Raw genomic sequence first — 57,671 nt, forward strand, 5'->3', positions numbered from 1 at the left:
TTTCCACAAATAAAAAATTCCATTCGCAAATTGCGAATGGAATTTTTTTTTGTGGAATTTTAGATTTACGTTCCGACAACTTGAAACTTTAAACACAGAAAACCTGAAACTAAATCTTATTCTTTAGCAGCCAAATATCTTTCCGCATCAAGTGCAGCCATACAACCTGTACCCGCAGCCGTAATAGCCTGACGATATACATGATCCGCAGCATCACCTGCTACAAAAACACCTTCTACATTGGTTTTAGACGTTCCCGGAGTGTTTACAATATAACCTGTTTCGTCAAGAGTGATATAATCTTTAAAAATATCTGTATTTGGCTTATGACCAATAGCTACAAAGAACCCCGTTGCAGGAATTTCAATAACTTCTGCAGTAGTTTTATTTAATGCTTTGATAGCGTGAACTACATTTCCGTCACCTAAAACTTCAACAGTATCGTGATTCATTAAAATCTCAATATTTTCAGTTTTACGAACGCGTTCTTCCATAATCTTAGAAGCTCTGAACTTTTCGCTTCTTACCAACATGGTCACTTTTTTACAAAGTTTTGATAAGTAATGTGCTTCTTCACAAGCAGAATCCCCTGCCCCGACAATTACTACTTCCTGATTACGATAGAAAAACCCGTCGCAAACTGCACAGGCAGAAACTCCCCCACCCATATTTAAATAGTGCTGTTCAGATGGTAATCCTAAATATTTAGCTGAAGCTCCTGTAGAAATAATAACCGTTTCACAGTGCAATTCTATTTTGTCATTGATCCAAACTTTATGAATATCTCCAGAAAAATCAACTTTTGTAGCCCATCCGTCACGAATATCTGCTCCAAAACGTTTTGATTGTTCCTGTAGCTGAATCATCATTTCAGGTCCAGTAACACCATCTACATAACCCGGAAAGTTTTCCACTTCATTGGTCGTAGTCAACTGACCTCCTGGCTGCATTCCCTGATATAAAACCGGATTCATATTTGCTCTGGCAGCATAAATAGCAGCAGTATAACCCGCCGGACCAGAACCTATAATTAGGCATTTAATTTTTTCGATTGTATCTGACATAGTATTTATAGTTTTTAGAGATGCAAATGTAAACTTTATTATAAAAACTCACCCTCAAAATAAATCCTAAATAACTATCTTAAAATAAGTTTTATTTATTTTCATTTTTTTCTTTTGATAATAGAATTTATTACTATATTTGCATCCGCTTTCGGGCACTACAACAAATACATCTTCGGGGTGTAGCGTAGCCCGGTTATCGCGCCTGCTTTGGGAGCAGGAGGCCGCAGGTTCGAATCCTGCCACCCCGACAAAAAAGTCTTTTCGTTTTGGAAAGACTTTTTTTTTGCCCTGAAACAAAAAAAAATAATCCTCATTTCGTCCGATTGTAAATCAAAGATCAAAACCATATCACATGTACACTAAAGTCTTTTCTTTTTTTACAAGGAGATCTTCCAAACAAAACAAATCTCCCCAAAATCTATATTAAACAACAAAAATCTTCGTTGATAATTTCTTAGCAAAAATAAAATTAATCCTTAAGAACACGCATCAAACAAAGGCTTAGGAACGTTTCATAAATGTTAACAAAATAGATTTTCAGAAACCATAAATAATTGTATTTTTACGGTTCAAAATTCAGAAAATAAATGGGCAAAATCATTGCTATTGCTAATCAAAAAGGAGGCGTTGGAAAGACTACTACATCAGTAAATCTTGCGGCCTCATTAGGTGTTTTAGAGAAAAAAGTATTATTGATCGATGCTGATCCTCAGGCCAATGCTACATCTGGCCTTGGAATTGACGTAGAGACAGTTGAAACCGGAACCTACCAAATTCTTGAGCACACCGTAACACCAAAAGAAGCCATCTTAAAATGTTCAGCTCCAAATGTTGATGTGATACCGGCTCACATTGACCTTGTTGCCATCGAAATTGAATTGGTAGACAAAGAAAATCGTGAGTACATGCTTAAAAAAGCATTAGAAGAAGCAAAAAAAGAATATGATTTTATCATTATCGACTGTGCTCCTTCTCTAGGCTTACTTACCCTGAATGCTTTGACAGCTGCAGATTCTGTAGTTATTCCGATTCAGTGTGAATATTTTGCACTGGAAGGTTTAGGAAAACTATTGAACACTATTAAAAGTATTCAAAAAATTCATAACCCCGATCTTGACATTGAAGGTCTATTACTAACAATGTACGATTCAAGATTACGTTTATCAAATCAGGTGGTTGAAGAAGTTCAGAAACACTTCAACGACATGGTTTTTGAAACCGTTATCCAGAGAAATGTAAAATTAAGTGAGGCTCCAAGTTTTGGTGAAAGCATCATCAATTATGACGCAACCAGCAAAGGAGCAGTAAATTACATCAATTTAGCTCAGGAAATTATAAAGAAAAACAGCAAATAGTTTTTATGACAAAAGCAATTAAAAAACAAGCCTTAGGAAGAGGATTATCAGCATTATTAAAAGATCCTGAAAATGATATTACATCAGTAGAAGATAAAAATGCTGACAAGGTAGTTGGAAATATTATTGAGCTTGAAATTAGTGCTATCGAAATAAATCCATTTCAGCCCAGAAGTAATTTCAACGAAGAATCTTTGCGCGAATTAGCCACTTCTATCAAAGAACTTGGCGTAATTCAGCCTATCACTGTCCGAAAATTAGACTTCAATAAATACCAGTTGATTTCGGGGGAACGCCGTTTACGTGCCTCAACATCAATTGGATTAACTCATATCCCGGCCTACATCCGTATTGCTAATGACAATGAATCATTAGTAATGGCGTTAGTAGAAAATATTCAGCGTCATGATTTAGACCCTATCGAAATTGCTCTTTCTTATCAACGTTTGATTGATGAAATTCAGTTAACTCAGGAACAAATGAGCGAACGAGTAGGAAAAAAACGTTCTACTATTGCTAATTATTTGCGTCTTTTAAAATTAGACCCGATTATTCAGACAGGTATTCGTGATGGTTTTATAAGCATGGGACATGGAAGGGCTATTATTAATATCGAAGACTTAGATGTACAGACTGACATTTATCAAAAAATTGTAAGTCAGAATTTATCTGTTCGTGAAACTGAAGCCTTAGTTAAAAATTATCACGAAGGCAATCAGCCTAAAGCAGAAGGAAAACCCAAAGTAGATTCTGCATTTGTAGTTAGAGAAACGCAAAAAAACACTTTCAATGACTATTTTGGCTCAAAAGTTGACATAAAAGTCGCTGGCAACGGAAAGGGAAAAATCACAATCCCTTTTAATTCAGAAGCTGACTTTAACAGAATTATAAAATTAATAAACGGATAGTGAATAAGATTGTCCCCATAAGTTTTTTGTTCTTTCTCCTAGGAACCGTCTCTCTTTTTGCTCAGGCAGAAAAGGAAACGGTTTTGGTCGCTAAAGACACTACCAAGCTGGAAGAAATAGACCCGCTGAGACCTGCAAAAGCAGCTTTTTACTCAGCAATTTTACCCGGTTTAGGACAAGCATACAATAAAAAATACTGGAAGATTCCTTTGGTTTACGGCGCAATTGGTACCAGTTTGTATTTTTATATTGACAATAACAAAAAATACAATGAAGTCCGCGACGAATACAAAAGGAGACTGGAAGGTTATACCCCAAGCGAAAAGTTTGCAAGACTTGATGACTCTCGATTGGTTGAAGCCCAAAAATTTTACCAGCGTAATCGTGATTTATCATCTCTATTTGTTGTTGGATTCTATGTTTTAAACATCATTGATGCCAATGTTGACGCTGCTTTGATGCAATTTAACGTCAACGAAAGATTATCACTCCGTCCGGAAATTTACCCCACGGATGTAACTTTTAAACCAAATGTCGGACTAACTTTTAACTACAACTTTTAAACAGCTTTTTATATCTGTTTAAATTAAAAAAATACACAAAAAAAATGAAAATTGCACTTTTAGGATACGGAAAAATGGGTCAGGTAATCGAAAGAATTGCCCTGGAAAGAGGCCATGAAATTGTCTTAAAAAAAGACGAATTCAACACTTACGACGGACTTTCAACAGCGGATGTTGCCATTGATTTTAGTGTCCCTACAGCAGCTGTAGACAATATTTCAAATTGTTTTCACGCAAATGTTCCGGTAGTTTCAGGAACAACAGGATGGCTGGACCGTTATGATGAAATGATAGCGCTTTGCAACGAAAAACAAGGCGGTTTTATCTCCAGCTCAAATTTTAGCTTAGGAGTTAATGTTTTCTTCGGACTGAATGAATATTTAGCCAAAATTATGGCTCAGTTTGATTCTTATAAGGTATCAATGGAAGAAATTCACCATACCCAAAAATTAGATGCTCCAAGCGGAACAGCAATTTCTTTGGCAAAAGGAGTTATAGAAAACAGCGCTTACACCAATTGGACTTTGGAAAGCCCTAAAGAGGAAGACTCGAGCGATAGCAAACAGGCGAAACAAATCTATATTGAAGCCAAAAGAATTGGTGACGTACCGGGAACCCACACAGTAACTTATGATTCAATCGTTGACAGCATCGAATTAAAACATACTGCACACAATCGTGAAGGTTTTGCTTTAGGAGCTGTTATTGCTGCCGAATGGTTAGCCGGCAAAAAAGGAATCTACACAATGAAAGACGTTTTAAACCTGGAATCTAAATAAAATCCAAAAAATAATATTCTGAAATTTCAGAACTAAAATATAAAACTTATGACACTTTATCTTTGGTTTGTTTTTTTCTTAGTCATACAAATAATCCATTTTTTAGGAACATGGAAATTATATCAGGCTGCCGGAAGAAAATCATGGGAAGCCGCAATTCCTGTTTATAATTCGATAGTTTTGATGAAAATCATAAGCCGTCCCACATGGTGGACCTTATTACTTTTCATCCCGATTATAAACCTGATTATGTTTCCTGTCGTTTGGGTAGAAACGCTGAGAACTTTTGGCAAAAAATCAACTTTAGATACTTTCTTAGGGATTTTTACATTCGGATTTTATATTTATTATGTAAATTATACTCAAAAATTAGAACATAATCCAGATAGAAAATTAACCAGCGAAAACAAAACTGCAGATACTGTAAACTCTTTACTTTTCGCAATAATTGTAGCGACATTAGTTCATACTTACGTCATACAACCTTTTACAATTCCGACTTCTTCTTTAGAAAAATCATTATTAATCGGTGACTTTTTATTTGTAAGCAAAGTAAACTACGGACCAAGAGTTCCGATGACAACAGTGGCACTGCCAATGGTTCACGACTCTATTCCATTAACAAAAAAGAAATCATATTTAAGCTGGCCACAATTACCTTATTTCAGGCTTCCTGCTTTGGAAAAAATAAAACGCAACGATATTGTTGTTTTTAACTGGCCAGTAGATACGGTTCACTATTTCTTTGAACCTAAAGGAAGACCGGGCGTCATAAAACCAATAGATAAGAAATCAAATTATGTAAAACGCTGCGTAGGTATTCCTGGAGACAATTTATCTATCAAGGACGGCTTAGTATACATCAACGGCAAAGAATTAATTTTGCCTGAAAGAGCAAAACCACAATACGAACATACTATTTATGCTGCTAAAGGGGTATCCAATGAGTTATTAAAAGCTACAGGCTCTACCGAATTTGCAAGAACATACATAATTAAACCAAATAGCGATGCACAATTAGAGGCTGTGAGACCTTACATTATGTCTGCAAACCATAATCCTGATAATTCATACACAGTACAAACAGGGTTTAATGGAATTCCTGCCGATGTTATTACTCAATCAGGATTATATGCACAAGAACAATACTTAGCTCAGGCAAGTGCCAATCTAACATTAAAAGCGGCAGCTGAATTAAGAAAAAACACAACTATAGATTCAATCGTTAGATATATTGACAAAGGACAAGGAGACGTCTTAATCTTTCCTCACAATGGAAAATGGACAATGGATGAATATGGTCCAATATCAATTCCAAAAGCGGGAGAAACAGTACAACTAAACAGCAACAACATAGCTTTGTACAAAAGAATAATAAAGGTATATGAAGGAAACAAATTAGAAATCAACGGTAATCAAATTAAAATCAACGACCAGATAACTAACACTTATACTTTTAAACAAGATTACTATTGGATGATGGGAGACAATCGCCATCATTCAGAAGATAGTCGTTACTGGGGATTTGTTCCAGGAGATCATATTGTTGGAAAACCGGTTTTTATTTGGATGAGCTGGGACACTAACGGAAAAGGAATCAACAAAATTCGTTGGGACAGGGTTTTCACAACTGTAGATGGTGAAGGCCAGCCACAGTCTTATTTTAAATATTTCCTAATTGTTCTAGCCCTTTATTTTGTTGGAGAATTCTTCTGGAAAAGGAGAAAAGAAAATAAAGCATAATATTAAACAAATAGTCAAACGTTTAAAAGTCTAAAGTCATAAAGTCAAGCTTAAAAACTTGTTTTATGACTTTTGACTTTTGACTTTAAAAACTTTAGACCAATCATGAATTCCTTATTACTTCCTACTTATTTCCCTTCAATTAGTCATTTTGCGGTAATAGCACAATCTGAAACTATTACTTTTGAAATGGAAGATAATTTTCAGAAACAGACTAACAGAAACAGAACATACATCTATAGTCCAAACGGAATTCAGTTATTAAATATCCCTGTAAAACATTCTAAAACTGCGCATCAAAAAACAAAAGACATTTTGATCGAAAATGAATTTGACTGGCAGAAACAGCATTTTAAATCATTAGAAGCTGCATACAGAAGCTCTCCTTTCTTTGAGTATTTCGAGGAAGATATCATTCCGATTTTCGAGAAAAAACATAACTTTTTAATGGATTTAAATTTCGAAGTTCTGGACACCGTAACAAAATGCCTCAGAATGAAATTAGAATTCGGAAAAACTGCTGAATATTTTCATGATGTTTCAGATTTTGCAGATTTCAGGCATTTAGCAAACGGAAAAAAAGACACCAATTCATTCGAAAAATACCCTCAGGTTTTTGATGACAAACATGGTTTTATTAACAACTTAAGTGTTTTGGACTTGCTTTTTAACGAAGGTAAATTCGCAATGGATTATTTAAAAACACAGAAAATAATATAAATTGTGAATTTTGAATTGTGAATTTTGAATCTCACTTAACTTTTGACTTTCGACTTTTGACTTTCGACTAAAAAATCATTCCATTGAAAGTCTTGTCATTATTGGATAATGGTCTGAATTCTCAAAATCAGAAAAGCTTTCAAACTGCTTTACCTTCATTTTACTGTCCGTAAAAATATAATCTATTCTGGCTGGGTAATATTTGAATTTATAAGTCGCTCCAAAACCTTCTCCGGCTTCTTCAAAAGCATCTTTCAGTTTACCTTTAATACTTCTGTAAACATAAGAAAAAGGACTATTATTCATGTCTCCACAAATAATAATCGGGGTTTTGCATTGTTTGATGTTTTCTTTAAAAATCTCCGCCTGTTCTTGCTGTTGTCTAAATCCTTTACTTATTCTGGCAAAGATACGCTGTGATTTTTTTTGATTAACATTATCAATATCGTCAGAAATCTCATTTACATCAGGCGAGATTTTAATTGATTGCAGATGCATATTGTAAACCCTGATTACATCCTTACCGCGTTTTATATCCGCATACACAACGTTATTATCCGAATTAGGAAAAATAATATTCCCCTCATTAATAATTGGAAATTTTGAAAAAATAGCCTGACCGGTTTTTATTTTCTTTCCATCAATAAAAATATAGCGATGAGGATATACTTTTAGATCAAGATGAGCAGAATTTGAATACTCCTGAATACATAAGACATCAGGGTCTTTTTCATCAATAAAAGCTTTTATATTAGATGGAATATCATCACGATCCAGCCATTTAAAAACATTAAAAAGACGGACATTATAACTCATTACAGAAAAATCCTTTTCGTCTTTGACGTATTCTTTAGCTGATATTTTATAAAATTTACTAATAAAGGTAATTCCGGTCAATAAAACTAAGCCCGATAAAATAAGACGTTTTTTGAACTGAATTGCCCAATAGAGAAAAAACAGTCCGTTTGCCACAAAAAAAGCAGGCATAAACAAGGTAAGCACCGATAAAAGCGGAAAACTTTTAGGTGCTAAAAAAGGTAAAATATAGATGCTAAATGTAAATACAGTAAGCACCATATTCAAAAAGAACATTATTTTGTTAAACCACGAAAGGTTCTTCATATTATTTTGCTAAGGATTATTTTCCAGCTTTAAATAAAAACTCTTTTTCTTCTTTTGTGAGACAATCATAACCTGACTGGCTAATTTTGTCTAAAATTTCATCAATTTGTTGTTGCGTTTTATCTTTTGTAACAATTCGTGATGTCGTTTTCTCTGTAGGTTTTTTATAATTTTTATGAACTTTTTTAAAAGGAGTTGTTTGCGATTTTTTAAACAGATTGGCAAAAAAATCTAATATTTTAGACACAATAATACTTAAATCTGTACCATTTTGAAGTAATTTAATATAAGCAAATCCAAAGAAGGCACCAGCCAAATGTGAGATATGCCCTCCGGTATTGTCTAAACGTAATTGCATCAAATCTAAAATCAGGATCACACCTGTAATATGCCATAATTTCACATTTCCAATTAATAACAAACGAACATTCATTAATGGCTGATATGTTGTTGCAGCAACCAAAATTGCCATAATTGCACCAGAAGCCCCAACAATAGGAGCTGAAATATTCAAAAAATAAAAGCTAAAACTAAAAATTATTCCTGTAAAAACAGCCCCTAAAATATACAAACCCAAATATTGTTTTTGAGTAAAAAAAGTCAAAAACAACTGGCTGGCAAAGTTCAGCACCATCATATTAAACAATAAATGCAAAAATGAAGAATGGAAAAATGCATAAGTTAGAAACGTCCATGGCTTAAAAATAAAAACCTGTGGATCGGAGGACAATTCTAACCAATTAGGATAATCAAAACCACCTCCTGAATATTGATAAAAAAACACTAATGAAATCAAGAAACAAGCTATATTCCAATAAATTAAACGCAGCGAAATACCGCCTATTTTATATTGCAATTTCAAATCATCCAGAATATTCATAAAAGCTTCTTTTTGGTTTTTATTATTAATTATTTAAAGTTAAAAATTAATTCCAACGATTATTATTAAACTGATTTTTTTTCCAATATAACATCATCAAAAAACCGGCAACAGCTCCTCCAACATGAGCAAAGTGCGCTATTCCTGTTCCTCCGCTTCCAAAGAGCGAACTCCCTTTGAAACCTAAAAACAAATCAATTGCTAAAATCCCCGGAACAAAATATTTTGCTTTGATTGGAACCGGAATAAACATTAAAGCTAGCTCAGCATTAGGAAACATAAAAGCAAAAGCGGTAAGCAAACCATAAATAGCACCAGAAGCCCCTAAGACAGGTGACTGAACTATTGAACTTGCTTGTACCAAAGTATTAAATTGGTCTTGTGTACAGTTTACTTTATTCAAAATGGCAGCAATTTCACCTTGAACCATTTTCCCATTTGAATCAAATAAAGATGGATAATCTGCATTCAAAATCACATGGAGATCAGATTTAGACAAATTTAATTCAGAAACCGAACTTAAAAGTGATTGCAGCTGAAAATAATTCACCCCTGTGTGAAGCAATGCTGCCCCTAAACCACAGGAAATATAAAAAAACAAGAATTTTTTACCACCCCAAAAATGTTCTAATGCAGATCCAAAACTATATAATGCAAACATATTAAAAAGAATATGTGCAAAATTTGGCAATTTCGCATGCATAAACATGTGCGTTATAATCTGCCAAATTCTAAATCTATCGCTTTCCGGATAAAAAAGCATAAAATACTCATAAGATATTGGCACCAACTGAGCACCAATAAAAAAGATAACATTAATAATAAGTAGTTGTTTAACAACCGGAGTTATATTCATCATAAGGCAAACTTTTTATCTATATCTTCCACACGCATGGTAATGAAAGTAGGTTTCTGAAAAGGTGAAATATTAGGATCTTTACAGGCAAACAAACCGTTTACTAAATTATCCTGTTCTTTTTCGGTCAAATATGATCCGGTTTTAACCGCTAAACTTTTGGCCATAGATTTTGCGATAGTATCATTCTGACTATAATTACTGGCAGGAATACCATCCTGTAAATCACTCAGCAACTGTTCTATTACCAAAGGAACTTCGCTTTCGGTAATATTTACCGGAATACCGGAAATGACAATATGGTCTGACTTTGCCGCATCAAATACAAATCCGGTTGTCTCCAGTGAAGGTTTTAATTCTTCGATCAGTTCCATTTCAGCAGACGAATAAAATAAATCCAGCGGAAAAAGAAGTTGCTGACTTGACGCCTGATTAACGGTCATATTCAGTAAAAACTGCTCATACAGAATACGCTGATGAGCGCGTTGCTGATCCACAATGATCATACCGGATTTAATTGGCGAAACAATATATTTTTTGTGAATCTGATATGTTTTCTGACTCGCCTGTTCTACTTCGTCATCATTAAACAAAGAAGAAGTTACTTCTTCATTTTCAAATGTAAAAGGAGAGCTTTCTATACTTTCGGGGTTTTCGGTATCCAGACCAACGTATAGACTTTCCCAGCTTGCAACAGGCTCTACCCGTTTTGAATAACCCGAATAGGATGATCCTGATGAAGCTCCTGAATTATAGTTTGAAGATCCCGAACTGGCTTTCGCATAATGCTGATTCGTTTTGTCATCGGTAAACGGATTAAAAGTTGAATCAACCTGAATTGTTGGAGTTTCTGCCTGTACATCTTTATAATGATACGGTGTATCTAAATTAGAATCTCTGTCAAAATCCAAAACCGGCGCTACATTAAACTGTCCTAAACTATGTTTTATTGATGCTCTTAAAATTGCATATAAAGCCTGTTCATCGTCAAACTTGATTTCAGTTTTAGTCGGATGAATGTTGATATCAATTGTGTTCGGAGGAACCTGCAGATACAAAAAATAACTAGGCTGAGAACCGTCTTTCAACAAACCGTCATAAGCCGACATAACCGCATGATGCAGATAACCATTTTTTATAAAACGATCGTTAACAAAGAAAAACTGTTCTCCTCTGTTTTTTTTAGCGAATTCAGGTTTGCATACAAATCCCTGAATATTAATAATTTCTGTATCTTCATTAACAGGAACCAGTTTCTCATTGGTTTTTCCCGACATTATACCCACAATACGCTGGCGATAACCTGCTGCCGGTAAATTATACATTTCACTTCCATTATGATAAAAAGTAAAATGAATATTGGGATGTGCAAGTGCTACACGCTGAAATTCATCCATGACATGACGAAATTCAACTGTATCTGATTTTAAGAAATTACGACGTGCCGGAATGTTAAAAAACAAATTTTTTACCGCAAAAGAAGTCCCTTTTGGCAAAACTGCTACTTCCTGCGAAACAAATTTACTGCCTTCAATTATGATATGGGTTCCAAGTTCGTCCTGATCCTGTTTGGTTTTCATCTCTATGTGGGCAATTGCAGCAATAGAAGCCAATGCTTCTCCACGAAAACCCTTAGTTGCAAGTGAAAACAAATCTTCGGCCTGACGAATTTTTGAAGTCGCATGACGTTCAAAGCACAAACGCGCATCGGTTACACTCATACCTTTACCATTGTCAATAACTTGAACCAATGATTTCCCTGCATCTTTTATAATCAGTTTAATGTCCGTTGCATTTGCATCAACAGCATTTTCCAGCAATTCTTTTACAACTGAAGCAGGCCTTTGGACCACCTCTCCAGCAGCAATTTGATTGGCAACATGATCAGGAAGTAATTGAATTATACTCGACATTAAAATTTAAGATTGTAGATTAAGGATTTAAGAATTTTGATTTAAAATCTAAACTAAGGTGTACAAATTTAATAATTTTCTCTTGGCTTTTAGAATATGTCATGTCATAAAAAAAACAAAAAACCTATACTATCTGACACAGTATAGGTTTTAATATTTTTAAAACAAACGTGTTTATTCGTTTTCTATTTTTCTTGGTGAATCTTCAATCTGAAGAGCACCGGAAGTCAACAAAGGCTGATTGAAAGCATGTGCTATAGAGGCCTGTTGACGAATATAAGCCATTTTAATCGCAGCAATCGCTGCTTCAGTCCCTTTATTTCCGTGAACGCCTCCGCTTCTGTCGATTGACTGCTGCATGTTATTATCTGTTAAAACACAAAAAATAACAGGAATATCAGTTTGAACATTCAAATCTTTAATCCCCTGAGTAACTCCTTCGCACACAAAATCAAAATGTTTGGTTTGCCCCTGAATCACACATCCAATTACAATTACAGCATCTACATTTTGTGTCTGAAGCATTTTTTTTGCGCCGTAAATTAACTCAAAACTTCCCGGAACATTCCAACGGATAATTTGCTGTGCAGGAACTTCACAATCAATCAATGCCTCAAATGCACCATTATAAAGTCCTTCTGTTATAGTATCGTTCCATTCAGAAACAACAATCCCAAATCGAAAGTCTTTCGCATTTGGGATTGTGTTTTTATCGTATTCTGATAAATTTTTATTTTCGGTAGCCATTTTTAATATTTATGATTTAACCCGCAATTTTGGGCTTGGTTTAGATTGCAAAAATACAAATCTAAAAACTAAATCTGAACTCTAAAAATTAAATTATTGAGCTAATCCAATCAAAGCATCAACTGAAGCAGATTCTGGAGTTCCGTCAAAATTTTCCTTGATATCTGTCAAATATTTTAACGCATCTTCTTTTTGACCTAAAGCTAAAGCTGTTTTACCTGCTTTTAACAAGAAACGTGGAGTTGTAAAATCATTCTTGTTAGATTCAGCAGCTTTAACATAATAATTTAAAGCTTCTTTTTGGTTATTTTTCTGAGAATATGCATCTCCTATAGCACCAGTTGCCAAGGCACTCAAAATCATATCTTCAGATTTAAACTCTCCTAAATATTTAATTGCATCGTCAAATTTACCTGTGTTTAAATATGCCATACCAGCATAGTAATTTGCTAAATTTCCTGCATCTGTTCCAGAATATTCTTCTGCAATTTTAATGAATCCGAATTTACCTTCAGAGCCATTCAAAGCCAGTTTGTATAATGAATCACTTGCTACACCGTCAACAGCTTTTTGGAAATTTTGCTGTGCAACAAACATTTCATTTGCAGCTTCATCCTGCTTAGGGGTTTCAATAAATTTCTGGTAAGCTAAATATCCTATAGTAGCAACTGCAATACCAGCAACTAAACCAATAATGATTTTTTGATTTTTAGCAACCCAGTCCTCAGTTTTTGAAGCAGTTTCGTCTAATTTAGAAAAAACACCAGCAGTTGTGCTGTCTTTTTCATCAATTACCACCTGTTGTTCTTCAGTTACTTCTTTTACTTCCTTCTCTTTCGGTGCTTTATATCCTCTTTTATTGTAAGTAGCCATTTAAAATTAATTTAGTGAACGGCAAAAATAAAATTTTTATTGAAACTGAGATAAAAAAAAGCAAAATTATCACTATTTTAAAAAAAATATTTTATTAATCAATTTGCCCTTTTGCGGAAGCGGTAAAATAAATCGGCCCAAGAATCTTCTGAAACCGATTATATCAATAATTTTCGGTAATTTGCAGCCTCAAATTTTTGCTGTCAAAAACGGCAATTTTTTCACGTGGAGTCCCTAAAAATGCATTTAAACAAAATTTCTTTATTCAATTACAAAAACTTTTCTGAAGCAAGTTTTGAGTTTGACCTCAAAATCAACTGCTTTGTGGGAAAAAATGGCATTGGAAAAACCAATGTACTGGATGCCATTTATCATTTGGCTTACGGAAAAAGCTATTTTAATCCGCTTGCTGTTCAGAATATCAAACATGGCGAAGAGTTTTTTGTAATTGATGCCGAATTAAACAAAAATGAAAGAACAGAACAGATTGTCTGCAGCTTAAAAAAGGGACAAAAAAAGGTTTTAAAGCGAAATGGAAAACCTTATGATAAATTCTCAGATCACATCGGGTTTATTCCGTTAGTGATTATTTCGCCTGCAGACCGCGATTTGATTATTGAAGGAAGCGAAACCCGCCGAAAATTTATGGATAGCGTGATTTCGCAGCTTGACTCTACTTATCTCCATCAATTAATAAACTATCAAAAAGTAATTACCCAGCGAAATGCCCTTTTAAAATATTTTGCCCTTAACCATACTTTTGACAACGATACCCTATCTATATATAATGAACAGCTAAATGAATATGGAAAATCGATTTTTGAAAAAAGAAAAGATTTTCTTGAGCAGTTTATACCTATATTTAATATACATCATCAGGCAATAACAGGATCTGAGGAAAGTGTGCGATTGGTTTACGAAAGTCATCTGTTCGAAAAAGACCTTTTAACACTTTTACAGGAGAACATCAATAAAGACCGGATATTGCATTATACGACTGTGGGAATTCACAAAGATGATTTGTCCTTTGAAATTGATTCGCATCCGATAAAAAAATTCGGATCGCAGGGACAACAGAAATCTTTTCTAATCGCTCTAAAACTGGCACAATTTGAATTTTTAAAAAAACAAAGCGGTGTTAAACCACTCCTTTTATTTGATGACATATTTGACAAACTGGACGAAACCCGTGTTGCTAAAATTGTCGAAATGGTCAATACTGAAACTTTTGGTCAGCTTTTTATTTCTGACACACACCCGGAGAGAACCGAAGCTATTGTAAAATCAACACATCAGAGTTATAAAATATTTAATTTGTAATTTTATAAAGAATTCAACAGTTAAAAAACAACTGCAATAAAAAACGATTATGCTAACAAAAGAATCATTGCAATTTTTAGACGATTTAAAAAAGAACAATAACAGGGACTGGTTTCAGGATAATAAAAAACGTTACGAAATCTTCAAAAAAGATTATCATCAATTGGTAAGTGATTTTCTGGATGCAATGAAACCACTTGATCCGTCATTAGAATTATTAGAAGTTAAAAACTGTACTTTCAGAATCAATCGTGATATTCGGTTTTCTAAAGATAAATCTCCTTACAAAGCACATTTAGGTGTTTGGATGTCGGCTGGCGCAAAAGGCGCTAATCGCTCCGGATATTATGTACACATCGAAAAGGGCGCCAGTTTTATTGCGGGCGGATTTTATTCCCCTGAAGCAGAAGACTTAAAGAAAGTTCGTAAAGAAATTGCCTTTTTCTATGACGATTTACAGGAAATCTTAAATGACAAAAACTTCAAAAAAGAGTTTGGAAGTTTAGACATAAACGAAAACAATTCACTGAAAAGCATGCCTCGCGGTTATGAAAAAGACCATCCCGCTATTGAGTTTTTAAAACTAAAAAGTTTTACAGCAAGTCAAGTATACAATGTTACTGAAGTAACAGAAAAAGACTTCGTAAAGAAAATGAGTCAGAAGCTCATTGCTCTGAAACCTCTAAACGAATTCATAAATCGTGCTTTAGAAACTGAGGAATTTTAATTTTATTTGCCACAGATTTCACAGATTATATTTTCTAAAAATCCATTTGAATCTTTTATCTGTGGCAAAAAACAATAATTGAATGAAAAGAAAAATACTTTTTCTTGGAGAATCGTACCGCGCCGACGCCATAACCTGGATGAAAGGCCTGAAAGAATTTGGCGATTTTGAAATTATTACCTGGGAACTTCAAACACCAAACAGTTCCAGATTCAAACGTATTTTAGAATATTTTTTTGCTCCAGTTTCTATTCGAAAAATAATCAGAAAAGAAAAACCCGATATGGTTATTGCCGAAAGAACTACCAGTTACGGTTTTCTTGCCGCATTATCCGGATCTAAAACGATTGCCATTGCACAGCAAGGCCGAACCGATTTATGGCCTGAAAGTTCAGTTTTATATCCTTACAAAAAATTCATTCAGAAATATGCTTTCAAAAAAGCACATTTAATTCATGCCTGGGGACCTGTTATGGCCATTCACATGAAAGCAACTGGTGTTGACATGAACAAGGTTTTGGTTCTCCCAAAAGGAATTGACCTGTCGCTTTTTACACCTTCAACTAATAATTCCAACAAAATTGAAGCTATTGTAACGCGTTCGCTTCAACCGGAATACCGACACGATTCTATTCTAAAAGCTTTCGGAATTTTAAATCAAAAAAGAATTGATTTTACATTGACTATTGTTGGTGATGGAACAAGACTGCAGTTTTTGAAAGATTTAGCTACAGCACTTCAAATTGAAAACAAAGTGATTTTTACAGGAAGAATTCCAAATACAGAACTTCCAAAATTATTACAGCAATCGAATATTTATATCAGTATGCCAATTACCGAAGGCGTTTCTGCTTCTTTATTTGAGGCAATGGCTTGTAATTGCTTCCCTGTTGTTTCTGATATTCCCGGAAATCAAAGCTGGATTACGCATCGAAAAAATGGTCAATTAATTGAAATTGATAATATCGAAATGCTAGCCGAAGAATTAATCTGGTCTTTTGAAAATCCGGAATTACGAAATCAGGCGATTATTCGAAATAGAAAGTTTGTGGAAGAAAATGCAAATTATGATATTAACATGGAGGTTATTTCGGAGAAATATCATGAATTACTAGAAATCAACACTTTAACAACAACAGATACGTACGAGACATCTGCTAATTTCATCAACAACTTAGACTTTGAATATATCGAAACTTATACATTTCAACGTGGAAAACAGTTTGAAGAAACTAATTTATTGAAACTAAACGAGTACAATAAGTTAAGCCAAAGAAGAATCAAAAAAAATGATTTGGATGATTCCCAAGAATTAAGAATTAAAGAATTAGAAAAACTACGACACACACAATATATATTAGATGATGAGAAAAAACTTCACTCATCGGCTCACAAAACGAATACTTTTAGATTTGATGATCAAAAAGTAACAGAAATAAAAAAAATCCTAAGGACTGAAGTTATCAACAAATTTGACTGGATGTGCGGTCCAGTATATAGAGATGCTATTATTTTTTATAACAAAAAAGGAAAAATCGTATCAAGTTTAAACATATGCTTTAGCTGCCATCATATGCAAACAACAAAAAATCACTATATTGATGCTGATGAATCTACATATAACCTTTTAAAAAAATTCTTTCTTAAAATTGGACACAATATAGAATAGCAAATGTGCATTATTACGAAAACACATTTTAAACAAAAGTAAAATCCAAACAAATTATAATTCATACTTTTGAAATCAGATTAAAAAGCCTTTTTATTTATGGAAATCCAATCCAATTTTTCTTTAAAAAACTATAACACTTTTGGTATTGAAGCCAGTGCTAAACAATTTGTTGCAGTTCACTCTATTGCACAATTAAAAACGATTTTATCAGCAAACAAAAACGAGAAAAAATTCATTTTAGGAGGCGGAAGCAATATGCTATTAACCAAAGATATTGATGCTTTGGTCATTCATATTGATTTAAAAGGCAAAAAAACAATCAAAGAAGACGATGATTTTGTCTGGGTAGAAAGTCAGGCAGGCGAAGTTTGGCACGATTTCGTACTTTATACAATCGATAATAATTTTGGAGGATTAGAAAATATGTCACTGATTCCAGGAAATGTAGGTACGACCCCGGTTCAGAATATTGGTGCTTACGGAGCCGAAATCAAAGACACTTTTGTTTCCTGTGATGCCATGAATATTGCAACTCAGGAAATGAAAACTTTCACCAATGCTGAATGTAATTTTGGCTACCGCGAAAGCATTTTTAAACATGAAGTTAAAGACCAATATATTATCACTTCGGTCGTTTTTAAACTAACCAAACGCAATCATAAAATCAATACCTCTTACGGGGATATTTTGGCAGAATTAGCCAAAAACAATATTACAGAACCAACATTAAAAGATGTCAGCAATGCTGTAATCGCTATCAGAAAAAGTAAATTACCGGATCCGAAAGAATTAGGAAACAGTGGTAGTTTCTTCAAAAACCCGATTGTTTTAAAATCTGATTTTGAAAAGATTCATCAAAAATTCCCTGAAATGAAATATTATGAAGTTTCAGAAACCGAAGTAAAAGTTCCTGCTGGCTGGCTGATTGAGCAGGCTGGTTTTAAAGGAAAACGCTTTGGTGATGCCGGTGTTCATAAAAATCAGGCTTTAGTCCTTGTGAATTACGGAAATGCAACCGGACAGGAAATTTTAGCGGTTTCTAAAGAAGTTCAAAAAACCGTTTTTGAAACTTTTGGCATTCATATTGAGGCAGAAGTAAATGTTATTTAAAAAACAGATTCATTTTTATATTAATGAAAAAACTAAATATTAGGATTATTTTACTACAGTTCTTCGGAATGATCTTTTTCATTAATGGTATCCTGCAACTCAGACTTTACAGTGTATCTGAAAAAATCATTTGTTTAAAAAATCATTTTCCAAATCAAAAATTAGAATGTTGCACCCAGCTATTTCCAAAAAAGGAAGATGTCTTAAGTTTTTGGCCGGGTGTATATATCTGGATATTTTTTGCTTTACTAATTGGAGTATTCTTAATTGCTTACTTTAACTGGAAAAACAAACTTTCGCCACTAAATACCATTATAATTACAATATTGTTTTATATCCTTTTAAGGCTCAAGTTTTTCAGAAGAGAAATAGTATCACATTTATTTCGTCCCATCAGAACATTGCTTTTTAATGATTTGGGAGCACAATATTTATTTGAAGGAATTGTATTTACAACTATTGGTTTAGTCATTTTATCTTTAAGTATTAAAACAAATTTGTTTAGTTCCAAAAAGTCTTTGGTTTAAACCTAATTTTATCAAAATGTACACACCTGACTTATATAAAAACGAAAATCCCGAAGAAATCAGAGCTTTTTTGAAAGAAAACAGCTTTGGAATACTTATTAATCAGACTAATGAAAAACTTTGGGCAACCCATATCCCAATTGAACTTGAGATTAATGCGGAGGGAAAAGAAGTTCTGCAGGGACACATTTCAAAACTGAATCCGCAGGCAGAAGGTTTTCAGGAAAACGATCAGGTTTTGGCCGTTTTCACAGGTCCTCACAGTTATATATCTTCTTCCTGGTATGATCATGAAAATGTACCTACGTGGAATTATATAGCCGTACATGTTTACGGAAGAATCAGGATTGTAGATTATGAAACTTCTGTAGAACAATTAAAAAAGCTGGTTGATAAATATGAAGCGAACTCTACGAACCCTGTCCGCGTAGAAGATTTATCTTCAAAAACAATGCGTGAAGCCCGAGGAATCTTTGGTTTTGAAATTGAAATTAATGAAATTCAGGCAACTAAAAAACTATCCCAAAACCGTGATGATTCTAATTATAAAAACATAATTTCAGAACTGGAGAAAACCGAAAACCCTCAGGCTATTGCTGTTGCAAAAGAAATGTCAAAATGCCGAAAGTAAATCGGAATCAGTCATTGAAAATTAGGAATTCATAACTACATTTGCACTCGCAAGATTCGAAAATTAAAAGACATTAACATATGCTTATATTTTTACTTTACTTCTTTATTGCCATTGTATTCATACAGATTTTTTATTACTTAGGAATTTTTGGAAAATTTGCTTTTGCCAAACCGCAAAACATTACACCAAAAAAACTTCCGGTTTCAGTAATTGTCTGCGCAAAAAATGAAGAAGAAAATGTAAAAAAATACATTCCGTTACTGGCAGAACAAAATTATCCTGATTTTGAAATCGTACTAATTGATGATGCTTCGAGCGATGAAACTCTGGAAGTCTTTGAAGAGTTTGAAAAAAAATATCCTAATATTCGTTTAGTAAAAGTTCAAAACAACGAAGCGTTTTGGGGAAACAAAAAATATGCCCTGACTTTAGGAATCAAGGCTTCAAAAAAAGACTACCTTTTGTTTACAGATGCTGATTGTTATCCAACCTCAACAGAATGGATTACGGCTATGAGTTCACAGTTTACCATGAACAAGACTATCGTTTTGGGTTATGGTGGTTACGAAAAAATAAATCGTTCCCTACTGAACAAAGTCATTCGTTTTGAGACTGTTTTAACTGCAACACAATATTTTTCCTGGGCTAAGACAGGTCTTCCTTACATGGGAGTTGGAAGAAATCTGGCTTATAAAAAAGAAGAGTTTTTTAATGTAAATGGCTTTATCGAACACATACAGGTGCGCTCAGGAGACGATGATTTATTTGTAAATCAGGCAGCCAACAAAATTAATACTACCATTGCATATACTCCTGAAAGTTTTACTTATTCAAAACCAAAAGAAACTTATAAAGAATGGTTTTCGCAAAAAAGAAGACATGTTTCTACCGCAAATTATTACAAACCATTTGATAAAATCCAGCTGGGGCTTTTTTATACTTCGCAATTGCTTTTCTTCTTACTAGCCATTGTTTTATTATCTTTTCAATTTCAATGGATTGTAGTTTTGGCTTTATTAGCAACCCGCTACACAATTACCTGGACTGTAACCGGGTTCTCTGCAGGAAAATTAAAAGAAAATGATCTTAAAATTTGGTTTCCTATTGTAGAAATGATACTTATATTCACGCAAATTAATATCTTTATAACTAATATCTTTTCAAAACCTGTACATTGGAAATAAATTCTAAAATAGAAAAAGCTAAAAAAGGTGATCAGATTGCCTTCACTTTTTTATTAGATTTCTATTGGAATGAAGTGTACGGTTTTATGCTAAAACGTACTGAAAACGAAACTACAGCCGAAGATATTACTATTGAAACTTTCTCAAAAGCTTTTGATAAAATCGCAACTTACAATCCTGAATTTCAATTCAACACCTGGTTAATTGCCATTGCCAAAAACGTTTATATTGACTTATTGAGAAAAAAGAAAGCCAGTCTTTTTATTGAAATCACCGATAACGAAGACCAACAGGCTTACAATATTGCCGATCCTACCCCATCAGCCGAAGACGCACTAATTAAAGAGCAAAACCTCTCGCGTTTGCTTTTATGCATCAAAGAATTAAAACCACATTATCAGGAAGTCATTCAGTTACGATATTTTCAGGAAATGACTTATGAGGAAATTGCACTCAAAATTAATGAGCCTTTAAGTAATGTAAAAGTAAAATTACTCCGCGCCAAAAAATTATTGGCAGAAATTATCGAACGTAACAGATAATTTACTATCTTTAAATAAAGAATGAAATATTCATAATTTTATTCTTAAAAAATCAAACATTTCACACACAAAAGTTCTTTGTTTTCGTTGTTAGTTAAACTAAAACCTTTATTGCTTATGATTTAATGTTACTTAACCTTTTAAATCCAATTACCATGTCTAAATTAAGCATCTATGAAACCAAGTGGACCGATCTTGTTTTCGAAAACAAAAACAAAGAATATGGCGCGTATCAATTACGTCAGGAAAATGCCAAAACAACTGTCACAGCACTATTTATGGCGCTGCTGTTAATAGCAACCATAGGAAGCCTGTCGATGCTGATTGGTAAATTCACAACAAGTTCTACTATTACTGAAAACATTCCTCCAATTGATGAAGTAATGAGACCAGTTGATTTAGACCAGATAGTACAGCCCAAAACAGATGAAGCTGTTGCACCACCGGCACAGCAACAACAAGCCGTAACACAAGTAACACAGGCTAGTCAGTTAGTAAATCCTGTTGTTGTCCCTACACAGGACGCCTTACCGGACATTGCTCCAAACAAAGACAATACTGCGGTTGTAGACAACACTTCTTCAGGAACCGGAACAGCAGTTAATGCATTGCCATCATCAGGCAGCGGTACTGGAGACGGAACAGGAACCAGTGCTGGAGCTGAAGGCGGAACAGGAAACACTATAGTAAACAGTGCGATATTAGACAAAATGCCGGAATTCCCTGGAGGAATAGGAAAGTTTTATACTTATGTAGGCAACAATTTCAACAAACCTGAACTGGATGCTGAGAAAACATTAAGAGTATATATTTCTTTTGTAATCGAAAAAGATGGCACAATGACTGATATTGTAGTAAAAAGCGATCCTGGTTACGGAATGGGCAAAGAAGCCGTAAGAGTTCTAAAATCTCTAAAAACAAAATGGGCTCCAGGAATTTTAGATGGAAAACCAGTAAGAACCGCATATAACCTCCCGATTACTATAAAAACGGAAATGGAATAACAATACAAAAAAGCAGAATTTAGGTTCTGCTTTTTTTTGATTAAAAACGTACATTTATATCAAAATTAATCAACCCAGCGCCTAAAATTATTATTAATGCCTTTTACCTTTTCTCATCCTGCGATTGTTTTACCATTAAATTATTTACCGAAAAATTGGTTTTCATTGACTGGACTCATTATTGGAAGCATGGTTCCAGATTTCGAATATTTTATCAGAATGAAAGTAAAAAGTATTTACAGCCATACACTTGATGGAATATTTTGGTTCGATTTTCCTTTCGCTCTTCTTCTGTGTTTTCTTTTTCACAATATTGTAAAAAAACTGTTATTCCAAAATTTACCAAAAGGATTTCAAATACGATTTTCCACTTTTAAGGAGTTTGACTGGAACAATTATTTTAAAAACAATTGGTTTGTTATAATAATTTCAATTTTAATCGGAACAGTTTCACATCTTTTCTGGGACAGTTTCACACATGATCACGGATATTTTGTTAATCATATTTCCAGTCTGCAAAAAACTTTTATTATTTCTGACATAAAAATTCCGGCATTAAAAATTGCACAGCATTCAAGTACAGCTATAGGCGGAGCAATTATTCTTTATGCTTTTTTTAAGCTACCAAAAAGTTCTCGTCCAATTTCTTCGATAAATAAAAATTATTGGATTTTGTTACTATTAATTTCTACTATGATTTTATTTTTTCGCTTTAACATAGGTCTTGAAACTAACGAATATGGAAATATAATCGTTTCTGTTATTGCTTCAATTCTGCTTTCATTAATTTTTACACCTCTCGTATTAACCTCTAACAAATTTTCAATTAACCAGAAAATCAATTAATTTTACAACAGTTTTAAAAAACCAATCAAAATTAAAAACAATAAAAATGGGAATATTTTCAGCTATTCTAGGCAATGCAGGTTCTGTAAGTCAGGAAGATTTAATTAAAAAATACGGACAGCTTTTAACCGATAACGAGCAAATCGAAATGGGCTTCAAATTAATCCGTGACACTTTTATCTTCACTAACAAAAGATTAATTTTAGTTGATGTACAGGGAATCACAGGCAGTAAAACTGAATACAAATCAATCGCTTACAAAAGCATAACACGATTTAGCGTAGAGACTGCAGGAACTTTTGAACTTGATGCAGAATTAAAAATCTGGGTTTCGAGCGAATTACAGCCAAGCATTGTAAAACAATTTAATAAATCGGTAAATGTGTATGACGTGCAAAAAGTACTGGCGCATCACGTTTTAGGTTAAAACAAAAAGCCCGGCAAATTTAAGTTTGCAGGGCCTTTTCTATTTTATTTCTTTTTTGTAGTTGTAGTCTTTTTTGTCGTAGTTTTTTTAGCAGGAGCAGGTGCTGTATTTACTATTTTTTGCTGAACATAAGGCTTATACAACCCATCTTTCTCTGCTCTTTTTTTAGCATCTTCAGCTCTTTGTTTTGAATCCGGATGCGAACTCATCATTCTTTCCAAAAAAGATGCTTCTTTACCTTCACTCATTTTAGCCAAAATCCTGAAGGCTGATTCCTCGGCATTAACATTATATCCGTTTTTCTTCATAAAATCATACGCAAACAAATCAGCTTCTGCTTCTTGTTTACGGCTATGCTTACTATCAATCATAGCGCTTCCGATTTTCCCTAACTGACTGTCAGTAACAGTTGAAATTGTAGCCGACTGTGAAGAAGCACCATCAATCAGAGCCTCTTTTTGATAAGCCGCACGCATAGCATCCCTTGAATCGTTATTGGCAACATGACCAATTTCGTGACCAATTACCGCAATCAATTCATTATCATCCATAATATCCATTAGTCCTGAATACACACGAACGCTTCCATCAGCAGTTGCAAACGCATTAACCTCTTTTAATTTATACACTTTATAATTCAGAGTATACCCCTTTCCTGAAGTGTGTTTTCCAAAAACCCTGTTTAGTCGCAATGTGTAAGGGTCATTTGGACCTGCTACTTCATGTTCTGCATCTAACTTATCAACGGCTTCCTTAGATAATTTTGCCGCATCAGCGTTTGTTAAAGTAAAACTTGTAACTCCTTTTTGAAGAGCTCCAACAGCCTTATCTCCCAAATTAATCTGTGCATTCATTTGGTTTACACCAAAAGAAGCAAACAGAATTCCTAAAAGTATAAATTTATTTTTCATTCTTATCAGATTTAAATTAACAATACAAATATACTGAGAACTAAAATTATAAACCCTTTAATATTTACTTCTTTTTTCTTATTAAAACAGCAACTTTGCTGTATTATTCAAATTAACATCTAATTTATTATATAAAATTAACAAATCATCGATAATTAACCAATAAAATCGATAAGATAATAATTGGACAGCATCCTAACTTATACAACTTTACGTATATTTGTAGTTCAATTTTAATGTATGGAAACCGCAATAGAAAATATACCAACCGGCAAGCCTAAATGGTTAAAAGTTAAGCTTCCTATTGGACAAAAATACACTGAACTTCGTGGTTTAGTAGACAAATACAGCCTTAACACCATCTGTACCTCAGGAAGTTGCCCAAATATGGGTGAATGTTGGGGAGAAGGAACGGCTACTTTTATGATTTTAGGAAATGTATGTACCCGTTCATGTGGTTTTTGCGGTGTAAAAACCGGAAGACCGGAAACTGTAGACTGGGATGAGCCTGAAAAAGTCGCGCGTTCCATCAAAATAATGAACATTAAACATGCCGTAATTACAAGTGTAGACAGAGATGACTTAAAAGATGGCGGTTCTATTATCTGGATTGAAACTGTAAAAGCAATCCGCAGAATGAACCCGAATACTACGCTTGAAACTTTAATTCCTGATTTTCAGGGAATCGAAAGAAACATTGACCGAATCGTAGAAGCGAATCCTGAAGTTGTTTCGCATAACATGGAAACAGTTCGCCGACTAACCCGTGAAGTCCGTATTCAGGCAAAATACGATCGTAGTCTGGAAGTTTTACGTTATTTGAAAGAAAAAGGCATTAACCGAACCAAATCGGGAATCATGCTAGGGCTTGGAGAAACTGAAGAAGAAGTTTTTCAAACTATGAGAGATTTACGCAATGTCAACGTTGATGTTGTTACCATTGGTCAGTATTTACAACCAAGTAAAAAACACTTACCGGTAAAAGAATTCATAACGCCGGAACAGTTTGAAAGATACGAGAAATTCGGACTCGAATTAGGATTCCGTCATGTAGAAAGCGGGCCTCTTGTACGTTCTTCTTACAAAGCACAAAAACATATATTATAAAAAGTTTATTCGGTTAACCGTTAATTTGTTTAACCGATTAAACAAATCAACAGCATAAAAATTTGAAAACAAGAATTGCTATAAATGGTTTTGGACGAATTGGCCGAAATTTATTTCGATTACTTTTAAATCATGACGAAATTGAAGTTGTCGCAATTAATGATATTGCAGATAATAAAACAATGTCACATTTAATAAAATATGACAGTATTCATGGGGTTTTACCTTTTGCAGTAAACTGTGACGAAAAAGGCATTATTGTAAATGAGAAACATTATTTGTTTTTTCATGAAAGTAAAATTTCAAATTTAGACTGGAAAAGTCATAATATTGATTTCGTAATTGAATCAACAGGAAAATACAAAACGCACGAAGAACTAAATGCCCATATTGAAGCCGGAGCCAAAAAAGTGATTCTTTCAGCCCCGTCTGAAGTAGATACAATAAAAACTGTTGTTCTGGGAGTAAACGAAGGAATTTTAGACGGGAACGAAAAGATTGTTTCAAATGCAAGCTGTACAACAAATAACGCAGCTCCAATGATTAAAATTATTGACGAGTTGTGCGGAATTGAACAAGCTTACATTACAACAATACATTCTTATACAACAGATCAAAGTTTACACGATCAGCCACATAAGGATTTAAGAAGAGCAAGAGGAGCCAGCCAGTCAATTGTTCCGACAACAACAGGAGCTGCCAAGGCACTTACCAAAATCTTCCCTAATCTGCATCAGAAAATTGGAGGCTGTGGTATTCGTGTACCGGTACCAGATGGTTCATTAACAGATATTACGTTCAATGTAAAACGTGCCGTAACAATTGAAGAAATTAATGATGCTTTTCAAAATGCATCAAAAACATATTTAAATAAAATACTGGATTACACAGAAGACCCAATCGTATCAGTTGACATTATAGGCAACACTCATTCTTGTTTATTTGATGCACAGCTAACATCTGTGATAGACAAAATGGTAAAAGTAGTAGGCTGGTACGACAATGAAATAGGCTATTCATCAAGATTAATCGATTTAATTCTGCTGATGAGAAAAACATAAGATTCATTATAAAAAGTATTACAATATGAAATACCTTTTTATTTTTATCAGTTTTTATTACACCTCTTTGTATTCGCAAACTAAAACGAATATAGACAGTATTTCGTATTACAACAAAGCCGCAAACGCAAGTCTTAAAAACAAACAATATGACAAAGCCATATTGTTTACACAACAATCTATAGCCTATTGCCAAAATCATCATTTAATAGAAAACCAGGCAAATCAAACTTTTAAGCTTGGAAAAATCTACTACAACCAACACAATTATGATGACGCTTTAAAAAAACTTCAGGAAAGCATTTCTTTATTCGACAAACTACCCTTATCAGCAAGCAAAGCACTTAACTTATATTACATAGGGATTGTAAACACCGAAAAAAAGAATTACGAAACTGCCGAAGAATACTACAAAAAAGCAGATGCAGTTTTCAACAAACTAAACTTAAACGACTCTCAGAATTTAAAACTACAAAAGGCAATTGAGCTTAAATCCCACAAGGATTACAATTTAGCTGCCAAAATTTTAAAAAAAATAATCGAGCTTCCGGACAACAACAAATTTTCAACACTCCGATCAGATGCTTATTATCAGCTTGGCTTAATTGCTGCGCAACAGAAAAATGATTCGGCTATTGTGTATTTTAATGACGCACTGAAACTTTATCAAAAAAACCAGAATTTAAAACAAAAGTCCAAAATCATTCTGGCTATAAGTCAACACTATAAAAACCAAAAAGAATTCGAACTTGCCTATAGCTATTTAGATCAACATCATCAGATAGAAAACTACATTGTAAAACTTAAAAATGCCAAATTTGTTTTTGATGAATTTAAAAAGACAAAAAAAAATGAACTTTTAAATAATGAATTTAAAAGAAAAAGCGAAGAAACAGCAGAATTAAAAACATACCGTTATTCCAAATTAATCAGTATTTTGGCTATAGCTCTTATTTCTATTCTATCATTACTGAGTCTTGCCCTGTACAAAAATAACATCATCAGAAACCAGAATAATTTAATTTTAAAAGAAAAAAACAAAGAACTCGTAATAGCCAAAAACAAAGCTGAAGAAGCAACCAAAGCAAGATCTGAATTTCTATCTACTGTGAGCCACGAACTCCGGACTCCATTAAATGCTATTAACGGCATCGCACATATATTAATTGAAGACGATCCAAAAGAGTCTCAGTTAAAATACTTAGAATCATTACAATTTTCAGGAAATTACCTCACTACATTTATCAATGAAATTCTGGAAATAAACAAAATTGAATCGACTAAAATTGAAATTGAAAAAATTAGTTTTGATTTAAAAACACTGCTTGTTAATATTCAAAACTCACTAAAAGAATTAGCAGCTGTAAACAATAACCATTTCAGACTTGAAATAGACGATGCTATTCCGGATCACCTCATCGGAGACAAAACTAAGCTGTCACAAATAATCCTCAACTTAATAAATAATGCATTAAAATTTACCCAAAACGGCGAGGTAAGTGTCATAGCCAAATTAGACAACATTGAAAATGAAAATGCCACTGTTTATTTTGAAATAACAGATACCGGAATCGGCATCCCAAAAGACAAACAAAAAAAGGTCTTTGAAAGCTTTTCTCAAGGTTCTGTAGAAGTAAACCGAAAATATGGAGGAACCGGACTGGGACTTACCATAGTTAAAAAGCTCACAGAGCTTTTGGGTGGAAAAATAAAACTACAAAGCGAGGTTGGAAAAGGTTCTTCTTTTAGTTTAAGATTAAGTTTTGGAATAAGCGACAAACCATCGGTTGAAGTTAAGGACACAAAAGTATACAATGACTATCAACTAAGAAACAAACTTATTTTATTGATTGAGGACAACAAAATCAATCAGATGATAACTCGAAAAATGCTGGAAAAAAAATCCATGAATTGTGAAATATTAGATACTGGCGAAGAAGCGATAGAACTGATAAAAACAAAACAATTTGATATGATTTTAATGGATGTTCATCTTCCCGGAATCAATGGAACAATTGCAACACAACAAATTCGTGAATTTGACAAAACTACACCAATCATTGCTCTTACAGCTATTTCGCTTGACGAAAACAGAGATCAGCTTTTATCTTTCGGAATGAATGACGTTATTACAAAACCTTTTGTACCGGATGAGTTTTACAGTACGATTGCCAAATTTTTTAAATAAATTTAAAGTTTTATATTATCCTTGACAAACTCCAAAATTGAAGCATCAAAATTCTGCTGATGTTTTATAAAAGAACTTTTTATGGGCAGATAATACAATTGTAAAGCCAATTCTGAATCTTTCAATCGCACATAATCTTTTTCGGTTGTAATGATTTTTTTATTCCCCGCTTTAACCTGAATTTCCTTTAAGTCAGTTTCAGAAAAATGATGATGATCCGGAAAAGTCAAACACAGATCATTTTCACTCTTTAAATAATCAAAAAAAGGCTTTGGTTTTGCAATTCCGGCCAAAAGCAGCTTGGCTTCTGACTTGATTTCGTTTACATCAACCTTCTCATGTTTAGTATAAATTGCGTCATCATAATTTATAAACGTAAAATAAATTTGCTGAGAACAGCTTAGTTTCAACTTTTCCCTGATCTCACTTTGTTTTTCATCAGACAAATTCCCCGGGCATTTGGTCACCACCACAATATTTGCCCTGTTAGCTCCACTCCTGCTCTCCCGTAAATTACCTGTAGGCAGCATATAATCATCAGCATACAAGTCATCGAAAGCTGTTAATAATATATAAAATCCTGCTTTTACTTTTCGATGTTGATAAGCATCATCCAACAAAATAATTTCCGGTTTTATGTTCTGAGAAAGTAATTGTGTAATTCCGTTAGTCCGATTGGCATCTACCGCCACCTGAATATTTGGAAATTTTTGATAAAACTGAAAAGGTTCGTCACCCAGTATTTCAGCATTTGAATTTGAATCCGCCAAAACAAAACCTTCTGATTTGCGTTTGTAACCACGACTTAAAGTTGCGACTCTGTAATTATCCGACAATAAACGAATTAAATATTCAATCTGAGGTGTTTTTCCTGTTCCGCCAACACTTAGATTTCCAACGGCTATGACCGGAATATCAAACGAAGTAGATTTTAGAATTCCCTTATCAAAAAGGAAATTACGGATTGAAGTGATGAATCCGTATAAAATAGCAAAGGGGAAAAGTATTTTTCGAAGTAAGTTCATTTTACGAAAGTATAATTTTTTTCGTTAATTTGTTTCAGGTTTTACTTTTCGAAGGAAACCAGAACTTTCAACAAAAATTTAAAGATGAAAATCAAAAACATAATAGACGTTCTCGAGCAAATGGCACCACTGGCCTATGCAGAAGATTTTGATAATGTGGGGCTTTTAGTTGGAAATCCTGAAGCAGAAAGCACTGGAGTTTTGGTTTGCCACGATGCTTTAGAAAACGTAATCGAAGAAGCGATTGCTAAAAACTGTAATCTGGTCGTTTGTTTCCACCCCATTTTATTTTCCGGAATTAAAAAAATTACCGGCAAAAATTATGTTGAACGTGCTATTTTAAAAGCCATAAAAAATGATATTGCGATTTATGCCGTTCACACAGCTTTAGACAATCACTCTCAGGGAGTTAATAAAATTTTCTGTAATGCATTAGGCTTAATTAACACCAAAATATTAATTCCAAAACCCCAATTTCTTCAAAAATTAGTTACATACACTGTTCCTGATAATGCCGATAAAGTTCGTAATGCAATGTTTGAAGCTGGCGCCGGAACTATTGGAAACTATGACAGCTGTAGTTTTAATTCTGAAGGTTTTTTTACTTTTAAAGGAAATGAAAAAAGCAATCCTGTAATTGGCGAAAAAGGAAAATTACATACCGGAACCGAAATAAAAATTGAAGTTATTTTTGAAAAACATTTACAATCCAGAGTTCTAAAAACACTTTTAAATAGCCATATTTATGAAGAAGTGGCTTATGAAATCTATGATTTACAAAATTCACATCAAAACATTGGACTTGGAATGGTGGGTGAATTTGAAACCGAAATGGATGAAAAAGAGTTTTTGCAATTTGTAAAAGATAAAATGCTTGCCGATGGAATCCGCCATTCTGCCTTTACAGGAAAAAAAATAAAGAAAATTGCGGTTTTGGGAGGCTCAGGAAGTTTTGCCATTCGAAACGCCATCAATACAGGAGCAGATGCTTTTTTAACTGCGGATTTAAAATACCATCAGTTTTATGAAGCCGAAAACAAGTTACTTTTGGCCGATATTGGTCATTTTGAGAGCGAACGCTATACAAAAAATTATATTGTTGATTATCTTAGGAAAAAAATCCTTAATTTTGCCATCATTTTATCAGAAGAAAATACAAATCCAGTTAAGTACTTATAGAATATGACGAATACGAAAGAATTAAGTGTTGAGGACAAGTTAAGAGCCATATACGATTTACAGCTTATTGACTCAAGAATTGACGAAATCAGAAACGTACGAGGAGAACTGCCTTTAGAAGTTGAAGATTTAGAAGATGAAGTTGCAGGTTTAAACACTCGTTCAGAAAAACTGAAAAGTGAATTAGAAGTGATTGAAGAGCAAATCAAAGCAAAGAAAATTGCAATTGAGGAGCATAAAGAGGTTATCAAAAAATACACAAAACAACAAGAATCTGTTCGTAACAACAGAGAATTTAATTCTTTAACTAAAGAAGTTGAATTTCAGGAATTAGAAATTCAATTAGCTGAAAAGCAAATCAAAGAAATGAAAGCTTCTATTGAGCACAAGAAAGAAGTTATTTCAAATCTAAAAGAAAAATTAGATGCTAAAAGCTCACACTTAAAACATAAAAAATCAGAGCTGGATGCTATTATGGCTGAAACTCAAAAAGAAGAAATCTTCCTAACGGAGAAATCTGCTGAGTATGCTGCACAAATCGAAGACAGATTATTAGCTGCTTACAACAGAATCAGAAGCAGTGTTCGTAACGGATTAGCTGTAGTTTCTATTGAAAGAGGAGCTTCTGCAGGATCATTCTTCACAATTCCGCCACAAACTCAGGTAGAAATTGCTTCAAGAAAGAAAATCATAACGGATGAGCATTCAGGCAGAATCCTTGTTGACAGTGTCCTTGCTGATGAAGAAAGAGAGAAAATGGAACAATTGTTCGCTAAAATCTAAATAAAATTGTCCCGATAAACATCGGGACTTTTTTTTACCATAAAAATTTTACCGGTTTTGGGACTAAAAAAAGGAATTCGTTTTATTACATTAAAATCGATTGGGCAATACATTAACTTCCTCAGTTATGTCCGTCCGCAAAAAGCTGTTGAACTTTCTTATGCACTTTTTAGCCAGCCACGTGACGGCAGACTGCAAAAAGAAAAACTTCCAAAAATCCTAAAAAATACAGAAACAGAAACATTTCATCACAACGAACACCATTTTCAAACCTATATATGGAAAGGAAATGAAACCAAAATTCTGCTGGTTCATGGCTGGGAGAGCAATTCATCACGCTGGAAAAAAACGCTTCCACATCTTCAAAAATCCGGAAGCACCATTATTGCACTTGATGCACCTGCACACGGACAAAGCAGCGGTAAAGAATTTAATGTTCCTCTTTATGCGGAATTCATCAATAAAGCAGTCGAAAAATACCAGCCGGATATTATCATCGGGCATTCTATTGGTGGTGCAGCTTGCATATACCATCAATATTTATTTCCAAACACCAGCATTAATAAAATGGTTATTTTGGGAGCCCCTTCAGATCTAAAAACACTGATTGACAATTATGTATCGATGCTGAGTTTAAATAACCGAATGTTTTCACTTCTGGAAAATCGTTTTTTAACCCATTTCAATTTCAAACTAGAGGATTTCTCAGGACAAAAATTTGTTTCTCAATTTAATATTCCGGGCTTAATCGCACACGACACAACAGATAAAATTGTTTCTTTTGAAGAAGGAAAGAAAATCGCCAGCAACTGGAAGAACAGTCAGTTTATTGAAACAAAAGGCTTGGGACATGGCATGCACGACGATGAATTGTATCAAAAAGTGATTGCCTTTTTGTTTTCTTCGAAAGGTTCAGAATAGGAAATGTTCAAAGGAACAAAGTTTTTTTAGATTTTAACTCATAGATAAAGTAACTATATACTTGTCATCCTAAGGACGAAGGATCAAACTAGAAATTCTGCATAGAAAATCGCCAATCTTTGTCGAGGAGTTCCGCTTGTGATCCTTCCTTCCTCAGGATGACAAGATTGTATAAAATCCCAAAATCTAAGAAGTCTAAAATCTAAGAAGTCTAAAATTTGACTACTTTTGTATCATGGAAGAAAATCTAAAACGTCTTAACAAATTTATTGGAGAAACCGGTTATTGTTCCCGCCGTGAAGCCGACAAACTCATTGAAGAAGGACGCGTAACCATAAACGGTGCAGTACCCGAAATGGGAACCAAAGTTTCACCGGATGACGAAGTACGTATTGACGGTAAACTAATTATTGAGAAAAACGAAAAAATGATTTATCTGGCATTCAACAAACCGGTCGGAATTGAATGCACCACCAATCTGGAAGTCAAAAATAACATTGTCGATTATATCAATTACCCAAAACGTATTTTTCCAATCGGAAGATTAGATAAAGCCAGTGAAGGATTGATTTTCATGACCAATGACGGTGATATTGTAAACAAGATTTTGCGCGCCAGAAACAATCACGAAAAAGAATATACTGTAAAGGTAAACAAACCCATAACAGACCGTTTTATACAACGTATGGGCAATGGCGTTCCAATTTTAGATACCGTTACCAAAAAATGTAAAGTAGAACAAATCAGCAAATACACCTTCAAAATTATTCTGACACAAGGTTTGAACCGCCAGATTCGTAGAATGTCTGAATATTTAGGTTATGAAGTTACGGCGCTAAAACGCATCCGTATTATTAATATTTCGCTGGATGTTCCTGTGGGCCGCTACAGAGATTTAACCGATGCTGAGATTAAAGAATTAAATCAGTTAATCGAACCTTCCAGCAAAACCGAAGAAGCAAGTTTTCCAAAACCTGAAGTTACTAATAGAAGAACAGGATTCATTTCAAAACATGATCCCCGATTTAAAAAAAGAGGAAATTAATTTATAATTCAAAACAAAAGCCCTGAACATCAATTCAGGGCTTTAATTTTTAACTTTATCTAACTAAAAAACCATTATGGACAATTAGGCGTTTTGTTCCAATTGCCATTTCCATTCCAGTCGTTTACAAGTTCCCCTAACAAATCGATATTAGGCTGCTCCTGAAAGGCATACACCATAACACCTTCATAATTATTCTCTTTAAGCCAGGAAACATCACCTGATGGAGATGGAGACGGCTGTCCTGACCAAAATCCACAAACAAGTGTATTTGTAGCCATTCCAAAAGTAGTATAAACAGGCAATCGTTCTTCGGGAGTTTCCCAATAAGACATTTCCCAGCCATACGTCAGGTTATCCGCCAGAGTCTGTTGTTGATATTCAGGTTTAAAATATTGATAATCATCAAACAGAGCCTTCGAAATAATATTACCCGGCATCAACTGCTTCATAATAGTGGTTACCGTTACTAATGAAGAAACAATAGGTATACCTGCACTGTATTCATCGTCAATATCAATTCCGTCCAGTCCTAATCTGTCAACTACTTCTTTTAACTGCTCCGAAAAGTTGGTTGCTGTCGCCACATCCGGAAACTCGGACCAGCCAGTAGCATCGTGATTATTTAATAAAGTCAATAATACCGTAATTCCTTTATTTTGCAGTTTTTGTATATCAGCTGCAGTAAGTGAAGCATAGTCAGAACTTCCCACAACATAAGGATACCCTTCCGGAACTTTTGTGTTTGGTGCTAATGCAACTGCGCCCGGAGGAAAAGGCTTTTTATTGATGTTTGCCGCAAAAATACAAACTACATCTACCGCCGCACTACCATCTGCCATGGTGTAACAGCCTGTTGTCTGCAATTTATCAATACTCACGTAAGCGACAGACAAACCTGTTTTTTCATACGAATCGCATTGTGGAGCGCTTCCGTACCAGGGTTCTCCACTAAAAAACACTGCGTCTCCAGGATTGAAAATTCCTTTATCTCCTAATGTTTCAAGCACCATAAATTCCCTGCAAAAGAAGAAAAAGCTAATTTCAGGGTTTTTAACAGCAATGCGTTTCGCCTTTTCCGGAGTACAATTTGGAACTCTTTTAATTAATGTATTCCAGTTCGCACCTTTAAACATTGCTACATTTTCTTTTTTAATCCAAGCCATTGTGATCTGTTTTAAATTGAATTTGGGTTTAAACAAAAAAACCAGAAATACATTTTCAGCATTTCTGGTTTTATAAAATAGTTAGTCAGATTAGAAGGTGTATTTAATCTCGATTACGCTCATTTGTCCTTCGACAATTGTAGACCATTGTCCTGTAAATTCAGCTCCGTATGAAGCAGCGATTACTGAACCTACTTTTTGAGCTTCGTCATTACTCCAAAGGGGACCGGCTAAAACATTTGTTTTATACTCGTTTTTTCCGTTGTTTTTTACGTTAAGCTCTAATTCAACTACGCTCATTTGACTGTCTACAACAGTATTCCATTGCCCTGTCCATTTCCCCTGATGTGCTGCTGCTACTAAAGGAGCTTTTTCGTTTGCGTCTTGTTGATTCCAGATTGGACCTGCCGGAATATTCACTTTAAATGTTGCCATGATATAAATTTTTAATTATTGGTTTGTTTTGCCTTACTCGTTTGGCTTTTCAGATACGCCTCGTTTTTTGAGTGGGAACTGAACTCCACTTATACAAAATGATCAATTTTGCAATTGGTTAAAAAAATTAAGATGCCAGCTTTTTAATTTCTGAAGTAAAACTACACCATAACTTATTCTGACACATTTAATTTGTTACAAAACTGAATATCAATGACATAAAAGACTAAAACTAATGTATGGACATAAAAAAACCTCCATTACTGAAGGCTTCTGTTTATAATAATCGAATGGATTAAATTCTATTTCAATATTCTAAAGTGTTTCACAAAATCTTTGTATTTATCACTTAAGGTAACTTTATGCTTTCCTTTTAAAACAATCAAATTGTCATTTACAATTATTTCCTCTATTTTACTGGCGTTTACGATATAATTTCGATGTGTCTGAAAAAACTCTGCCGGATCCAGCAGCTGAATGATTTTGGTCAGAGAGATTAAAATGACAAATTTTTCTGTTTCGGTTATGATGTTGCAATAGCGGTCCTCGACTTCTATGTACACAATATCCCTGATTTGAACTTTCTTCAGCGATTTGTTTTTTTTGATAAACAGCGAATCGCTACTCACTACTGCATTTTGATCTTCGCTATGAAAAGCATTAGTCTGTCCGTAAAATTTTTCGACAGCCATTTCCAATGCATATAAAATCTCCAGTTCGTTAAATGGTTTTAATAAAAAACTGAAAGGCTTCGTTAATTTTGCCCTTTCAAAAACCTGACGGTCTTTTGAACTCGTTAAAAAAACAAATGGCTTTACACTATTAGGAACAATATTTATTGTCTCTGCAAATGTAATTCCATCGGGTTTTGCGTCTAAAAAAACATCAATAACCACGATGTCAATTTCTTTTTCATAAAACAACGTTAATGCTTCCTGATAAGTCCGGGCAATTCCGGCAATGTTGTAATTGTTTTCAGAAAGTACTTTTACAAGTGCATCGCTTTCTTCCGGTGTATCTTCGACAATAAGTACATTTATGTTATCCATGGGTTTTAAACTTTGGTAATGCTATGATAATCCTGGTTCCTACATTTTCCTCACTCTCTATATCGAGTTTTCCTTCGTTTTTACGAATCAGGCTTTTGCACAACTGCATCCCTAATCCGGTACCTATGACATCATCGTTTTGCTTTTTAGAAAGCAAAATGGTTTCTTTTAATAATTCTTTTCTTGTTGCTTCGTTCATCCCTAATCCGCTGTCTTCGATGACCAGATAACAAAACTCTTCTGATGATGGACGACTGTAAATAGAAATTGTTCCGTTTTCTTTAGAGAATTTAATCGCATTGTCTAAAAAGTTCCGAATAATGATTTTGAGCGAATCCATATCGGCAAACACATAATCTGAAACCGAAACATTACTTTTAAAATCAATATTCTTATTGAGCATCAAAGGCTTGTAATTATACTCAACATGCTCTACAATTCTAATCAAGTGCAATGATTCCCGATAAAAATAACCTTGCTGGGTTTGCAACAAAGCCCAATTCAGCAGGTTGTCGAGCAAATTATAGGTCCCACTGGCAATGGAGCTGTTTTTGTGCAGTAAAACATCGAGTTCTGTATAGTTTTTACTTTCCAGACTATCTAAAAGTTTACTATTACTCACTTTCAGAGCATTTACAGAAGAACGCAAATCATGACTCACAATAGAGAACAACTTGTCTTTGGTAGCATTCAGTTCATCGAGTTCGTTTTTCTGAGCCAGAATTATTTTATTGTTCCTGATTTTCTGTCTGTAAAAATAAACTCCGGTACCCAACAGTACAAACAATAAAACCGAAGAAATGAGAAACCCATTTCTTTCGGCTATTTTTGCTTTATTCTCTGCAGCGAGAACATTGACTTCTTTTTGTTTTTGTTTAATCGCAAACTTCTTTTCAACTTCTGCAATTGCCCATACTTTATTTTGATCGTTTAGGGAATCTTTCCATGCTTCGTATTCTTTTCTGTAAGTTAAAGCTAAAGGAAAGTTTTTTCTATTTTCTTCGACTACAGCCATATTTAAAGTTGTAGTTTGTTTTAAGTCAAATGATTTTGTTCTTTTGGATAATTGATATGCCTTTTCAAAGTAAGGAATTGCTTGACTATCTTTGTATTGATCATAATATAAAGTTGCAATTCCTACATACGAACTAATAAGCATAACTGTATCTTTTTCAACTTCTTGTAAGTAAGCACCTCTAAACAGATATTCTTCAGACTTATCAAATTTCTTAAGATGTAAATAACATAATCCTATATTATGCAGAACAGTACTTTTTTTAAAATCATAAATAATTTTGACAGGCAATTTCTCAATTTGATTAAAATACTCTAAAGCTTCTTCATACTTGTTTTGTTCTAAAGCAATTTCTGCTAAATTAATTTTTACTTTATAGTAAAACTTAAAATCATTAGATACATTACTAAATTCTTTTTTAGCCTGATTAAATAATTTCTTCTGTTTAAAACTATATGCTCTAAAATAATAGCAATAATTTCTAAGATCGTTATTTTTTTTTAATCCAAGCTGCTTCATAGTATATACCAAAGTTGAATCCCAGTTTTTTTCCATAAAAAATGAATGTGCCTTATTAAAGTTAACATCATTTCTAAATTTCTTGGATAACACTTTAATTTCTATATGAAATAACTTATCTGCATAATATTGACTTTGAGAAAAAACAAAAAAAGGGTTGAGTAATATTACTACAATATAAAGCTTAATTTTAATCACATTGTTAAAATTTATGCAAATTAGGTTCCTTGCTGTACAATAGTTACTGTCCCTCTTGAACCAATAGGATCTACATCCCAAAGAAAAGTTTGAATTGATTCTATTTTTAATATATCAAATGGCATTATTGGCTGAACCTGAAAATTAACTTCATACACCCAAAAGTTTTTTGCAGCATCTTTATCGTCTAAATTATAACATACAAAAAACTGCAATTGAGGATCTCCTTCAATGTCTACATAGCAATTTTGAACTACAGTAAATTCGGTCGATTTCGCTATTTTAGAATCAACAAAAACAACAGCATTGACAGTAATGATTCCATCGACTAAAAATGCCTGCACAACAGGTGAAAAAAGGTCTGTGGATTTATTTAAAGGAAATTTTATTTCACCTACATAAGTAGTTTTAGTAAACTCTGTTGGGATTTCAACTCCTGGGGGTGGGATAATTACAGGGCAATCGTTAGGGGTAGTTTTTTCCATAGTAATAATTTTTTAGGGTTAGATTAATAATTTTTAATAAAATATTGCCAAACAAGGGACTTTACCTCACAAAATCAGCAAAATTTCGACATCAAATATAACAAAGTATTTCCTAATAAGTTTAATTAAAAAGGTTATTAAACGACAATATTTACCTTTTAACGTTAAATAAATCACACACTTTCAAGGAATAAGCTTTTTTTGCAAAACAAATCCTACTCTTTCGAATAGGATTTACTATTTCTTCATTTATGTATTTTCAAAAATTTATAATACAACGGTTTTGATAAAAAAGATTTTTCCTGATATTCCTGAATATCTCCTTCACGGGGATCATCTACAAATAGTTTATCATAGTCATGTTCTAAAAAATAAGCTCTTCGGGTTTCGTCATTAAAATTCAGGCTACTTAGAAATCTTGGCTCTACTCCTTTATTCACAGAAATATTGTAATTGGTAATCAAATTCCCCCAATTGAAATAACTGCAAACCAAAATAGTTCCGTATAAGTACCAAATCATATTATTAAAAAGATAAGCGTTTGTTTTTTGCTTTATAATTTTTTGAAAGGAAAGTATCAAACCTATAATTGCTAAAGCTAAAAACAAGTACACTCCCAGCCTTTTATAAGTTAAGCCAAAAAAAGCAATGTATTCTGTGTTTTTAGTAAAGGCACTTATAATTAAAGCACAGTTTAATGCAATCCATATTTTGGCAAGTCTTTTTAACTGAGCTGCTTTTTCATCAAAATTGAATCCTCCTTTAAAGTAAAACAAGATTACCCCGACAGCCATGACAATTGAGAAAATTACAGCATTTACGCGTTCGTGTGTATCAGAGCTTAAATTCGTTTTTTCGGCCACCTCAAAAAACTGTTCGTAATTGTATGTCCCGATGAACACCAATAACATTAAATTTAAAAGTACCAGCGTAATTTCGCCGCTTTTTCTTTCAAAATCTACATCAAGGAAAGAAAATGTATTTTGGCTTTCGATTTCATCTGTATTGCTGAAATCATTATCTAATAAATGCTTTTTTTCATAACAAACTTCAGGAATCCAGTAATTCCAAAAGCTGAAAGAAATATAAAATCCTAAAACAGAAATAACGATTAACTGCCAAAGATCAATCTCTAATGTATAATCTGTAAACAGAGAAGAAAAATGGTCACTACCGAAAGAATAGACAATAAAAAACAATCCCAGAAAAACGGCCGGAATGACTACAAAGGCAACTATTTTTTTTGCAAAATTGTTGTGAATTTTCTTTTCGGGCAGCCATTGCTTAAACATAAAAATACGGCCTATAGATGCAAATCCGTTTATAAAGATCAACGGTATCACCTGAATAACTTTGAGTTCTCTTTCATGAGTTTTGAATTGTAAAAAAGTAATCGACAATGCCAACGCTACAAAAGAAGCAAAATCTCCATACCAGGCAAACGCCAGACAAGATAAGATGGAGGTTACGACTAGCATTAAATGAGTTCTGTCTGTAAATTTGTCCTGAAAAAAATAACAGATTGAAGCGGTTAATACCAGCCCAAAAAGAGCCAGATTGATACCTATTGTCTCATTGTAAAAAAGCAGTGCAAAAATCAAACTGCTGGCCAGAATAAATTGGTGTTTTTTCATGATTTTAGAATTATTATTTGTTGTTTTTAGAAATTAAAAAGTACTTTGTATTTCAAAGTTTTTAGGTAAAAAAATTTAGTTGTTAGAATTTCATTAATTTTTCCAGATAATTAAGGTGTTCTTTAAAAGCAGCCCGCCCAAGATCGGTAACTTTGTAGGAGGTTTTAGGCTTTTTGCCTACGAATTCTTTCTTTACTTCTATATATTGCGCTTTTTCAAGAGCAGAGGAATGACTTGCTAAATTACCATCTGTGATATTCAAAAGTGTTTTCATTTCAGTGAAATCAATCCACTCGTTTACGATCAGAATAGACATTATACCTAATCTGACACGGCTTTCGAAATCCTTATTTAATTTATCAATAATTCCCATGGGGTTATTTGTATTTTTTGAACATTACTAATCCGTACAAAATGTGCAAAATACCAAATCCAATGATCCAAAAAATCAAACCATACCCTAAACAAAACAGAGAAATAAATCCTAAAACCAATTCACAGTATCCCAAATACTTCACATCAGAAAAAGTATACTTTTCAGCATTAACAAGTGCTAAACCATAAAAAATTAGAGTCGCCGGAGCAATTAAAACATATATTTGATGATATAAAAGCGCCAGACAAAATATACCGCCAGCCACAAGGGGAATCGCTAAATTTAACAACATCTTTTTTGTGGCAGATGTCCAGATTGGTAAATCATATTTTCTGCTTTTTCTAATGGTAAAAAAGATTCCAAACGTAAGTGCAGACACCAAAATAATAAGCGCAATCCAAATTAGCTCTGAAACCAAATTGACCGAATACAATTTATGATATCCATCAAAATATTCAAGACCATTGGCCTTAAATAACTGATAAACGTACAATCCGCCGATAAGAGCTGACAATCCTGCAAAAACCCCTGAGAGTCCGCTTAAGGATATAAATCTTGAAGAGCGTTCCATCATAGAACGAATATGCGCTAAATCTTCCTGGTGCTTCTGATTCATAAATAAAGTACTTTGTAATGCAAAGTTATTATTTATTTTGAATTGACAATATAAATAACTTAAAAATTTCACAAATGTTTAAAGTTGATACAGGACTAAATTTAATAGCGCTATTTTAGTGTATAAAAAATCCCAACAAAAAGATATTTTATTTAAATTTTCTTTTGTTGGGATTAAAATCTTTTATTGAGAACTGTTCTTACATCTCTTTTCTTAATATTCCTTTTAAAGCTTCGTTCGGATAATGACCTAATTTAGGATTTACAACTTCACCTTTTTTATTTACGAGTACATAATGCGGAATTCCGGAAATATTAAACTTCTGCGCCAAATAATTCCATTCGTCCTGACTAACTCTATAATGTTCTCCATTAATACCCGGAATATTATTATTCCATGATTTTTCAGGAGAAGTTGGATTTGTTATATACAAAAAGACCACATTTTCGCTTTTCATTTCTTCTTTAAGTGGCGCAATTTGTTTTATTCCTTCCATACAAGGTCCACACCATGTTGCCCAAAAATCGACATAAATCACTTTTCCTTTAAACTTGTTTATCATCGAATCAAAAAGTTCGTCGCCTTCTGTTTTCTTTACTGTATTTATTGTAAAATCAGATTTTATCTTGTTGGTTTCTATCTTAGATTTAATTCGGTTGTTTTCACTTACAATATAGCCGGATAAAAACGGTGTCTTAATTTTTCCTTGTATCCACGTTAGCTCACTTTCAGTATATGGAAACATATTTCTTTCTAAATCTTTTGATTTTTCCTGCAATGTAATTACGTCAAATACAAAGGCTTCATTTAGTCCAAAAACTTCTTTTTGTTTTTCTTTTAAATTTTGAAATCTTTCTTCGTCTCTAAATTCCTGAATCTTTGCTTGATATTTTTCAGAAAAAAGCTTTGAAGCCTCATTATATTTATCATTAAATTGTTTTTGAATTTCCTGTTCTTCTTTAGTATAATCCATAGCCTTATAACCAGTAATAAATTCTTTTTCAGCCGAAGATAAGGAAGTACCATTTTTACTTAAATAATCAGCAACATCTAAAACTGAAATGTCGTCACTTGCCTTTTCTTTTTGCAGTTTCGTAAATATTTCCTTATAATTTTGACGAAACTCCTGATGTTTCTGATAATTCGTTTTCATAAAACCAATCATTTTATCCATCCCTTTTTCTGTTTTTTTACTGGCCGCAATCATTTCTAATTCATCTTTAGTGAGAATGGCTCCTGATTTCTTAAGCTTTTCAGCTGTTTCAGAAAACGAAGTATAAAAAATGCCCCCATTATTTCTTAAAACATCAATAAATCTTAACCTATTGATAAAACTGAAGTATTCATATGTTACAACTGCTATCTTATTGTTTAAAACGGACTCAGTAATAAAATCATAATAAGATGGTTCTAATTTATAATCCTGATCAATTTTAGTTTCGGATTGAGATGTTTTTGAAGATGTTTTTGCTTTAAAACCTCTATGATAAATATCATAACTTAATATTTGCGCCATAGCTCCAAATTCAATATCAAGTTTTTTTATCTGAAGTGCTTTTTGACTTATGAATTGTTTTTGAGCAAAATCATTCAAAGCTTTTAATTGCTTTTTTTGTATCTCTAAACCACTATTTTTAAAATCTTGAGGGCTTGTGTCTGAAACAAATTTTGCTATTTTTTGATAATCAACACTCGAAATAAAGTTTAGTGCATCCAAATCTGTGTTTACCCTGGCACAATCCCCCATAAACAATGCGGTATTTTGGTCTCTCAAATGAAACGTTTCTTTTCCGGGTTCAACAAAAACGGTGCTATTACTATTCGGTAATCGTACAAATATAAACTGAGGATGGTCTATTGGAAACTTTACAGAAAAACTCCCGTCATCAGCAATTTTTATCAAATAAGAATTCTGGGCTCCTGTAAAGATATTATTTACATAAACTGTCCCTGTTTTTCTGCCTGCTCTTTGTGTATAGCCTTGTACGACGCCTGAATAAGTAGCAGAATCTGATTTAAAAACCATATCAGAATATGCTACATCAGTATCTAATTTATAGCTTGCATATTCGATTTTGGCAGTGCTATAGCTTTTCAGTTTCTGCTTGTCACTTCCAAAACTTATTCCTCGTTTTTTATCGGACTGTGCGTAAACGGTTTTTTGTTTTCCGTTGTGTTCCAGAACGATCGTATAAATATTTTTTTTCTTTTCGACTGTTTTATAGTACCAAATTTCTTTGTCAATAATAGCATTCGAAGTATAAAATCCATAATCCCATTGATTGCTTCCGTCAGACAGAAACCAATTTCCCTGCAACTCATTAGGCAAAACAGAGGATTCCTGGTTATTTATCACAATATCATAAACCGCCCAAGTGTTAGAATTATTATCACCTTCGCCAAAATCTACTTTATTAACCCCGCTTTTCAATTTAGGGAATATTATTTTGTAATTTACTTCGCCACTTTCCGGAATTGTATATTTTTCTCCCAATGCAATTCCTTCAGTTTGCACCACTGTGTATTTTTCAGCTCCATTTACATCTTGTATATAGGTGTTTTTAGGAACAGAAATCCATTTTCCTGGTTGATACTTTATATAAAAATGAATAATTGTTGCAGAATCCGTTAATTCTATCTTAGTTAGCTTTCCCGGAAGGTTGCTTAAGCCATACTGCGGATTTTCTATCGTTTTTTGTGAGAAAACAATGTAACTGACAAAAAATAAGGCTAAAAGAATTATTTTTTTTCTCATGTTTGGTTTGGTTGGTTAAAGATTAGTAAGGTTATTGTATTATTATATAAAAATGTTTAACTACAAAAGGAGCTTCATACAAACAAACTTCATTTGTAAAAAATGACTAAAAATTTTTAATATAATATAATTTAAATTGAAGAAAACGAAAACAAAAAAAATGTGAACTAAAGCTTTACGTCTATCCATTTGTAGGTTTTTATTTAACAACGTATAAACTTACTTATTAATTTAAACCACAATCCTAATTAAATGTTAAAACTAAATGTAAATATTTACAAAACAATCAAATAAGTACGAAAACTGGAATCACTTGTGTTTTTACTGAGCTAATTATATTTTACCTTATTGCCAGATACTCAACACTCATTTCTAAAATCAGAACCATCTTCTTCTTTTGAAAAGAAATACCCCAAAAACAGATAATATAACAGAAATAAAAAGAAGAATCCATATACCATATTTGCTATCTTCTAAACCATTGGGCACATTCATTCCGTACAAACTGGCAATCAGCGTAGGAATCATCAAAATGATAGAAATTGATGTCATCTGCTTCATGATGTTGTTCATATTATTAGAGATTACAGAGGCATAAGCATCCATCATTCCGGTTAGAATGTTGCTGTAAATGTTTGCCGTATCCTGTGCCTGACTTAATTCGATTTCGACATCTTCAAGCAAATCCAAATCGTAATTTGCCTTATGTGCTTTTAGGTTTTTAACTCGCTGAAATAAGACATCGTTGGCTTTTAGTGATGTTATAAAGAATACCAAACACTTTTCGATTTGAAGCAAAGCCTGCAGCTCTTCGTTTTTGATGGATTTCTCTAAATTATCTTCGGCCAGTTTTATTTTTTGATTGACTTGTTTTAGATATTTCAGATACCAGACACTTGATGATAAAAGCAATCGTAAAACCAAATCGGGGTTGTCTTTTACTTCTATATTTTTACGTTGAGAGTACAATACAAAATCAGCTATGATTTCTGTTTTGTAAAAAGTAATCGTAACGCAGATGTCTTCTTTAAATATAATACCAAGCGGCACGGTTTGAAAAGGGAGTTTAACATCGCTGCTTTTTATTGGCACACGCATAATGATGAGTGTCCAGCCATCTTCGATTTCTATACGAGGTCTTTCGTCTATATCTTCGATATCATTGTAAAATGCTTCGGGAATTTGAAGTTCTTCCAGTAAATACTTTTTTTCTGATTCTGTTGGAGATTCAATACTGATCCAGCAATTTGGTGTCCATTTTTGAATTTCTACTAATCCGTTGTGGTGGGTGTAAAGGGCTTTCATTTCAAAATACAGGTTTTTAACGCAGCATTTTGAAATTTCAAAAGCTGCTTTTTAATTTAATACTAACGAATAATAATCGTCCATTTGGAGAAGTGTTTTTTAAGTGTGGCAAAAGTATCCTTTATTTTTAAGAACCAAAACTTTAAACTATTAATTAAATATTAAAACAACAAAGCCTGTCCAATCGAACAGGCTTTGTTGTTTTATATTATTTGAAAAGAAATTATTGATTTCTTGCACTTCTCATTTTACGAGCTAAAAGAGTGTTTTTAAGCAGCATAGCAATTGTCATTGGCCCTACTCCACCTGGAACCGGTGTAATAAATGAAGCTTTTTTACTTACTCCGTCAAAATCAACATCTCCTTTGATTACGTATCCTTTTGCGTTTGAAGCGTCTTCTACACGAGTAATTCCCACGTCGATAACCGTTACGCCATCTTTTACCATATCGGCTTTTAAAAATTCCGGAACTCCTAAAGCTGTGATAATAATATCAGCGTTTTTGGTAAATTCTGCCAAGTCTTTCGTACGGCTGTGAGTTAATGTAACTGTCGAATCTCCCGGATTTCCTTTACGGCTCATTAAAATACTCATCGGACGTCCTACGATGTGGCTTCTTCCAATAACTACGGTATGTTTTCCTGAAGTTTCTACTTTGTAACGCTCTAGCAATTCCATAATTCCGAATGGTGTTGCCGGAATAAAACTTTCCATTTCCAGTGCCATTCTTCCAAAGTTAGTTGGGTGGAATCCGTCTACGTCTTTATCTGGATCGATTGCCAATAAAATTTTCTGCTCGTCAATATGTTTTGGCAAAGGCAACTGAACGATATACCCGTCTAGGTTGTCATCTTCGTTTAACTCTTTAATTTTTGCTAAAAGCTCATCTTCTGTAATTGTTTCTGGTAAAGAAACTAAAGTTGAATCGAAACCAATTTCCTGGCATGACTTTACCTTACTTCCCACGTAAGTTAAACTTGCTCCGTTATTACCCACTAAAACCGCAGCTAAATGAGGTACTTTTCCTCCGGCTGCTTTTATAGATTGAACTTCGATTGCAATTTCGTTTTTAATGTCGTTAGATGTTTTTTTACCGTCTAGTAGTTGCATTGTGTTTTGTTTCAGGTTTAAAGTTTCATGTTTCACGTTATTTGTGAAACTTAAATATTTATGTAATTAAAAAAGTTTCAAATTTCAGTCTCTCACTTGAAACCTGAAACTTGAAACTTTTATTTTTTTTATCTCGGCATTCCTCCCGGCATCCCTTTCATACCTCCCATCATTTTCATCAGATTTTTTCCGCCCGGGCCTTGCATCATCTTCATCATTTTACTCATTTGGTCAAACTGCTTCATCAGCTGATTTACCTGCTCCACTTTTGTACCCGAACCTTTTGCGATTCTGGCTTTTCTTTTTACGTCGATAATGGCCGGTTTACTTCTTTCTCCCGGAGTCATCGAATAAATGATTGCTTCGATATGTTTGAAAGCGTCATCTTCGATCTCAACATCTTTCATGGCTTTTGAAGCACCTGGTATCATTCCAACCAAATCTTTCATGTTACCCATTTTCTTTACTTGCTGAATTTGCGTTAAGAAGTCATCAAAACCGAATTCGTTTTTAGCGATTTTCTTTTGAAGTTTTCTTGCTTCTTCTTCGTCAAATTGTTCCTGAGCTCTTTCAACAAGAGACACAACGTCTCCCATTCCTAAGATACGCTCTGCCATACGTTCCGGATAGAAAACATCAATTGCTTCCATTTTCTCACCAGTACCAACAAATTTGATTGGCTTGTTTACAATCGATTTGATTGAAAGTGCAGCTCCACCACGAGTATCACCATCTAATTTCGTTAAGATAACTCCATCAAAATTCAAGATATCGTTGAAAGCTTTTGCTGTGTTTACAGCATCTTGTCCTGTCATAGAGTCGACAACGAACAATGTTTCCTGGGGCTGAATTGCTTTGTGTACACGAGCAATTTCGTCCATCATTTCCTGATCTACTGCCAAACGTCCTGCCGTATCGACGATAACAACATTGAATCCGTTTGCTTTAGCGTGTTTGATTGCGTTTTGAGCAATTTCTACAGGATTTTTATTTTCTGGCTCTGAGTAAACCTCAACACCTATTTGATCTCCCACAACATGCAACTGATTGATCGCCGCCGGACGGTAGATATCACAGGCTACAAGAAGTGGTTTCTTGTTTTTCTTTGTTTTTAAGAAGTTTGCTAATTTCCCAGAGAAAGTTGTTTTACCAGAACCTTGAAGTCCAGACATCAAAATCACTGTTGGATTTCCTGAAAGGTTCACACCTGCAACGTCTCCACCCATTAATTCGGTAAGTTCGTCTTTTACTAACTTAACCAATAATTGCCCTGGCTGTAAGGTTGTTAATACATCCTGACCAATTGCTTTGTCTTTTACTCTGGCAGTAAAATCTTTAGCAATTTTAAAGTTAACATCGGCATCAAGTAAAGCACGACGAACTTCTTTTAAGGTATCGGCAACGTTTACTTCTGTAATTTTACCGTGTCCTTTTAATATATGGAACGCTTTATCTAACTTATCACTTAAATTATCAAACATATCATTTTCTTTATTTGAAGTGCAAAGATAATCTAATTAGATATTTCAGGCAATTTTTATTTAACTGCATTTAACCGCGAAGTACGCGAAGTTTTACGCCAAGAACGCTATGTTTTTTTTGCTCGCAAAGTCGCAAAGTTTTTTTTTCACGCAGATTTTGCAGATTGTGGCAGATTTTATTTTTTAGATTTTAAATAATAATCTTTATGAATCTGCTTAAATCTTTTAAATCTGCGTGAAAAAATCATTTTAATCCTTCTAATCTGTGGCAAAAAGAAAAAAGGCGCAAAGGATAAACCTCTGCGCCTTTGTTACTTTGTCCCTTTGAACCTTTATTTTAGAATTGAAAGTAAATAAACGGTTGCGAACCTGCTACTGCTGTTGCATACACGATCCAATACACAAATCCTAAGATAATTGCTTTTATCAGTAAAGGTGTTCTGTCAAAAACAGATTTCATTCCGTTTGTAAATGTTTCCGGTAAGAAATGCCAAACGTAACCAAACAACATCAATCCGAAAACATTTTTATAACCAATGACAATTGTCTGCCAAAGTTCTGGTTCGAAAGTCAACTGACCAATATTATTAATTACCTGTAAAGCTGTTTCGAAATCTCTTGCACGGAAGAAAATCCAACAGAAAACTACAAAATGGAATGTGATTACTATTGAAAAGAACCTCCATAAGAAATTAGGGCTTTTATCTTTTTTGGAAGGAAATAATTCCATGAAGATTTTATGAACTGCCAAAGCTAATCCGTGAAGCGCTCCCCAAACAATGAATTGTGCTCCCGCTCCATGCCACAAACCTCCTAAAAGCATTGTGGTGAATAAATTCAAATTGGTTACTAAAGTTTGTTTTCTTTTGCTTGAAAGCAGAAATGACAAACAAAAAAGCAATATAGAAACCGAAGCTACAATCAACGGAATTACACTGGTATTATAATTTGTGATTCCCCAAAGCAATAATCCGAAGAAAAATATACTTGGAAATAAATATCCCGCAAATGATCCTTCACGGTTTCCTCCCATCGAAATATATAAGAAATCCTTCAGCCAGGTAGAAAGCGAAATATGCCATCTTCGCCAGAAATCTGTAATCGATACAGACTTATAAGGTGTTCTAAAGTTTTCCGGCAACTTGAATCCTAATAACAAAGCGATTCCAATTGCCATATCTGAATACCCTGAGAAATCACAATAAATCTGAATTGCATATCCGTAAGACGCCATTAAATTCTCAAAAGAAGTATAACTGAGTGGCGTGTCAAAAACACGATCAACAAAGTTTACCGAGATGTAGTTTGAAATAACCGTTTTCTTAATCAAACCTCCTATAATCAAAAACAAAGCGTTGTTTACATCTTGTCTAGTCAGATTCAGTTTTTGGTAAATCTGTGGCAGGAAATCTTTGGCACGAACGATTGGACCGGCAACTAACTGCGGAAAGAATGAAACGAAAAATAAATATTCGATGTAATTTTTAGTAGGTTTAATTTCTTCTCTATAAATTTCGATAATATAGCTCATCGACTGAAATGTGTAAAACGAAATTCCCACAGGAAGAAAAATATCATGAAGTTTGTAATTGCCCTGAAACATGTCATTGAAAGTCACAATCATAAAATTCATGTACTTGAAATAACCTAATAACCCTAAATTCAGGATTACACTTATTATCAAATATATTTTCTTGGTACTGTCCTTTTCCGCTTTAAAAATAATCTGGCTCAATCCGTAATCTACAACCGATGAAAGCAGCAAAAGCAAAAAATAAATACCACTTGATTTGTAGTAAAAGAAAAGCGAGAAAAGAATAACGTACGTTAATCTCAAATAGAATGTTTTGCGTAAAAAAGCATACACAAAATAAAAAACCAGAAATAACCCTAAGAATAAACCGGTGTTAAATAATAATTTTTCGTCCGGATTGTAAATAAACCATCCTTTTACCTGTTCTGTTGTAATTGCACCAAAATTTTGAATGAACCAATTATTAATGCTATCTATCGTTGTCAATTTACTTTTTTGAATTAAAATTATCGTATGCTTTTAAAAACGCCTCAGTAAACAAGCTTCCTTGTTTTTCATATCCTTTTTTAGAATAATGAACCCAGTCTCCACCTATTAATCCCTGCGTTTTTAATTGTCTTATTCCTTTTAAACCACCTAGCTCGTCGTATAAATCCCAAACGGCAAAACCATCCTTTTCTGCAATATCGTTTATACGCTGTGCATATTCACCCACATAGTGATTTGCTTTTCCTCCTCTGAACAAAGAAGGTGGCGGTGTCATAACTATTATCGGAACATTTATATTCTGATTTTTCAGATTTTTAATAAACTGACGCAGTCTCTGAATGTAATCCGAAGATTCCAGTTTATCGAAACTTTCGTTTGTACCTAATGAGAAAATCAAAAGATCAGGGTGTAATGCATTTAGCTGCTCAAAGAATAACGGATATTTATTGTAATCTGAAAATTTTGCACCGTTTACCCCTATTCCGCTGTAAGTTAAACCCGGAGTATTTTTCTCGAGAACTAGTCCGCTTAATTCATAATCTGGTGCCTCTTTCCCCGGAATTAAATAAATTTTATCCAATGGCTTTTCAGATTTATAATAATGACAAAAAGCATCAGACTCAAGATTTAAAGGAACAAACTCTGATGTTTTGATATTCTTTGGACGCATCTGGTTTGTTGGAATTTTTAACACTCTTCCGGCACGAATATTATTTGATTTCAGCTGATTTGCCTTTTTAATCTCAGCCACAGAAACGTTATATTTATCTGCAATAATAGATATTGCTTCTCCCTTTTTGATTTTATGAGTAATTACTCTGCGTTCTGTGGTTTCAATAAATTTGGTTTGAGAAGATAAAGCCAGATCAAACATGTTTTGGTTCTTTGGTGTTATAATCTGAATTGTATTAAATTTATATGACGGATCCTTCACACTCATTTCGATAACAAATCCACCGGTATCTCTCCAAAGCCCAATTCCGCTCAAACCAACCGGATAACTTTTTGCCGGATAAATATTTCGGTAACTGCTCCAGACTCTGTTGCAGCGAAAACGCTCATTGTAAGAACCATTCGTTTTGGCTAATTGATACGGAAAAACAAATCCACGGCCGCCATTGCCAAATTTTTGCTGCAGGATCTTTCTAATCTTGTTGGTCATCAAATCGCCCTGAATGTGCGAATCACCAATATGTACAATATTTATTTTCTGATTCTTTTCGCTTTCATTGTCACTCAGTTTCTTAAAAATACTTTCTAATACTTTTACATTATAAATATGGTTTCCCTCATAAGTTTCACTACTTAGCGTATCTGTTTTAGTGATCATATTTTTAGTTGTTGAAAGTGAGTCTGATTTGTGCTGATTATCATTTGTTGAGAAAAAAAGACAACAAAAGAAAATAATAAGTTTATTCATTTACGCTGTCTTTTTTTACAGATACGGAATCTGCTTTGGGGTTTCTAATCACTCTTGGCTTTACACCTGCATCACGCTTTTCGCGCAAAGCTTTGTATTGTTCGTATCCTTTGTTCAGCTGGCTATATAACAAATTACCAATGGCTTTTGCTCCACGCTGATTAAAATGTGTATAATCTTTATTGGCTTTGGCAGGCGCTTCATCAACCCATTTTACCATCGATCCGTCACCGCCCATCAGCGTATATAAATTTACAAAACCTGATTCGGTTTCAAGAGCATATTTTTTTTGTGATTTCATCAGAGGAACAACAGCCGAATCGGTTTTCATTTCCAAATCGTACTTGGTCGACTTATCAGCGGTTGAAACAATCAAAATAGAAACTCCCGGAAAAGATTCCTTTATTTTATTCACTGCTTTTTTCATACCTCTTTCGTACCATGAGTAATTTTTGGTTCCGTAATTCAGCACATTGGTTCCGTAATGCAAAATAATCAAATCATATTTCAGATGATTATTAAAAGCCTGCATCACACCAGGATTAAATATCGAAAGCGGTAATCCTGAGTTTCCTCTTTGCGAAAAATTATCTACATGAACTCCACTTCCGTTATCAAAATTGAATCCGAAAATTGGAATAGAATCTGCATGAATAAAATTGGCCTTGAAAGATTTTATGCTTCCTGAAGTAACTTTTAAGCTATTCACCAGATTAGATGGGTTCAGGTTTTTTCGAAGTGTATCTTTTCCAATAATAAAATTCACATTTCCTTTTTTAGAGGCTTTTCCGTAAAACAAAGTCGGATTGTCTAAAGTTGTCGAATATTTATTGGTTCCTGCCTCATACTGTACCCAGGTTGCATTGTTTTTATCATTCGCAAAAAACACATGACCATTTACTCCAAATGGGCTGGATGGTCTTTTTACATTTAGATAAGATTGTGTTTTCCAGTTTTTAGAATAAGTAGATTTTACAGATCCGCGTGATGCGGCTGACTCCGAAGTTATGGAAACAAACCCAACTCCATTCCCTCCAAAACGCTCCTGATAATTGGTTCGAACATCCTGTACGATCAAATCTCCATCTGTCATGGAATCACCATAATAGGCAATCCTTACATTTTGTTGCGGATTTTTCTCTAACTGATATAGTTTTTCATAGAAAGAAATCAGGTATTGATAACCTTTGTATTCCTCAAAAGTTTCAGACGGAAATTCGATTCCTTCTATATTATTATAAATGATTTCTTCTTTTCCTTCAGCATCTTCAGTCCCGTTGATGCTGTCATTCACACTTAAAGAATCTTTAGCTACAGCTTCCAGAAGCAGACTGTCAATCAGTACATTTTTAGAGTTTATTTTGCTTTCAGAAAAAATTTTATCCGGCAAAACCTGCCTGAATCCGATAAAAGCAACAAAAGCTAATGCCACAATAGCAAAAGACTGAAAAAAATAAGATTTTGTATTCACTTGTAATTTTAAATTTTTGAAGAAAGGATTACAAAAATTAATTGCTAAAATTCCTGTTAATTCCTTATAGAAAAAATATGTGCAAATATAGGATTAAACATTAATTAAAAATCGTTTTTACACAATAAAGTATAAACTAAAAAGAAACCGCCTCAATACTGAGATGATTCCCTTTTTTAAACCTTAGAAAAACAACTTTTCTCTAAATTTCAGTACTTATCTAAATACAGATACCGGGTGTTTTTACTGTCGCTTAAATCCCGAAGATGTATTTTAGAATTATTAAACTCAAACAGTTTCCATGAGCAGTCTAGTTTATGAAGCAAATCTGAACTAAAACTTATTTTAAACTCCCTGACACCGTTTACAATTTTAGATTCCCACTGTCCGGTTTCCGAAACGCCTGCTTTGGTTGCAACCACAGATTTATCATTTTTAAAAACAAAGGTATAACCGCTGTATGCTGAAAATTTTTCTATTTTATCAAAAAAACAGGATATGCTCCAGGACCCATTTGTTATAACTCCAGTAAAATCCAAAACTGTTGTGTTGTTTTCCGGACAATTGTCAATAGCATCCTTTATAACATTTTCGAATTGAACATTATTCGAAATTGTTTTTGTCTGATTGTTGTAATCTGTAATTGAAACAGGATATTTGAGAGCGATATACTGGCTGCTGTTCAGATTTTTTATAAAATTAAAAAACGCCTGATCGCTTGTTATTGAAACAGAACTTCCTATTTGACTGGCACTGTTGTAAATATTGACTGTTATAGGGTAATTAACATTTAGTCCGTTTATTTTGGACAAAAGATCCGGATAAAGATTCCAATAATCTATTAATGCATCAAAATCTGCCTGGTCAGGAATATATTTCTCGATATAGTTGTAATAAACCATTGTTACCGGAAAATCTATTTTTACAATATCATCATCTGTGTAACTTGCATTAATATTATCGAATATCTTTTGGTAATCTGCAGTAGTATTTACGGCAATACTCTCATTATTCACAGTAACCGTATATGGCAGCTTTATGGTACAATAACTGGACTGATCTACCACATTATCCCCAACTGTTTTAACCATGGCTACCCTCTGGAAATAGGATGTAAGCGGAGAATAACTTGAGACCGTTTCCTGTGGATTGTAACTCTGTTCATTTATCTCGCTTTGACAAGAGAATAACAACAGAAAACCCATTAAGGGTAAATATTTTTTTAAACGAAACATAGTGATATTTTTACAAAGGTAATCAAATTTAGGAATACAGGTTTCTGCGAATTTTAAGATCTGTTACCATAAAATTGAGATAACTTTTTGACCAGTATGCTTTCTCCTTATATCTGAATAAAAACAATTTACTCCGCTTTTACCCTACTTCAACCAAAAACAAATACTTTTGCAGATTCCAAATTGAAAGCTATAACCGCCAATGTCAACCACAAAACAACCAAATACCTGCGACGAAATCATTTTTTCGGAATTTTTCAAAAGTCATATAAAGGCTCTTCGGAATTTTCTTTACTACAAATTTGGCAATAAAAACCAGGCTGAAGATGTAGCGCAGGATGCATTTATCAAACTTTGGCAAAATTGCGCTTCTGTACCTATCGACAAAGCAAAATCATACATTTATACTATAGCAAATAACAGTACACTCAACGAAATTGCTCATCAAAAAGTGGTTTTGAAGTACGAAAAAAACTTTACAGGTTCCGACAGAACCAACGAAAGCCCCGAATATCTTCTGGAGGAAAAACAATTTCAGACCAAACTTTTAAAAGCCATTGAAAACTTAAACGAAAAACAGCGCATAGCGTTTTTGATGCATCGAATAGATAAAAAAAAATACAGTGAAATTGCCGAAGCTCTGGACATAAGTGTAAAAGCTGTTGAAAAACGCATTCATCTGGCTTTGTTAAACTTGCGTAAAGAAATTGATATATAAAAAGTAGGGTAAATCCAGTTTTAATTGTTTAATGATACAAGTACCAATACAATGAAAAAAAATCACTTATTAGCCAAATGGCTCAACGATGATTTAACGGAAGATGAATTAGCTGAATTTAAAGCAAGTCCTGATTTCGAAAAATACCAAAAAATTAAAAACTACACCCAGCATCTGCAAGTTGATGATTTGGACGAAGATGCTATGCTGGCAAATATCCTTCAACAGAAAAAAGCAACTCCAAAAGTAGTTCCGTTATATAAAAACTGGATGTTTCGTGCAGCAGCTATTTTTGTTTTGGTCCTTACAATTACTTTTGCCGTAAAGAGTTTTGTACCGGAAACTGAAACTGCCAGCTTTGGAAAAAGAAACACTTTTTTGTTACCTGATAATTCTGAAGTTGTACTGAATTCCGGCTCTGAAATAAATTATAAAAAATGGAACTGGAACAATAAAAGGCGCCTTGAACTTGAAGGAGAAGCTTATTTCAGGGTGTCCAAAGGCAGACGCTTTGAAGTTCAGACCAGTCTTGGAAAAGTATCGGTTTTAGGAACTCAATTTAATGTGAGAGCCCGAAAAAACAGATTTGATGTAATGTGCTACGAAGGACGTGTAAAAGTAAATTACCGAAACACACAAATCATTTTAACTCACGGACAAAGTGTTACTTTTCATAACGGAAAACAGTTCAGTACTTCCATAAACTCTTCCAAACCCGAATGGATTGATAATCAAATATTGTTTAACAAAGAAAATATCAGGAATTTACTGGACGAAGTTCAAAGGCAATATAATATCACAATCGTATTGAACACCAGAGACACGACTTCCTTATTTACAGGGAAATTGCCGGCTAATGATCTGGAAACCGCATTGCAAATTATAAGTACAACCTATCATTTGGAAGCCAAAAAAGTATCAGAAAATAAAATAATTTTTGACGAAAAATAGATGTTGGGCCCCAAACAATTTCATTTTTCGTTTTTTTTGTTTTTCCTTGCCCTGAACCTTTTTTCTCAGGACAAAGGAAAAGCTATATCTTTAAAAAACATCATAATTGATATTGAACAGCAGCATGAGGTAAATTTTAATTACACCGAAGACAATGTTTCAGGCCTGCAATTAATACCGCCCAAAAAATCACTTTCTTTAGAACAAAAACTGCAATATCTGACACAAAAAACCAAATTGTCTTTTGAAAATTTAGGGAATAAATACATCAACGTTTATAAAAATCAGAATGAATCTGAGATCATCTGTGGGTATGTTTTTTCTAACACCGACAAAAAACCCGTTGAAGACGCAAATATTCATTGCAATAACTCAGAAACTGCAACAGATTCAAACGGGTATTTTGAATTTAAAAAAGGATCCAAAAATACTTTCTCCATTAGCCATGTCGGATTTATAACGAAAAAGGTTTCGACTAATAATCAGGATTCTAAAAACTGTCTCAATATCACTTTAGAATCTGAAGTTACAGAACTCGAAGAAATTAAAACCAACCCTATTCTCGCTTCTGGAATTTCTAAAAACAGTGATGGTTCTTTTGAAATCAAACCCAAAAAGTTTGGTATCCTTCCCGGACTTATCGAACCTGATGCCTTGCAGACTATGCAGCAAATCCCAGGTGTTAACAGTATTGACGAAAGTGTATCAAGCATCAATGTACGTGGCGGTACGCACGATCAGAATTTATTTTTATGGAACGGAATAAGGATGTACCAAACGGGACATTTTTTTGGTTTAATATCGGTTTTTAATCCAAATCTGGCGCATACGATTTCTATTTACAAAAACGGAAGTTCTGCATTTTATGGCGAAAGCGTTTCCAGCGTAGTGGCCATTTCTTCAACTCCCGAAGCTTTCGAGAAAAATAGTTTTAGTGCAGGAATCAACATGATAAATGCTGATATTTATGCCAAATACAATCTTTCTAAAAAAAGTTATATCGAAATTTCAGGACGAAAATCAATTACCGATTATGTAGAAACGCCCACTTACAAAGAGTATTTTAATAAGGTTTTTCAAAACACCACAATTACCGATTTTTCTAAAAACCAAAATATCGATTATAGAAGCGACAGAAAATTTGATTTCTACGATGCTACTTTTAAATATGTCCAGAAAATAGGACTCAAAGATCAGTTAATAGTAGATTTGATAACTATAAAGGATGACCTCAGGGTTTTTCAGAGTGCTGCTGTAAACAACATAAATAAATCTGAAAATAACATACTACGCCAGCAAAACTATGGCGGAAATTTATCATGGAAAAGAAACTGGAATAATTTTAACACTACTAAAATCAATGTTTACAACTCGTCTTACGAGCTTTTGGCCAATCAGAAAACTACAAATGACAATCAAATAGTCACGCAGGAAAACACCGTTGCAAACAATGGATTTAACCTGGAAAACAACCATACTATTAACTCAAAAGTTATTTTTAACAATGGATATCAGTTTAACGAAGTGGGTATTACCAATTTAGAACAAGTTGATAATCCTAATTTCTATCGTAAAATTAAAGACGTTTTAAAAACCCACGCCTTAATTTTGGAAGGAAAATACAATGACACGCTTTCCAGAATAATAGTAAATACCGGAATACGGTTAAACTATATTGAAAAATTCAAAAAATTCATTCCCGAACCCCGCATACAGATCAACTATGGCTTCAACAAAAATCTAAATTTAGAATTGTTGGGAGAACTGAAAAGTCAGAACTGTCAACAGATTATTGATTTACAAAAAGATTATTTCGGTATCGAAAAAAGACGCTGGATCGTTTCAGACAATTCATCCATTCCGATTCAGAGAAGCAGACAACTATCTTTAAATTTATTTTATAAAAAGAATGACTGGCTTTTGGATATCGAAAATTTTTATAAAAAAGTAACCGGAATTACAACTGCCA

51 protein-coding genes, 1 tRNA gene and 1 pseudogene (1 of these 53 only partly in view) are annotated in these 57,671 nt (G+C 33.6%); 28 read left to right on the forward strand and 25 right to left on the reverse strand.

Annotated elements, in window-relative coordinates:
* Nucleotides 1–116: 116 nt before the first annotated feature.
* Nucleotides 117–1,064, reverse strand: coding sequence for a thioredoxin-disulfide reductase (trxB, locus tag AAEO57_RS14210; RefSeq protein WP_341693690.1), 948 nt, complete (start codon nt 1,062–1,064; stop codon nt 117–119).
* A gap of 176 nt (nt 1,065–1,240) precedes the next feature.
* Here trxB and AAEO57_RS14215 point away from each other — a divergent pair.
* The 7 genes from AAEO57_RS14215 to AAEO57_RS14245 all read left to right on the forward strand — a co-directional run bounded on the left by AAEO57_RS14215 (nt 1,241) and on the right by AAEO57_RS14245 (nt 7,135).
* Nucleotides 1,241–1,315: transfer RNA gene (locus AAEO57_RS14215), tRNA-Pro, on the forward strand.
* A gap of 339 nt (nt 1,316–1,654) precedes the next feature.
* Nucleotides 1,655–2,422 carry a ParA family protein gene (locus tag AAEO57_RS14220; protein WP_341693691.1) on the forward strand — a complete coding sequence of 256 codons (768 nt, stop codon included), beginning with the start codon at nt 1,655–1,657 and terminating at the stop codon, nt 2,420–2,422.
* Between the two features lie 5 nt (nt 2,423–2,427).
* On the forward strand, nt 2,428–3,330 hold the full coding sequence (locus AAEO57_RS14225) for a ParB/RepB/Spo0J family partition protein (RefSeq protein WP_341693692.1): 903 nt from the start codon (nt 2,428–2,430) through the stop codon (nt 3,328–3,330).
* On the forward strand, nt 3,330–3,893 hold the full coding sequence (locus AAEO57_RS14230; protein ID WP_341693693.1) for a DUF5683 domain-containing protein: 564 nt from the start codon (nt 3,330–3,332) through the stop codon (nt 3,891–3,893). Before AAEO57_RS14225 ends, AAEO57_RS14230 begins: the two co-directional genes overlap by 1 nt.
* A 44-nt stretch (nt 3,894–3,937) precedes the next feature.
* Nucleotides 3,938–4,672, forward strand: coding sequence for a 4-hydroxy-tetrahydrodipicolinate reductase (dapB, locus tag AAEO57_RS14235; RefSeq protein WP_341693694.1), 735 nt, complete (start codon nt 3,938–3,940; stop codon nt 4,670–4,672).
* A 48-nt stretch (nt 4,673–4,720) separates the two neighbouring features.
* A complete protein-coding gene (lepB, locus tag AAEO57_RS14240; RefSeq protein ID WP_341693695.1) occupies nt 4,721–6,415 on the forward strand; it encodes a signal peptidase I in 1,695 nt (564 codons plus the stop codon).
* 105 nt (nt 6,416–6,520) lie between these two features.
* Entirely contained in the window at nt 6,521–7,135 is a 615-nt protein-coding gene (locus AAEO57_RS14245) for a WbqC family protein (RefSeq protein WP_341693696.1), read from the forward strand.
* A gap of 75 nt (nt 7,136–7,210) precedes the next feature.
* Here the strand turns inward: AAEO57_RS14245 and AAEO57_RS14250 are convergent, their stop codons facing one another.
* The 6 genes from AAEO57_RS14250 to AAEO57_RS14275 all read right to left on the reverse strand — a co-directional run bounded on the left by AAEO57_RS14250 (nt 7,211) and on the right by AAEO57_RS14275 (nt 13,526).
* A complete protein-coding gene (locus AAEO57_RS14250; protein ID WP_341693697.1) occupies nt 7,211–8,257 on the reverse strand; it encodes an endonuclease/exonuclease/phosphatase family protein in 1,047 nt (348 codons plus the stop codon).
* A gap of 16 nt (nt 8,258–8,273) precedes the next feature.
* The gene (locus AAEO57_RS14255) at nt 8,274–9,137 is read right to left on the reverse strand and encodes a rhomboid family intramembrane serine protease (protein WP_341693698.1); all 864 of its coding nucleotides are present in this window, start codon (nt 9,135–9,137) and stop codon (nt 8,274–8,276) included.
* 46 nt (nt 9,138–9,183) lie between these two features.
* Nucleotides 9,184–9,996 carry a rhomboid family intramembrane serine protease gene (locus AAEO57_RS14260; RefSeq protein WP_341693699.1) on the reverse strand — a complete coding sequence of 271 codons (813 nt, stop codon included), beginning with the start codon at nt 9,994–9,996 and terminating at the stop codon, nt 9,184–9,186.
* Nucleotides 9,993–11,906: a DNA mismatch repair endonuclease MutL gene (mutL, locus tag AAEO57_RS14265; RefSeq protein ID WP_341693700.1), complete on the reverse strand. Its 1,914-nt coding sequence runs from the start codon at nt 11,904–11,906 to the stop codon at nt 9,993–9,995. Before mutL ends, AAEO57_RS14260 begins: the two co-directional genes overlap by 4 nt.
* 174 nt (nt 11,907–12,080) lie before the next feature.
* The gene (ribH, locus tag AAEO57_RS14270; RefSeq protein WP_341693701.1) at nt 12,081–12,653 is read right to left on the reverse strand and encodes a 6,7-dimethyl-8-ribityllumazine synthase; all 573 of its coding nucleotides are present in this window, start codon (nt 12,651–12,653) and stop codon (nt 12,081–12,083) included.
* A gap of 93 nt (nt 12,654–12,746) precedes the next feature.
* Nucleotides 12,747–13,526 carry a tetratricopeptide repeat protein gene (locus AAEO57_RS14275; RefSeq protein WP_341693702.1) on the reverse strand — a complete coding sequence of 260 codons (780 nt, stop codon included), beginning with the start codon at nt 13,524–13,526 and terminating at the stop codon, nt 12,747–12,749.
* A gap of 240 nt (nt 13,527–13,766) precedes the next feature.
* Here AAEO57_RS14275 and recF point away from each other — a divergent pair, with 240 nt between their 5' ends.
* The 11 genes and pseudogenes from recF (at nt 13,767) to AAEO57_RS14330 (ending at nt 23,519) form a co-directional block, all read left to right on the forward strand.
* The gene (recF, locus tag AAEO57_RS14280; protein ID WP_341693703.1) at nt 13,767–14,846 is read left to right on the forward strand and encodes a DNA replication/repair protein RecF; all 1,080 of its coding nucleotides are present in this window, start codon (nt 13,767–13,769) and stop codon (nt 14,844–14,846) included.
* A gap of 49 nt (nt 14,847–14,895) precedes the next feature.
* Nucleotides 14,896–15,573, forward strand: coding sequence for a DUF2461 domain-containing protein (locus AAEO57_RS14285; protein ID WP_341693704.1), 678 nt, complete (start codon nt 14,896–14,898; stop codon nt 15,571–15,573).
* 82 nt (nt 15,574–15,655) lie between these two features.
* Nucleotides 15,656–16,690, forward strand: a pseudogene (locus AAEO57_RS14290) (glycosyltransferase); the annotation flags it as partial.
* A 651-nt stretch (nt 16,691–17,341) separates the two neighbouring features.
* Nucleotides 17,342–18,355 (forward strand): UDP-N-acetylmuramate dehydrogenase, encoded by a 1,014-nt coding sequence (gene murB / locus AAEO57_RS14295; protein ID WP_341693705.1) that lies wholly within the window; start codon nt 17,342–17,344, stop codon nt 18,353–18,355.
* 23 nt (nt 18,356–18,378) lie between these two features.
* Nucleotides 18,379–18,882 carry a hypothetical protein gene (locus AAEO57_RS14300; protein WP_341693706.1) on the forward strand — a complete coding sequence of 168 codons (504 nt, stop codon included), beginning with the start codon at nt 18,379–18,381 and terminating at the stop codon, nt 18,880–18,882.
* 16 nt (nt 18,883–18,898) lie between these two features.
* Nucleotides 18,899–19,513: an FMN-binding negative transcriptional regulator gene (locus AAEO57_RS14305; RefSeq protein WP_341693707.1), complete on the forward strand. Its 615-nt coding sequence runs from the start codon at nt 18,899–18,901 to the stop codon at nt 19,511–19,513.
* A gap of 80 nt (nt 19,514–19,593) precedes the next feature.
* Nucleotides 19,594–20,700 (forward strand): glycosyltransferase, encoded by a 1,107-nt coding sequence (locus AAEO57_RS14310; protein WP_341693708.1) that lies wholly within the window; start codon nt 19,594–19,596, stop codon nt 20,698–20,700.
* Nucleotides 20,691–21,242 (forward strand): RNA polymerase sigma factor, encoded by a 552-nt coding sequence (locus AAEO57_RS14315; RefSeq protein WP_341693709.1) that lies wholly within the window; start codon nt 20,691–20,693, stop codon nt 21,240–21,242. Before AAEO57_RS14310 ends, AAEO57_RS14315 begins: the two co-directional genes overlap by 10 nt.
* Nucleotides 21,243–21,397: 155 nt before the next feature.
* Nucleotides 21,398–22,246, forward strand: coding sequence for an energy transducer TonB (locus AAEO57_RS14320; protein ID WP_341693710.1), 849 nt, complete (start codon nt 21,398–21,400; stop codon nt 22,244–22,246).
* Between the two features lie 96 nt (nt 22,247–22,342).
* Nucleotides 22,343–23,092: a DUF4184 family protein gene (locus AAEO57_RS14325; RefSeq protein ID WP_341693711.1), complete on the forward strand. Its 750-nt coding sequence runs from the start codon at nt 22,343–22,345 to the stop codon at nt 23,090–23,092.
* 46 nt (nt 23,093–23,138) lie between these two features.
* Nucleotides 23,139–23,519, forward strand: coding sequence for a PH domain-containing protein (locus AAEO57_RS14330; RefSeq protein ID WP_341693712.1), 381 nt, complete (start codon nt 23,139–23,141; stop codon nt 23,517–23,519).
* Between the two features lie 44 nt (nt 23,520–23,563).
* On the opposite strand, the gene AAEO57_RS14335 is transcribed toward AAEO57_RS14330, so the two are convergent.
* On the reverse strand, nt 23,564–24,430 hold the full coding sequence (locus AAEO57_RS14335; protein ID WP_341693713.1) for a M48 family metalloprotease: 867 nt from the start codon (nt 24,428–24,430) through the stop codon (nt 23,564–23,566).
* Between the two features lie 240 nt (nt 24,431–24,670).
* Here AAEO57_RS14335 and lipA point away from each other — a divergent pair, with 240 nt between their 5' ends.
* From lipA to AAEO57_RS14350, 3 genes are all read left to right on the forward strand, one after another.
* A complete protein-coding gene (gene lipA, locus AAEO57_RS14340; protein ID WP_341693714.1) occupies nt 24,671–25,537 on the forward strand; it encodes a lipoyl synthase in 867 nt (288 codons plus the stop codon).
* A gap of 62 nt (nt 25,538–25,599) precedes the next feature.
* A complete protein-coding gene (gene gap / locus AAEO57_RS14345; RefSeq protein WP_341693715.1) occupies nt 25,600–26,598 on the forward strand; it encodes a type I glyceraldehyde-3-phosphate dehydrogenase in 999 nt (332 codons plus the stop codon).
* Nucleotides 26,599–26,623: 25 nt separating this feature from the next.
* On the forward strand, nt 26,624–28,786 hold the full coding sequence (locus tag AAEO57_RS14350; protein ID WP_341693716.1) for a tetratricopeptide repeat-containing hybrid sensor histidine kinase/response regulator: 2,163 nt from the start codon (nt 26,624–26,626) through the stop codon (nt 28,784–28,786).
* Nucleotides 28,787–28,788: 2 nt separating this feature from the next.
* Here AAEO57_RS14350 and lpxK read toward each other — a convergent pair whose 3' ends face one another.
* Nucleotides 28,789–29,811: a tetraacyldisaccharide 4'-kinase gene (gene lpxK / locus AAEO57_RS14355; RefSeq protein WP_341693717.1), complete on the reverse strand. Its 1,023-nt coding sequence runs from the start codon at nt 29,809–29,811 to the stop codon at nt 28,789–28,791.
* Nucleotides 29,812–29,895: 84 nt separating this feature from the next.
* Between lpxK and AAEO57_RS14360 the strand changes: the two genes are divergently transcribed.
* The 4 genes from AAEO57_RS14360 (at nt 29,896) to rluF (ending at nt 33,739) form a co-directional block, all read left to right on the forward strand.
* A complete protein-coding gene (locus tag AAEO57_RS14360) occupies nt 29,896–30,990 on the forward strand; it encodes a Nif3-like dinuclear metal center hexameric protein (protein ID WP_341693718.1) in 1,095 nt (364 codons plus the stop codon).
* 3 nt (nt 30,991–30,993) lie between these two features.
* Entirely contained in the window at nt 30,994–31,773 is a 780-nt protein-coding gene (locus AAEO57_RS14365; RefSeq protein ID WP_341693719.1) for a zinc ribbon domain-containing protein, read from the forward strand.
* Between the two features lie 57 nt (nt 31,774–31,830).
* Entirely contained in the window at nt 31,831–32,694 is an 864-nt protein-coding gene (locus AAEO57_RS14370) for an alpha/beta fold hydrolase (protein WP_341693720.1), read from the forward strand.
* A gap of 235 nt (nt 32,695–32,929) precedes the next feature.
* Entirely contained in the window at nt 32,930–33,739 is an 810-nt protein-coding gene (gene rluF / locus AAEO57_RS14375) for a 23S rRNA pseudouridine(2604) synthase RluF (protein WP_341693721.1), read from the forward strand.
* A 74-nt stretch (nt 33,740–33,813) separates the two neighbouring features.
* On the opposite strand, the gene AAEO57_RS14380 is transcribed toward rluF, so the two are convergent.
* The 16 genes from AAEO57_RS14380 to AAEO57_RS14455 form a co-directional block, all read right to left on the reverse strand.
* Nucleotides 33,814–34,905 (reverse strand): glycoside hydrolase family 18 protein, encoded by a 1,092-nt coding sequence (locus AAEO57_RS14380; protein WP_341693722.1) that lies wholly within the window; start codon nt 34,903–34,905, stop codon nt 33,814–33,816.
* 90 nt (nt 34,906–34,995) lie between these two features.
* Nucleotides 34,996–35,340: a mannan-binding lectin gene (locus AAEO57_RS14385; protein ID WP_341693723.1), complete on the reverse strand. Its 345-nt coding sequence runs from the start codon at nt 35,338–35,340 to the stop codon at nt 34,996–34,998.
* 302 nt (nt 35,341–35,642) lie between these two features.
* A complete protein-coding gene (locus AAEO57_RS14390) occupies nt 35,643–36,389 on the reverse strand; it encodes a LytR/AlgR family response regulator transcription factor (RefSeq protein WP_341693724.1) in 747 nt (248 codons plus the stop codon).
* Nucleotides 36,382–37,959: an ATP-binding protein gene (locus tag AAEO57_RS14395; RefSeq protein ID WP_341693725.1), complete on the reverse strand. Its 1,578-nt coding sequence runs from the start codon at nt 37,957–37,959 to the stop codon at nt 36,382–36,384. Before AAEO57_RS14395 ends, AAEO57_RS14390 begins: the two co-directional genes overlap by 8 nt.
* A 182-nt stretch (nt 37,960–38,141) precedes the next feature.
* Nucleotides 38,142–38,606 (reverse strand): hypothetical protein, encoded by a 465-nt coding sequence (locus tag AAEO57_RS14400; RefSeq protein WP_341693726.1) that lies wholly within the window; start codon nt 38,604–38,606, stop codon nt 38,142–38,144.
* Between the two features lie 245 nt (nt 38,607–38,851).
* The gene (locus AAEO57_RS14405; protein ID WP_341693727.1) at nt 38,852–40,240 is read right to left on the reverse strand and encodes a DUF4153 domain-containing protein; all 1,389 of its coding nucleotides are present in this window, start codon (nt 40,238–40,240) and stop codon (nt 38,852–38,854) included.
* A gap of 82 nt (nt 40,241–40,322) precedes the next feature.
* Nucleotides 40,323–40,613, reverse strand: a complete 291-nt coding sequence (locus AAEO57_RS14410; RefSeq protein WP_031455920.1) for a winged helix-turn-helix domain-containing protein — start codon at nt 40,611–40,613, stop codon at nt 40,323–40,325.
* Between the two features lie 4 nt (nt 40,614–40,617).
* Nucleotides 40,618–41,232, reverse strand: a complete 615-nt coding sequence (locus tag AAEO57_RS14415; RefSeq protein WP_341693728.1) for a hypothetical protein — start codon at nt 41,230–41,232, stop codon at nt 40,618–40,620.
* A gap of 199 nt (nt 41,233–41,431) precedes the next feature.
* Nucleotides 41,432–43,987, reverse strand: a complete 2,556-nt coding sequence (locus tag AAEO57_RS14420; RefSeq protein WP_341693729.1) for a TlpA family protein disulfide reductase — start codon at nt 43,985–43,987, stop codon at nt 41,432–41,434.
* A 378-nt stretch (nt 43,988–44,365) separates the two neighbouring features.
* Nucleotides 44,366–45,292, reverse strand: coding sequence for a magnesium transporter CorA family protein (locus AAEO57_RS14425; RefSeq protein WP_341693730.1), 927 nt, complete (start codon nt 45,290–45,292; stop codon nt 44,366–44,368).
* Between the two features lie 223 nt (nt 45,293–45,515).
* A complete protein-coding gene (locus AAEO57_RS14430) occupies nt 45,516–46,403 on the reverse strand; it encodes a bifunctional 5,10-methylenetetrahydrofolate dehydrogenase/5,10-methenyltetrahydrofolate cyclohydrolase (RefSeq protein WP_341693731.1) in 888 nt (295 codons plus the stop codon).
* Between the two features lie 128 nt (nt 46,404–46,531).
* A complete protein-coding gene (gene ffh / locus AAEO57_RS14435) occupies nt 46,532–47,884 on the reverse strand; it encodes a signal recognition particle protein (RefSeq protein WP_026727748.1) in 1,353 nt (450 codons plus the stop codon).
* Between the two features lie 337 nt (nt 47,885–48,221).
* Nucleotides 48,222–49,904, reverse strand: a complete 1,683-nt coding sequence (locus AAEO57_RS14440; protein ID WP_341693732.1) for an MBOAT family O-acyltransferase — start codon at nt 49,902–49,904, stop codon at nt 48,222–48,224.
* 1 nt (nt 49,905) lies between these two features.
* Entirely contained in the window at nt 49,906–51,237 is a 1,332-nt protein-coding gene (locus AAEO57_RS14445) for a GDSL-type esterase/lipase family protein (protein ID WP_341693733.1), read from the reverse strand.
* A gap of 82 nt (nt 51,238–51,319) precedes the next feature.
* Nucleotides 51,320–52,798: an SGNH/GDSL hydrolase family protein gene (locus AAEO57_RS14450; RefSeq protein WP_341693734.1), complete on the reverse strand. Its 1,479-nt coding sequence runs from the start codon at nt 52,796–52,798 to the stop codon at nt 51,320–51,322.
* Nucleotides 52,799–53,007: 209 nt separating this feature from the next.
* The gene (locus AAEO57_RS14455) at nt 53,008–54,033 is read right to left on the reverse strand and encodes a hypothetical protein (RefSeq protein WP_341693735.1); all 1,026 of its coding nucleotides are present in this window, start codon (nt 54,031–54,033) and stop codon (nt 53,008–53,010) included.
* A 202-nt stretch (nt 54,034–54,235) separates the two neighbouring features.
* Here AAEO57_RS14455 and AAEO57_RS14460 point away from each other — a divergent pair, with 202 nt between their 5' ends.
* The 3 genes in view from AAEO57_RS14460 to AAEO57_RS14470 are tightly spaced (at most 51 nt apart) and all read left to right on the forward strand, a layout consistent with a single transcriptional unit that may run on beyond the window.
* On the forward strand, nt 54,236–54,751 hold the full coding sequence (locus AAEO57_RS14460) for an RNA polymerase sigma factor (protein WP_341693736.1): 516 nt from the start codon (nt 54,236–54,238) through the stop codon (nt 54,749–54,751).
* A 51-nt stretch (nt 54,752–54,802) separates the two neighbouring features.
* Complete coding sequence (locus tag AAEO57_RS14465) at nt 54,803–55,702, forward strand: FecR family protein (protein ID WP_341693737.1); 900 nt, start codon at nt 54,803–54,805, stop codon at nt 55,700–55,702.
* A 36-nt stretch (nt 55,703–55,738) separates the two neighbouring features.
* Nucleotides 55,739–57,671 carry the 5' portion of a carboxypeptidase-like regulatory domain-containing protein gene (locus AAEO57_RS14470; protein WP_341693738.1) on the forward strand. It continues 563 nt past the right edge of the window, so 1,933 of the gene's 2,496 nt are visible here — the first part of the coding sequence; its start codon is at nt 55,739–55,741; its stop codon lies beyond the right edge, outside the window.

It is taken from the genome of Flavobacterium calami (assembly GCF_038290035.1).
GTDB lineage: Bacteria > Bacteroidota > Bacteroidia > Flavobacteriales > Flavobacteriaceae > Flavobacterium > Flavobacterium calami.

Coding starts and splice junctions, on each gene's coding strand:
- trxB (WP_341693690.1), bottom strand. CDS start 1,064: ATGTCAGATACAATCGAAAAAATTAAATGCCTAATTATAGGTTCTGGT.
- AAEO57_RS14220 (WP_341693691.1), top strand. CDS start 1,655: ATGGGCAAAATCATTGCTATTGCTAATCAAAAAGGAGGCGTTGGAAAG.
- AAEO57_RS14225 (WP_341693692.1), top strand. CDS start 2,428: ATGACAAAAGCAATTAAAAAACAAGCCTTAGGAAGAGGATTATCAGCA.
- dapB (WP_341693694.1), top strand. CDS start 3,938: ATGAAAATTGCACTTTTAGGATACGGAAAAATGGGTCAGGTAATCGAA.
- lepB (WP_341693695.1), top strand. CDS start 4,721: ATGACACTTTATCTTTGGTTTGTTTTTTTCTTAGTCATACAAATAATC.
- AAEO57_RS14245 (WP_341693696.1), top strand. CDS start 6,521: ATGAATTCCTTATTACTTCCTACTTATTTCCCTTCAATTAGTCATTTT.
- AAEO57_RS14250 (WP_341693697.1), bottom strand. CDS start 8,257: ATGAAGAACCTTTCGTGGTTTAACAAAATAATGTTCTTTTTGAATATG.
- AAEO57_RS14255 (WP_341693698.1), bottom strand. CDS start 9,137: ATGAATATTCTGGATGATTTGAAATTGCAATATAAAATAGGCGGTATT.
- AAEO57_RS14260 (WP_341693699.1), bottom strand. CDS start 9,996: ATGATGAATATAACTCCGGTTGTTAAACAACTACTTATTATTAATGTT.
- mutL (WP_341693700.1), bottom strand. CDS start 11,906: ATGTCGAGTATAATTCAATTACTTCCTGATCATGTTGCCAATCAAATT.
- ribH (WP_341693701.1), bottom strand. CDS start 12,653: ATGGCTACCGAAAATAAAAATTTATCAGAATACGATAAAAACACAATC.
- AAEO57_RS14275 (WP_341693702.1), bottom strand. CDS start 13,526: ATGGCTACTTACAATAAAAGAGGATATAAAGCACCGAAAGAGAAGGAA.
- recF (WP_341693703.1), top strand. CDS start 13,767: ATGCATTTAAACAAAATTTCTTTATTCAATTACAAAAACTTTTCTGAA.
- AAEO57_RS14285 (WP_341693704.1), top strand. CDS start 14,896: ATGCTAACAAAAGAATCATTGCAATTTTTAGACGATTTAAAAAAGAAC.
- murB (WP_341693705.1), top strand. CDS start 17,342: ATGGAAATCCAATCCAATTTTTCTTTAAAAAACTATAACACTTTTGGT.
- AAEO57_RS14300 (WP_341693706.1), top strand. CDS start 18,379: ATGAAAAAACTAAATATTAGGATTATTTTACTACAGTTCTTCGGAATG.
- AAEO57_RS14305 (WP_341693707.1), top strand. CDS start 18,899: ATGTACACACCTGACTTATATAAAAACGAAAATCCCGAAGAAATCAGA.
- AAEO57_RS14310 (WP_341693708.1), top strand. CDS start 19,594: ATGCTTATATTTTTACTTTACTTCTTTATTGCCATTGTATTCATACAG.
- AAEO57_RS14320 (WP_341693710.1), top strand. CDS start 21,398: ATGTCTAAATTAAGCATCTATGAAACCAAGTGGACCGATCTTGTTTTC.
- AAEO57_RS14325 (WP_341693711.1), top strand. CDS start 22,343: ATGCCTTTTACCTTTTCTCATCCTGCGATTGTTTTACCATTAAATTAT.
- AAEO57_RS14330 (WP_341693712.1), top strand. CDS start 23,139: ATGGGAATATTTTCAGCTATTCTAGGCAATGCAGGTTCTGTAAGTCAG.
- AAEO57_RS14335 (WP_341693713.1), bottom strand. CDS start 24,430: ATGAAAAATAAATTTATACTTTTAGGAATTCTGTTTGCTTCTTTTGGT.
- lipA (WP_341693714.1), top strand. CDS start 24,671: ATGGAAACCGCAATAGAAAATATACCAACCGGCAAGCCTAAATGGTTA.
- AAEO57_RS14350 (WP_341693716.1), top strand. CDS start 26,624: ATGAAATACCTTTTTATTTTTATCAGTTTTTATTACACCTCTTTGTAT.
- lpxK (WP_341693717.1), bottom strand. CDS start 29,811: ATGAACTTACTTCGAAAAATACTTTTCCCCTTTGCTATTTTATACGGA.
- AAEO57_RS14360 (WP_341693718.1), top strand. CDS start 29,896: ATGAAAATCAAAAACATAATAGACGTTCTCGAGCAAATGGCACCACTG.
- AAEO57_RS14365 (WP_341693719.1), top strand. CDS start 30,994: ATGACGAATACGAAAGAATTAAGTGTTGAGGACAAGTTAAGAGCCATA.
- rluF (WP_341693721.1), top strand. CDS start 32,930: ATGGAAGAAAATCTAAAACGTCTTAACAAATTTATTGGAGAAACCGGT.
- AAEO57_RS14380 (WP_341693722.1), bottom strand. CDS start 34,905: ATGGCTTGGATTAAAAAAGAAAATGTAGCAATGTTTAAAGGTGCGAAC.
- AAEO57_RS14385 (WP_341693723.1), bottom strand. CDS start 35,340: ATGGCAACATTTAAAGTGAATATTCCGGCAGGTCCAATCTGGAATCAA.
- AAEO57_RS14390 (WP_341693724.1), bottom strand. CDS start 36,389: ATGGATAACATAAATGTACTTATTGTCGAAGATACACCGGAAGAAAGC.
- AAEO57_RS14395 (WP_341693725.1), bottom strand. CDS start 37,959: ATGGAAAAAAACTGGGATTCAACTTTGGTATATACTATGAAGCAGCTT.
- AAEO57_RS14400 (WP_341693726.1), bottom strand. CDS start 38,606: ATGGAAAAAACTACCCCTAACGATTGCCCTGTAATTATCCCACCCCCA.
- AAEO57_RS14405 (WP_341693727.1), bottom strand. CDS start 40,240: ATGAAAAAACACCAATTTATTCTGGCCAGCAGTTTGATTTTTGCACTG.
- AAEO57_RS14410 (WP_031455920.1), bottom strand. CDS start 40,613: ATGGGAATTATTGATAAATTAAATAAGGATTTCGAAAGCCGTGTCAGA.
- AAEO57_RS14415 (WP_341693728.1), bottom strand. CDS start 41,232: ATGAATCAGAAGCACCAGGAAGATTTAGCGCATATTCGTTCTATGATG.
- AAEO57_RS14420 (WP_341693729.1), bottom strand. CDS start 43,987: ATGAGAAAAAAAATAATTCTTTTAGCCTTATTTTTTGTCAGTTACATT.
- AAEO57_RS14425 (WP_341693730.1), bottom strand. CDS start 45,292: ATGAAAGCCCTTTACACCCACCACAACGGATTAGTAGAAATTCAAAAA.
- AAEO57_RS14430 (WP_341693731.1), bottom strand. CDS start 46,403: ATGCAACTACTAGACGGTAAAAAAACATCTAACGACATTAAAAACGAA.
- ffh (WP_026727748.1), bottom strand. CDS start 47,884: ATGTTTGATAATTTAAGTGATAAGTTAGATAAAGCGTTCCATATATTA.
- AAEO57_RS14445 (WP_341693733.1), bottom strand. CDS start 51,237: ATGATCACTAAAACAGATACGCTAAGTAGTGAAACTTATGAGGGAAAC.
- AAEO57_RS14455 (WP_341693735.1), bottom strand. CDS start 54,033: ATGTTTCGTTTAAAAAAATATTTACCCTTAATGGGTTTTCTGTTGTTA.
- AAEO57_RS14460 (WP_341693736.1), top strand. CDS start 54,236: ATGTCAACCACAAAACAACCAAATACCTGCGACGAAATCATTTTTTCG.
- AAEO57_RS14465 (WP_341693737.1), top strand. CDS start 54,803: ATGAAAAAAAATCACTTATTAGCCAAATGGCTCAACGATGATTTAACG.